We start from the raw sequence: 54,607 nt of genomic DNA, 5'->3' as shown, positions 1-54,607 counted from the left end.
TCGGCGCCGGCGCCGGAACGCTCGACGGTCCGCTTCACGGGAGGCTCGGCGACGGTGGAGTGCCGGGCCGACGGAACGGTGTACCTGGTCTCGTGGAGCCCGGCGGACGGCTTCCACATCGACGACGACGTGGAGCGGGGGCCGGGGAGGGTGGCGCGGGTGGAGGCGGAGCCGGGGGACGACGTGGACGGGGATGACCTGCACTATGAGGTGCGGTGTACGGGGGGTACGCCGAGGGCCCACCCAGTCCCGGACGACTGAGCCGGCCGCGGCGCGGGCTGGGTGGGGGTGTCTGCGCAGTTCCCCGCGCCCCTGACCTACGACCTACCCGCAGCTCGGCCCCTCCGTTCGGTGCGGGAAGCCGGGGTGTTTGCGCAGTTCCCCGCGCCCCTGAGCGACCCGTAGCTCGGCTCCCCTGTCCGGTGCGGTAAGCCGGGGTGTCTGCGCAGTTCCCCGCGCCCCTGATCGCCTGATCACCTGACCCCCTCGTTCGCCGTGCGGGGCGGAGATGGCTGATCGCCTGCGCCCGTCCTTCGTCGTGCGGGTCGGTGGGGGTTGCTCGCGCAGTTCCCCGCGCCCCTAGGCGAGACCCCCGAGCCTCACCCGCCTAGACACCGCGCCCCCGGCTACCGCCAGCCATACGGAAGGCCGAGCCCCGGATATCCCAGGGGCGCGGGGAACTGCGCAAACCCCCGGCCCCCCGAGCCACACGGGAGACGCCCAGGAGGTCCACCCAGGGGCGCGGGGAACTGCGCAAACCCCCGGCTGCCGCCAGCCCGACGGGAGGCCGAGCCACGGATGGGTCAGGGGCGCGGGGAACTGCGCAAAGACCCCGGCTCCCCGAGCCACACGGGAGACGCCCAGGAGCCCCACCCAGGGGCGCGGGGAACTGCGCAAACCCCCGGCTCCCCGGACCCCACGGGAGGCCGAGCCACGGATGGGGTCAGGGGCGCGGGGAACTGCGCAAAACACCCCCGCTCCCCGAGCCACACGGAAGGCCGAGCCACGGACGGAGGGCGTAACCCCCACCGGCCCGCAAGGGAAAGAGCGACCGAACCCCGCCCAGGCCACACGACAGTGTGTCGCGTTACGGCGACCCCGCCCGACACCCCGCCCATACCCCGTCCACTCCGTGGACATCTACCCTCACCCCCATGACCCCTCAGCCGAATCCCCAGGTCGGCGCCGCCGTGAAGGCCGCGGACCGCGCACACGTCTTCCACTCCTGGTCCGCACAGGAGCTCATCGACCCCTTGGCCGTCGCCGGCGCAGAGGGCTCGTACTTCTGGGACTACGACGGAAACCGCTACCTCGACTTCACCAGCGGCCTCGTCTACACCAACATCGGGTACCAGCACCCGAAGGTCGTCGCCGCCATCCAGGAGCAGGCGGCGACCATGACGACCTTCGCCCCCGCCTTCGCCGTCGAAGCCCGCTCCGAGGCCGCACGCCTCATCGCCGAGCGGACCCCCGGCGACCTGGACAAGATCTTCTTCACCAACGGCGGCGCCGACGCCGTCGAGCACGCCACCCGCATGGCCCGCCTGCACACGGGCCGCCCCAAGGTGCTCTCCGCGTACCGCTCGTACCACGGCGGCACCCAGCAGGCCGTCAACCTCACCGGCGACCCCCGCCGCTGGGCCTCCGACACCGGCACGGCGGGCGTCGTCCGCTTCTGGGCGCCCTTCCTCTACCGCTCCCGTTTCTACGCGGAGACGGAGGCGCAGGAGTGCGAGCGCGCGCTCCAGCACCTCGAGGACACCATCGTCTACGAGGGCCCGCAGACCGTCGCCGCGATCATCCTGGAGACCGTCCCCGGCACCGCCGGCATCATGATCCCGCCGCCCGGCTACCTCGCCGGCGTCCGCGCGCTCTGCGACAAGTACGGCATCGTCTTCGTCCTCGACGAGGTCATGGCCGGCTTCGGCCGCACCGGCACGTGGTTCGCCGCCGACCTCTTCGAAGGCGTCGTACCGGACCTGATGACCTTCGCCAAGGGCGTGAACTCCGGTTACGTGCCGCTCGGCGGCGTCGCCATCTCCGGCGCGATCGCCGAGACCTTCGCCAGGCGCCCCTACCCCGGCGGCCTCACCTACTCCGGTCACCCGCTGGCCTGCGCCGCCGCCGTCGCCACGATCAACGCCATGGCGGAGGAGGGCATCGTCGAGCACGCCGCCCGGCTCGGCGCCGAGGTCGTCGGGCCCGGCCTGCGCGCGCTCGCCGAGCGCCACCCCTCGGTCGGCGAGGTGCGCGGCGTCGGCATGTTCTGGGCCCTGGAGCTGGTGAAGGACCGCGAGACCCGCGAGCCGCTGGTCCCGTACAACGCCACGGGCGAGGCCAACGCCCCGATGGCCGCGTTCGGCGCCGCCGCCAAGAAGCGCGGCCTGTGGCCCTTCATCAACATGAACCGCACCCACGTCGTCCCGCCGTGCAACGTCACCGAGGCCGAGGCGAAGGAGGGTCTCGCGGCGCTCGACGAGGCTCTGTCCGTCGCCGACGAGCACACCGTGTGACCCGTACGTCCACACGGTATGACCCGGACGTTCACACACACCGTGTGACACGTTCTCACCTGCGGTGACAGCCGGGCGGGGGGGCCGGATCGGGGCTCCCCGCCCCGCGACCCCGACCACGTAGTCTGACGTGCTCGTAAGCAAAGAGCCCGACCAAGACGACCACGTCAGACTCCGCGGGGGAACCCAGATGCCCGGCACCGACGGCCCCGCCGTCATCCGCAGCACTCTGCGCCAGCAGATCGCCGACGCCCTACGGGACGAGGTCCTGGGCGGCCGCCTCGAGCCGGGCCAGGAGTTCACGGTCAAGGAGATCGCCGAGCAGTACGGCGTCTCCGCGACGCCCGTCCGCGAGGCGCTGGTCAACCTCACCGCGCAGGGCCTGCTCGACGCCGACCAGCACCGCGGCTTCCGCGTCCACGAGCACACCCTGGCGGAGTACCGCGCCATGCTGGAGGCCCGCGGCCTGGTCGCCGACGGCATCTTCCGCGACCTCGCCGAGCACGGCGCCCGCCGGGACGTCGCCGACGCCCTGATCGCCGTACGCCGCCGCGGCGAGGAGGCCGCCCGCGCCGCCTGCGCCGGCGACCTGACCGTCCTGATCGGCTACGACCTGCGCTTCTGGCGCGAGCTCAGCGCCCTCTTCGGCAACCCCCACCTCTCCGACTTCCTGCACCGGCTGCGCGTGAAGTCCTGGGTCTGCGCCGTCACCCACCTGCGGCGCTGGTGCGAGAGCAGCGGCGAGGACCTGCGCGGCGTCCTGTGGTCGCGGCACACCGAGCTCGTCGACGCCCTGGCCCGCCGCGAGCCGTGCGCCGCCCACGAGATCGTCGTGGAGTACAACGCGCACTCCCTGGCCCTCATCGAGCGGCTGGCCGCCGCATGAGCGTCGACCTCACCGTCGTCGTCCCCGCGTACAACGAGGAGCGGCGCCTCGGCCCCACCCTGCACGCCCTGCGCGAGCACCTGGAGCTCACCGACCGGGGCGCGTGGGAGCTCATCGTCGTCGACGACGGCTCCACCGACCGCACCGCGGAGATCGCCGCCGAGGCGGCCGCCGCCGACCCGCGCGTCCAGCTGCTGCGCGGCGACCGCAACCGGGGCAAGGGCCACGCCCTGCGCCTCGGCGTCCTGGCCTCCTACGGCCGCCGCGTCCTGATCACCGACGCCGACCTCGCCGCGCCCATCGAGGAGCTCGACCACCTCGACAAGGCGCTCACCGACGGCCACGCGGCCGCGATCGGCTCCCGCGCCCGGCCCGGCGCGTCCATCGGCGCCCACCAGCACCGGCTGCGCGAGCTCCTCGGCCGTACCGGCAACTTCCTGATACGCACGGTCGCCGTCCCCGGAATCCGCGACACCCAGTGCGGCTTCAAGCTCTTCGACGGCGACCGGGCCCGCGAGGCGTTCGCCGCGTCCAGGCTGCACGGCTGGGGCATCGACGTCGAGATACTGCAGTACTTCCGGCGGGCGGGCTGGCCCGTCGCCGAGGTGCCCGTGCGCTGGTCCCACCAGGAGGGTTCCAAGGTCCGGCCGCTGGACTACGTACGGGTCCTCGCTGAGCTGACCGTGCTGAAGGCCCGCGCGGTCCACCGGGCCGACATCCTGGTCGGCCTCCTCTTCCTGGCCCTGTCCGTGACGCTCTACTCCGGCCGCTGGGCGGCGCCCGCCTCCCGCTACTTCCCGGACTCCATGCAGGACCAGAACCAGTGGGAGTGGTTCTTCGCCGTGACGGCGGACAACGTCCGCCACCTCCACAACCCCCTGTTCACCACCCTCCAGAACGTCCCGGACGGCGTGAACCTCATGGCCAACACGGTCATGCTCGGCCTGTCCGTGCCGCTCGCCCCCGTGACCTGGCTGCTCGGCCCGGCGGTCGCCCTGAACGTGGCGATGACCGGCGGCCTCGCCGCCACCGCCGTCTCCTGGTACTGGCTGATCCGCCGGCGCCTCGTCGCGCACCGGGGCGCCGCCGCCGTCGGCGCCGCCCTCGCGACCTTCGCGCCCCCGATGGTCAGCCACGCCAACGCGCACCCGAACTTCGTCGTCCTGTTCATGATCCCGCTGATCGTCGACAGGACGCTGCGGCTCTGCGAGGGCACCCACGTCGTACGGAACGGAGTCCTCCTCGGCCTCTTCACCACGTACCAGATCTTCCTCGGCGAGGAGCCGCTCCTCCTCGCCGCGCTCGGCATCCTGCTCTTCGTCCTCGGCTACGCGGCCGTGCGCCCGGAGGTGGCGAAGGCGGCCTGGCGCCCGCTCCTGCGGGGCGTGGGCGTCGCGCTCGCCGTGACCGTGCCGCTGGTCGCCGTCCCGCTGTACTGGCAGTTCTTCGGGCCGCAGAGCTACAAGAGCGTGCTGCACGGCGAGAACGCGGGCAACGGCCCGCTCGCCTTCCTCTCCTTCGCCGAGCGCTCCCTCGCGGGCAGCGCCGAGAGCTCCGACCACCTCGCGCTCAACCGCACCGAGCAGAACGCGTTCTTCGGCTGGCCGCTCGTCGCCCTCGCCTTCGCGATCGTCGTACGGCTGTGGGAGCGCGCGGCCGTCAAGGCGCTCGCCGTCACCGTGCTCGGGGCGGCGCTGCTCTCGCTGGGCCGCGAGATCCGTGTCCCGCTGACGGACGTCGTCCTGCCGGGCCCGTGGGCCGCGCTGGCCGGGCGCCCGCTCTTCGAGTCCGTCATCGAGGCGCGCGTGGCGATGGTGTGCGCCCCGGCGCTCGGCATGCTGCTCGCCCTGGCCCTCGCCCGCCTGGCGGCCGCGCCGCGCCGCGCCCCGTACCGGTACGCGGGCCTCACGGCCGTCGCCCTCGCGCTGCTGCCGATCCTGCCCGCGCCTCTGAAGGCCGTGGACCGGGCCGAGGTGCCGCCCTTCGTCGCGCAGGGCACCTGGCGCAGTCACGTCGGCGAGGACGAGACCCTCGTCCCGGTGCCGGTCCCCGACCCGGCCAACGCGGAGGGCCTGCACTGGCAGACCAGCGCTGGACTGGGCTTTCGCATCCCGGGCGGCTACTTCAACGGCCCCTGGGGCCCGGACCGCGTCGGCATCTACGGGCCGGCGCCCCGCAACACCGCCAACCTGCTGCGCCAGGTCCACGACTCCGGCCGCGTCCCCGAGATCACCCCGGCCTGGCGCGCGGCGGTCCGCGAGGACCTGAGGTTCTGGAAGGCCGGCGTCCTGGTCCTCGCGCCGCAACAGAACGCCTCCGCGCTGCGCACCACCCTGAGCGCCCTCCTTGGGCGCCCCGGAAAGTGGGTAGACGGGGTATGGATATGGGACGTGCACCGGGGCAAGTGAGGGGCGGCGACGGCCGCGGACCCGGGCGCGCACGAGGGCGGCCGGGCAACCCGTACCGGACCGCGCACGACGGCGGCCGGGCAACCCGTACCGGACCGCGCACGAGAGCGGCGGGGCAACCCGTACCGGACCGCGCACGAGGGCGGCGGGGCAACCCGTACCGGACCGCGCACGAGGGCAGCCAAGCGACCCGTCCCCGACTACGCTGCCTGCACGCCGGGCGACGCACAGCGACCGACCCGCTCGACCGACCCCGCTCGACCGACCCCGTTCGACGACCCCGTTCGACCGACCCGAGGAGTCCTTCTTGGCCTGCGACCTGTGGCTGGTCCCCCTCGTCGACGTGCTGTGCCACAGCGCCGACAATCCCTTCGCCGAAGAGCTCGCCGTCTACGACAAGGCACTGCACGAGGCCGGACTCCCGGCCGTCCCGGTCTTCGCCTACATGCCGGGCCTCTCCGGCGACGTGGCCCCGGTCGCGGGCTTCGACTACGACGCGCTGCACTTCCTGCGCCGCGCCTACCTCCTGCAGATCTGCGGCCTGGAGGTCACACCGGTCGACGCCCTCGGCGGTGACTACGAACAGCTCCTGGAGATGTTCGACGCCACGGCACAGCAGTCGCACCTGGTCTGGCACTACGACCACGCGGGCGCGTACGTCCCGGTGGACTTCCCCGCCCCGCTGTCCAACGACGAACTGCTCGCAGGCGGCGGCCCGCTCGGCTCCTCGCACGCGCTCCTGCGCGAGCTGGAGTACGTCGCCCCGTCCATCGGCATAGACCCGGCGAACCCGCCCACGCCCCCGGCCGCGCCGCAGGCCCCCACGTCCCTGGAGGAGCCCGCGACGGTGCCCCCCGCGGACGCGAGCCCCTTCGCGCGGGAGCGGCACGTCTGGCTGGGCCTGCACGCGGCGGCGACCCGCAGCCTGGCCCAGGGATCGATGATCGTCTACAGCTGAGAGGGCACCCGTGCCACAGTCACAGCAGTTGCTGAGAGTCCAGAACTTCACCGTCTCGCAGGACGGCTTCGGCGCCGGTGAGGGACAGAGCCTGGAGCGGCCGTTCGGCCACGCCGACCCGGGCGCCCTGATGGCGTGGGCGATGGCCACGGCGGGCTGGCCGAACCGCACCGACCCCGGCGGCAGCCGCGGTCTCGACGACTACTTCACGCGCGACTTCGCCCACGGCATCGGCGCCGAGATCATGGGCCGCAACAAGTTCGGGCCGCAGCGCGGGCCCTGGCAGGACCACGAGTGGCGGGGCTGGTGGGGCGACGAGCCGCCGTTCCACACCCCGGTGTTCGTGCTGACGCACCACCCGCGCCCCTCCTTCACGCTCTCCGACACCACGTTCCACTTCGTCGGGGGCGAGCCGGCCGAGGTCCTGGAGCGGGCGAAGGAGGCGGCGGGCGGCAAGGACGTACGGCTGGGCGGCGGCGCGACGAGCGTGCGGGAGTTCCTGGCGGCCGGCCTCGTCGACACCCTGCACGTGGTGGTCGCGCCGGTGAAGCTCGGTGCGGGGGTCCGCCTGTGGGAGTCCTCCGACGAGTTGCTCGACCGGTACCACCGGGAGGTGGTGCCGAGCGCGAGCGGCGTGACGCACCACTTGTTCTGGCGGAAGTGACGGAAGCGCCCGAAGGGCCTTCTCGGGAGGGGGGGGCTCAGCGCGGCTCCGGCGGCCGCTGCCGGGGCATGTTCGGCCGGGCCCCGGGCGGCATGGGGAACCGCCCCGGGGAGGCCGGCGCCTCCCGGGGCGGGCCCCCGCCCGGCACCAGCGCCTGCATGGCCAGCGGCACGGGCCCGGCCCGGAACTCCACCATCCAGTCCGACGTCTCCGTCCTGACCAGCTCCGTCACGTCCTCGGAGAACTTCCGCAGCACCCCGAGACACCGCTCGGCCGCCTCCCCCGCGGTGCCCTCCGTGGGCCCGAGGACCTCCCGCACGCTCTCCGAAGCCCAGTCGAACTGCAGCACCTGCAGCCGCCGCTGCACGGCCTGCGCGGTCGCCACGTCCCGCATCCAGCCGGAGGTGAGCCCGAAGAACCGGTCGCACCCCACGCACGCCACCCCGGCGAGCAGCGAGACGAACCCCCAGGTGGCGACGGGCCCCACGGCCCCCGACAGATCCAGCAGCGGCAGCGCCCCGCCGCCCACGGCGCCCAGCGCGGCGCCCACCCGAAGCAGCCGGGCCGTGAGCCGCTTGCGCCCGCGGTCGGTGAGGTACCACGCGGCGGTGTCCAGGGCGCCCCGCTCCACCCAGCGGTACAGCTCGTCGAGCCGCTCGGCGGGTTCGCCCCAGTCACCGAGGGGGAAGGCCCGCCCGGTGAGATCGCCCGGCCGCGCACCCGGACCCGGACCCGCACCCGAACCCGCACCCGGACCCGCGGCCCCGGAACCCGGACCGGCCCCCGAACCCTGCCCCTCGGGGGGCATCCCCTCGGGCTGCATCTCCGGCTGGCTCACCCGGTACTCCTCTACGAGATCGCGCGTATCGACGCTCAGTCCTACCGCCCAATGGGTGGCCCCGAGACCGGATTGATGGCTTTTCCGCCCGGAAGAGGCGCTTGATCAGGTATAGGAATACCGCCGATCTCACTCGAAAGAGTGCCGACGAGAGTGCTGGGGCGGCCCGCCCGCCGACCACGTAGGCTCGTTCCAGGCGGAGAACCCCGCCAGACGGACCCGTACGAAACGGAGCTGATCGTGATCCCCGGTGGTGGCCAGCCCAACATGCAGCAGCTGCTTCAGCAGGCCCAGAAGATGCAGCAGGACCTCGCGGCCGCGCAGGAGGAACTGGCGCGTACGGAGGTGGAGGGCCAGGCGGGCGGCGGTCTCGTCACGGCGACGGTCAACGGCTCGGGCGAGCTGCGCGGCCTGGTGATCGACCCGAAGGCGGTCGACCCGGAGGACACCGAGACGCTGGCGGACCTGGTGGTCGCGGCGGTCCAGGCGGCGAACGAGAACGCGCAGGCGCTCCAGCAGGAGAAGCTGGGCCCGCTGGCGCAGGGCCTGGGCGGCGGCGGCATCCCGGGGCTTCCCTTCTAAGAAACCCCCCGGCCAACTACCGTACGTAGAGAGCCGACACCCTCAAGAGGACTTCAGGAAAGGCGTTCCGTTGTACGAAGGCGTGGTTCAGGACCTCATCGACGAGTTGGGCAGGCTGCCCGGCGTCGGTCCCAAGAGCGCGCAGCGGATCGCCTTCCACATCCTCCAGGCGGAGCCGACGGACGTCCGCCGCCTCGCGCACAGCCTGCTGGAGGTGAAGGACAAGGTCCGCTTCTGCGCGACCTGCGGGAACGTGGCGCAGGAAGAGCTCTGCAACATCTGCCGCGACCCGCGCCGCGACCCCACCGTCATCTGCGTCGTCGAGGAGCCGAAGGACGTCGTGGCGATCGAGCGTACGCGCGAGTTCCGGGGGAAGTACCACGTCCTGGGCGGTGCGATCAGCCCGATCGAGGGCGTGGGCCCGGACGACCTGCGCATACGGGAACTGCTCGCGCGCCTGGCGGACGGCACGGTCACGGAACTGATCCTGGCGACGGACCCGAACCTGGAGGGCGAGGCCACGGCGACGTACCTCGCGCGCATGATCAAGCCCATGGGCCTGAAGGTCACCCGCCTGGCCAGCGGACTCCCTGTCGGGGGAGATCTGGAATACGCGGACGAGGTCACCCTGGGCCGCGCCTTCGAGGGGAGACGACTCCTAGATGTCTGACGCCACGCTGAACACCGTGACCAACAGTCCGGACGACTTCGCGGTGCAGATCTCCGACCAGATCGAGAGCTTCATCGTCTCGGTCCGCGAGGTCGCGAAGGGCGACGAGCCGGACTCGGCGGTCCCCTTCCTCCTCCTGGAGGTCTCCCAGCTCCTCCTGGCCGGCGGCCGCCTGGGCGCGCACGAGGACATCGTCCCCGACGAGCGGTACGAGCCGGACCTCGGCCCGGAGCAGGACGTGGACGACCTCCGCGAGCGCCTCGCCGAGCTCCTGAACCCGATCGACGTCTACTCCGAGGTCTTCGACCCGTACGAGCCCCGCAAGGCCCCGGTCGCCTGCCGCATCTCGGACGACCTGGCGGACGTCGTGGCGGACCTCTGCCACGGCCTGGCCCACTACCGCGCGGGCCGCACCTCGGAGGCCCTGTGGTGGTGGCAGTTCTCCTACTTCTCGAACTGGGGCTCCACGGCATCGGGCACCCTGCGCGCCCTCCAGTCCCTGGTGGCCCACGTCCGCCTGAACCAGCCCCTGGAGGACCTGGACGGCCTGGACACGGACGAGGACCTGACGGAAGACGCCCTTGAGGAAGCGGCGGGCAAGGTCATGGCAGAGGAAATCGCGGGCCCGCTGGGCCTGCGGACGGTCAAGTAGCCCCACCTCTGAGGGCTGCGTCCCCGGTAGGGCCTACGGATCGCCCAGCACCGACAGCAGCCGCCCCGGCTCGACGTAGGGCGCCGTCGGCGTGGGTTCCGAGTACCACTGGAGCGGCCAGGTGTTGCCGTTCAGGGCGGGGATGCCGATGTACGTCACCGTGCGGCACCCCGCGCCGCCGAACCGCTGTACGCCGAGCGGCCAGGCGTGGTCCTTCGCGGTGCCGGGCGCCACGAGGAAGTACATCCACCGGAAGCCGGTCGCCTCGCAGACGACCGGGCCCGCGTCGCCGTCCGCCGTCTCGACCAGGCCGGCGGCGGCCTGTTCCCCGCGTACGCCCTGGATGCGGAGGGCGTCGAAGTGGACGCCGGACACGCGGAGTTGGTGCCCGGCCACCGGGACCCACTCGGGCCAGTGAATTGCGTTCGTCATGACTACAGCGTGCGGGGCGCGGGTTACGCTCGGTAGTGACCCAGGGGGTACACGCCGGGGTGTACCGGTCGGAGGTGGGCTCTGTGTCCGTTCAGTACAACCCGACGTGGCGGTACGGGGGGAACCAGCTGAAGTTGTGGCGCATGAAGGCGAACGTGAGTCGCGAGGAGCTCGGGGCTGCGGCCAATTACGCGCCGGACACGATCAAGGCGATGGAGCAGGGTGTCCGCATGCCGACGCCGCGTGTGTTGGACGCGGCGGACGAGTTGTGCGGTGCGCAGGGGATGCTCAGCGCCGCCAAGGGGTACGTGCGGGGCCAGAAGTTCCCGGCCCGGGCCCAGGACTTCATGGAGCGCGAACGGGAGGCGATCAGCCTCTGGTCGTACGAAGCGACCCTGATCCCGGGGCTGTTGCAGACGAAGGCCTACGCGACCGCGCTGATCGGTAATCGCCATCCGCCATTGGACGACGAGACGGTCGAGAGCAGGATCGCCGCGCGACTGGAGCGCCAGAGCCTGCTGGCCAGCAGCCCGCCTGTGGCCTTCAGTTACGTGCTGTACGAGGCCGTGCTTCGAACTCCGCAGGTGGACAGGGAGCAGCTGCTTCACCTGCTGGACATGGGACAGCGACGGAACATCACCCTCCAGGTGCTCCCCTTCGCATCCGCCATCCCCGCGGCGCTGCTCGGGCCGATGGTCCTGCTGGAGACGCGCAACCACGAGAGGCTTGCCTTCGCGGAAGGGCCGCTGATGAGCGAACTCAGCGATGACCCGGAAGTGGTCTGCACGACGACGGAGCGGCTTAGCATGATCCGCACGGAGGCTCTCAGCCCCGCTAAGTCAGCTCCTTTCATCGAGCGGATGGTGGATGGCCAGTGAGTGATGCGCTGAAGTGGTTCAAGTCGAGCTACAGCGACGACGAAGGCGGCAACTGCCTCGAAGTCGCCCGGGACCGCGGCGAGTTCCTCCACATCCGCGACTCAAAACTCCCCGCGAGCCCCGAGATAACCGTCACCGCCCCCGCGTGGTCCGCGTTCATCGGCGCAGTTCAGCCCGGGGCTTGAGCTTCGGGCCCCGAGCTCTTTTCTGGTTGGTTCACTGCTGGGAAAAGCCCAACCAACCAGCCACGCAGGGAAGTTGAGGGTGCCGTCACCCTCAAGAGTGACGTTCCGTAGTCAGCTTGCGCCGGAACGTAAAGCCGCCCTAGGTTCGCGGCGTTAGAACGGCCTCGGACGGTGCGCCAACACCAATTCCGAGGCCTAGTCCTACGAGTCGAACGAGGATCGACCGTGACTTGTGTCCAGCTTAATCCTGCCCTGCCTTCCCCGTCCCACCCGATGGCCAAAACGGGGTACGGGAAGCGCTCCGTGGATGACGAAACCCCGCACACCGAAGCCGACTTCGGCCGTGTGTGCCAACGGGACGGCGAGATCGGGACGTTCCTCCACCACCTTCAGGAAGGTGCCGCCATGGGGCACAAAGCCGTCGCGTCCGAGCACCCCAACTACGGCCAGCAGGCGGTGCGGACATCAATGGGTCGCCTGTCCCTCGCCGGGCACATCCGCTGGGTCAAGGAGCACATCACCGCCGAGGACAACACCAAGCGCTGGGTGACCAGGACGTACTGGTCGGGAAAGCCCAGATCGGTGGAGTGGTGGACCGAGTTCGTGGAGGCCAGGCACGGACGTGACGTAACTTCCGCCTACCAAGGCGGGCTTGCCCACCTCAGGGGCCCTGACTCGGATCCGGAGACGGATCCTTCAGCCGCTGAAGCCGCTCCACAGAACCCGGACCGTTCGGGTGCCGCGCCGGAGGAGAGCCCCGCGTACCGTGCTCTCACGAGTCTCCGTGCCACGGACCCCCGTATGTCCCTCTCCGAGGCGGACTGCCGGGCACTGGAAGCACTCGCGGCCGAGTGGTTGGCGCGAGGGGCCACCGTAACCGAGATCGTCAGGGCCATGACCTGCGGACTTCCTGACACCGTCCACAACCCGGGTGGGATCGCTCGTACGCGGCTGGAGAGGAAGATGCCCCCGAAGCCCTCGGCGCCGCCTGCCGTCCGGGCTCGCATCGACCGTGCCGTGATGATGTGCACGATGTGCGAGGAATACCTGCCCGGCGCGCGACTCGACAAGGGTCTCTGTGTCGACTGCTATACGGAGCTCGTGCCGGAAGCGGCGGGGAACGCCCTCGGGGCCCTTCCGGCGACGTTCCTCCCTGCCCCTCGGCATGCGCCACAGGTCGACGTAACCGAACGAGTCGACGCGCTGCGTCGCGCGGCGGGCCTCAAGAGTGACAAGGCGTGACGTCCGGTGCCGAAGGGCAGCCACAGACGCCCGCCAAGCTCAAGGACTACACCGTCTGAGGCCCCCGGCCCGAGCCCGCCAGAGCCCGTCAGACCCTGTGACCCGCCCCACTTTCGGAGTGGCCCGCTCCGGAGCGGGCATGTGCCCAGCCGAGCGGTCGGAACGTACTCCCCGAAGAGCGGGGCCGTACGCCCGTGGTGATCAGGTTGTGAGCGGGACATCTCACGATGTGGTATAGCCGAGGCGAATTTCGACCGCTCGTTAAACTGAGCCGACCGCACAACGGATTGAGCGAGGAGCGCACGTGGGCCTTGTCGTGCAGAAGTACGGAGGCTCCTCCGTAGCCGATGCCGAGGGCATCAAGCGGGTCGCCAAGAGAATTGTCGACGCCAAGAAGAACGGCCATCAGGTCGTTGTCGTGGTGTCGGCGATGGGCGACACGACGGATGAGTTGATCGATCTCGCCGGACAGGTATCCCCGATTCCTGCCGGACGTGAATTCGACATGCTGCTGACCGCTGGTGAGCGCATCTCCATGGCCCTGCTGGCCATGGCGATCAAAAACCTGGGCCACGAGGCCCAGTCGTTCACGGGCAGCCAGGCCGGCGTCATCACCGACTCCGTCCACAACAAAGCGCGGATCATCGACGTCACCCCGGGCCGCATCCGGACCTCGATCGACGAGGGCAACATCGCCATCGTCGCCGGGTTCCAGGGCGTCAGCCAGGAGGGCAAGAACATCACCACGCTGGGCCGCGGCGGGTCGGACACGACCGCCGTCGCCCTCGCCGCCGCCCTCGACGCAGAGGTCTGCGAGATCTACACGGACGTGGACGGCGTCTTCACCGCCGACCCCCGTGTGGTGAAGAAGGCGCGGAAGATCGACTGGATCTCGTTCGAGGACATGCTGGAGCTCGCGAGCTCCGGGTCCAAGGTGCTCCTCCACCGCTGCGTGGAGTACGCACGTCGTTACAACATCCCGATCCACGTCCGCAGCTCGTTCTCCGGGCTGCAGGGCACCTGGGTCAGCAACGAACCGCAAGGGGACCGCAAGGTGGAGCAGGCCATCATCTCCGGTGTCGCGCACGACACCTCCGAGGCCAAGATCACGGTCGTCGGTGTGCCGGACAAGCCGGGCGAGGCCGCCTCGATCTTCCGCGCCATCGCGGACGCCGAGGTCAACATCGACATGGTCGTGCAGAACGTGTCGGCCGCCTCGACGGGCCTGACCGACATCTCGTTCACCCTGCCCAAGGCCGAGGGCCGCCGGGCCATCGACGCCCTGGAGAAGACCCGCCAGTCGGTCGGCTTCGACTCGCTGCGCTACGACGACCAGATCGCGAAGATCTCCCTCGTCGGCGCGGGCATGAAGACCAACCCGGGCGTCACCGCGACCTTCTTCGAGGCGCTCAGCGACGCCGGCGTGAACATCGAGCTCATCTCGACCTCCGAGATCCGCATCTCGGTCGTCACGCGCGCCGACGACGTGAACGAGTCCGTACGGGCCGTGCACACCGCCTTCGGTCTCGACTCCGACACGGACGAGGCCGTGGTCTATGGAGGCACCGGGCGATGAACCGGAAGCCGACGCTCGCGGTCGTCGGAGCGACCGGGGCCGTCGGCACGGTCATGCTCCAGATCCTGTCGCAGCACGCAGACATCTGGGGCGAGATCAGACTCGTCGCCTCACCGCGCTCGGCCGGCCGGAAGCTGGCCGTGCGCGGTGCGGAGACCGAGGTCCTTGCCCTGTCGGAGGACGTCTTCGACGGGGTCGACGTCGCCATGTTCGACGTACCCGACGAGGTCGCCGCGCAGTGGGCGCCCGTCGCCGCCGCCAAGGGCGTCGTCGTCATCGACAACTCCGCCGCCTTCCGGATGGACCCGGACGTTCCGCTCGTGGTCCCCGAGGTCAACCCGCACGCCGCGCGCGTGCGGCCGCGCGGCATCGTCGCCAACCCCAACTGCACCACCCTCTCGATGATCGTGGCCGTCGGCGCGCTGCACGCCGAGTTCGGCCTGCGCGAGCTGATCGTCTCCTCGTACCAGGCGGTGAGCGGCGCGGGCCGCGAGGGCATCGAAACGCTCCGCCGCCAGCTGCGCCTCGTCGCGGGCACGGAACTGGGCACCAGCCCCGGCGACGTACGCCGCGCGGTCGGTGACGACACCGGTCCCTTCCCCGAGCCGGTCGCGTTGAACGTGGTGCCGTGGGCCGGGACCCTGCGGGACGACGGCTGGTCCTCCGAGGAGATGAAGGTGCGGGACGAGTCCCGCAAGATCCTCGGCCTTCCCGGTCTGCGCGTCGCCGCCACCTGTGTCCGGGTGCCCGTCGTGACCACCCACTCCGCGACCGTTCATGCCCGTTTCGAGGACGAGGTCACGGTGGACAAGGCGCGCGAGATCCTCGCCACCGCCCCCGGCGTCGTACTGTTCGACGATCCGGCCGCCGGGGAGTTCCCCACCCCCGCCGACGTGGTGGGCACCGACCCGACCTGGGTGGGCCGGGTACGGAGGTCGCTGGACGACCCGACCGCCCTGGAGCTCTTCGTGTGCGGGGACAACCTGCGCAAGGGCGCGGCGCTGAACACCGTGCAGATCGCGGAGCTGGTGGCCGCGGAGCTCACGGCCGCCGGCTGAACCGTCGCGGGGCACAGGTACGGCGCGGGGCACAGGTACGGCGGCGTGGTGGCGTCGACTGATTGGTACGGACCACCCTGAAGCGGAACCCTATGAGGGATCTGTGTAAGTTCTGTGTCCAACTTGGTCACGGCGATCGCTTGAACTGGACCAGCTCCGCGTTCGAAGATTCGCGTCTGATCAATGCAACCGACGGCGGGACGGGGGGCGTCTTTAGCGGTCGCCCTCAGGGGTGGCCCGAGCGCTGTCGAAAAAATGGGGCATAGGGGAAGAGCTGGTACGCATGGGGGCATTTGATGCATCGTCACGAGCGGTGCCCACGGAGCATGCAGCAAACGCGATCCCGGATGCGTACAACCCTGATGGGGGGAAGCGTGTCCAACAAGCGTGGCAGAGGTACTCGACTTCACAGCGGTACAGGCGAGAGGCGCGGCGGCGCTGCGTCCGCCTCGCCGACCCCGCACGACCGGTGGCATGCCGGTGATCGCACCCATGCCCGCAGCGCGGCCCGCCCGCATTCCGGCGCAGCGCGAGGGCGATGACTTGCGCGTGACCGCGGGCACCACAGTCGACCATCTCACCGAGACCTATCGCGCCCACTACAGGTCGCTCCTCGGTCTCGCCGCGCTGCTCCTGGACGACACGGCGTCCTGCGAGGACGTGGTCCAGGAGGCGTTCATCCGGGTGCACTCGGCGCGCAAGCGCGTGCGCGACCCGGAGAAGACGCTCGCGTACCTGCGCCAGACCGTGGTCAACCTCTCCCGTTCCGCGCTGCGCCGCCGGATCCTCGGGCTCAAGCTTCTCTCGAAGCCGATGCCCGACATGGCGAGCGCGGAAGAGGGGGCGTACGACCAGCTGGAACGCGACGAGCTGATCAAGGCCATGCGCGGACTGCAGCGGCGCCAGCGCGAGGTCCTCGTGCTGCGCTACTTCGCCGACATGACCGAGGCGCAGGTCGCCGAGACCCTGGGCATATCGCTCGGCTCGGTGAAGGCGTACGGCTCGCGCGGCATCGCGGCCCTGAGGGTCGCCATGGAGGCGCCGGCATGAGTGAGCGCAAGCGTGATGAGCAGGGCGGATTTGATCGGCATGGCAGGGACGCAGACGTGAACCACGACGGCCCCGAGGGCGGGGGCCCCGAGGACGGCGGGCCCGAACAGGGCGGTTCCGAACAGGGCGGTTTCGAACGGGGCGGTTTCGAACGGGGCGGTTCCGGGGCGGGTGACCGCTCGACCGCCCCGACCGGAGCCGGTTCCACCCCTGCCTCCGACCCCGACCCCGACTCCGACTCCGGCTCCGACTCCGGCTCCGACCTGTTCGGGTCCGACGAGCTCGCGCTGCGGCGGATGATGCGGCAGGCCGTGGAGGAGATCGAGCCGAGCGAGCGCTCCCTCGACCACCTGCGGCAGGCCGTCCCCGCCCGCAGGGCCCGCAAGCGCCAGGCCGTCGTCGGCCTCGCCGCCGCCGCGCTCTTCATCGGCACCGCCGTCCCCGCCCTGGTGCACGTCACCAACTCGGGCGGCGACTCGGACGACCGCACCTCGATCGCCGGCAACAGCCAGGACGCCCAGGGCGGTTCGGGCCAGGGCAAGGGCCCCGACGGCGGCGAGAAGGGTGCGGGCCAGAAGCCCGGCAAGTCCAAGAGCAAGGACAAGAAGGACAAGAAGGGCAAGAGGGACGGCAAGGCGAAGGGTGGCACGGGCGGCGGCGGTACGGGATCGCCGGACCCCTCCACCTCCGAGGCCGCCAGCTCACCGGCGTGCGCCGCGACCCAGCTCGGCGCCACGGGCAGCGCGGGCACGGCGGAGGCCGACAACAAGGTCTACGGCTCGTTCCGCGTCTCCAACGTCTCCGACAGCAGCTGTACGGTCGAGGCGGCCGGCGCCGTCGGTACGGTGGCGCAGGGCGGGGCCGACCCCGCGAAGATCACCGTGGTCGACCACACGGCGGGCGACGCGGCGACCCGGCTGCCGGACCCCTCGCAGGAGGCCAGCCCGTTCGTCCTGCAGCCCGGAGCGGCGTACGAGGTGCGGTTCGTCTGGGTGCCGTCGGACTCGTGCCCCTCGGACGGCGGCGAGCCGACGCCCAACCCCTCCCCGTCGGAGGGCACCACCGGCTCCCCGGACGGCGGCACGCCCGAGGGCGTGGAACCGCAGCTGGGACGCGTCGAAGGCGGTGTGGTCGACGGCAGCGTGGTGGTCTCCCTGACCGCGGAGGCGGGCTCGCCCTCGGCGGGGGCGACGATTCCGAACGCGTGCGCCGGGACGGTGTACCGGACGGGGATCCTGCCGGCGTCGTAGGGCGTGGGTGTGAGGGTGTGGGGGGCGGGGCTGGTCAGGCCCCGACGGACCGGCTGCCCTCGGCCGTCTCCTCGTTCGCCTCCGGGTCCGGGTCCGGGTCCGGGAGCAGGCCCAGGCGGGCGTCGCGGGCGAACTCGGCCTCGCGGCGGAAGAGACGGAACCACATGAAGACGACGAACCCGGCGAAGACGAACCACTCACCGGTGTAGCCGAGGTTCTGGAAGGCCTTCAGGTCGAGCCCGGTGTTGTTGGGCGCGGCGGCCGGGACGGCCTTCATGCCGGAGTCGGCCTTGCCGAGGGTGATCCACGCGTCGTACATGTCGTCGCGGACGAGGTTGACGAGCGACGCCGAGCTGATCGCGCCCAGCTGGTCCCGGGGCAGGCCGCCCGCGGCGCTGACCCCGTTGGAGCCGGGGCTCTCCGAGGCCTGCAGCGCGCCGGTGACGGTGACCTCGCCCTGGGGGGCGGCCGGGGCCTTCGCGGCGCTCGCGTCGCCGGGGAGCCAGCCGCGGACGACGGGCAGCGACTTTCCGCCGTCCGTACGGAGCAGCGTCAGGACGTAGAAGCCGCGCTTGTCGTCCAACTCACGGTCGGGTACGAGGAGTTGCTTGCCGTAGCGACCGGTGGCCGTGGCCTGCTCGCCCGAGGTCTCCTTGTCGACGGGGAGCAGCGAGTCGAGGGGCCTGCCCTCGGTGTTCCGCTCCCTGTCCTGCTCGGCGACCTGGTCCTTGGCGGACTCGTGGTCCTGTACGCGGTCCTCGAAGCGGCCGAGCTGCCAGGAGCCCATGAAAATGCAGAAGGGGATGGCCAGCACGACGAAGACGTTGATCCCCCACCAGCGGGGCGTCAGCAGAAACCGGTACACACTTCCACGGTACGGGGCCCCTGCGGGGGGCTGAGCCGTGGGGTCCCTGGGTCACCCTGCGGGTGGGGGTCCCGTGGGCGGGGGCGGGTCGCCTGCGGCGGGCTGGGCGCCGGCCGGTGGGCCCGCCGCCCCGGGGCCCGCTGCGGCCGGGGGGGGGGCGCCGCCTGCGGCGGCCTGCCCCGCCGCTGCGCGGCGGAAGCCTCCCACCCACCCACCCGTTTACCCGGCACCGTCCGGTGCGGGTAGGGGCCCGCACGCTCAGCCTGCGCCGGAGGGATCCTTCGCCGCCTGCGGCGGCCTGCCCCGCCGCTGCGCGGCGGATGCCTCCCACCCACCCGCCCGTTTACCCCGCACCGTCCGGTGCGGGTAGGGGCCTGCACGCTCAGCCTGTGCCGGAGGGGGCCCCGGGGCGGGTTCGCCGCCTGCGGCGGCCTGCCCCACCCGTCCACCCGTTTACCCCGCACCGCCCCGTGCAGGTACGAGCCCGCCGCACCGCCACGCCAGGTGAACCCCCACCCACCCGGCCTCCCCGCACAGGACGGTGCCGGGTGAACGGGTGGGTGGGTGGGATCAATCCGCCGCGGAGCGGCGGGCCAGGCCGCCGCAGGCGGCGAACCACCCCCCCCGGCCTCAGCGGGCCGCCCCAACCGGCACCCCCACCGGCGAAGCCATAGCCCGCCGCAGGCGACTAGCCCCCCGCAGGGGACGTCACCCCTCAGCCCCCCGCAAGGGGACGTCACCCCTAAGCCGCCGCCAGGCACAGGCCCCGTTCAAGCCCCCCGCACATGGCGCCCCGCAAAGTCCAACTCCAACCGCACCTGCTTGATCCGCTCGTCCACGACCAGTGACCCGTGGCCCGCGTCGTAGCGGTAGACCTCGTGGGTCGCGCCCCGTGCCGTCAGGCGGTCCACGTAGTTGTCGATCTGGCGGATCGGGCAGCGGGGGTCGTTGACGCCCGCCGAGATGTAGACGGGGGCCTTCACCTCGTCCACGTACGTCAGTGGGGACGACGCCCGGAACCGTTCCGGGACCTCCTCGGGCGTGCCGCCGAGCAACGTGCGGTCCATCGCCTTCAGCGCCTCCATCTCGTCGTGGTACGCCGTCACGTAGTCCGCGACGGGCACCGCCGCCAGGCCCACCGCCCAGGCGTCCGGCTGCGTGCCGAGGCCGAGCAGGGTGAGGTAGCCGCCCCAGGAGCCGCCCGAGAGGACCAGGCGGTCGGGGTCCGCGAGGCCCGACGTCACCGCCCACTCCCGGACCGCCGCGATGTCCTCGAGCTCGATGAGGCCGACGCGGTGCTTGAGCGCGTCCGTCCACTCCCGGCCGTACCCGGTCGAGCCGCGGTAGTTCACCCGTACCACCGCGTACCCGTGGTCGATCCAGGCCGCCGGGCCCGCCGCGAAGGAGTCGCTGTCGTGCCAGGTGGGGCCGCCGTGCACCTCGAAGACGGTGGGGAGCGGACCCGAGGAGCCCGCGGGGCGCTGCACGAGCGCGTGGATGCGGCCGCCGGGGCCCTCCACCCACACGTCCTCCACGGGGACGGACTTCGGCGCCTTCATGCCGGGCGGGTCCAGGACCACGTCGCCCGACGTGGAGCGGACCACCGGCGGCTCGGCGGCGGAGGACCACATGTACTCCACGGTGCCGTCGGGGCGGGCCGTCGCGCCCGACACCGATCCCGCGGGCGTCTCGATGCGGACCAGGTCGCGCGAGGCGAGGTCGTAGCGGAACAGTTCGCCGCGCGCCTCGAAGCCGTGCGCGATCAGCAGGGCCGAGCCGTCGGGGTACCACTCGGCGCTCACGTCGCCCGGCAGGCCGAGCGCGAGGTCGCTCTCCTCGCCGCTCGCCACGTCCCACACCATCGGCTCCCAGCGGCCCCGCCGCTGGTGCCCGATCAGCAGGCGCGTGTCGCCGTCGACCGGCGCGAAGCCGAGGACCTCCAGGCCGAGCTCGACCGTGCCGCCCTTGGTGTCGTCCAGCTCGGCGACGGTCGAGCCGTCCGCGCGGATCACCCGCAGCGCGGAGTGCATCGCGTCGCCGTGCTCCGTGTGCTCGACGGCGATCAGCGCGCCGTCGTGCGAGAGGTCGCCGACGCCGGCCGACTCACGGTGGCGGTACACCTCCACGGGGGCGGGGGCGCCGGGACGTACGACATGGATCGTCGAGCCCTCCTCGTCCGTCGAGCGGCCGACGATCACCGTCCCGCCGTCCCTGCCGAGGGCGAGCCCCGCGGGGTACGAGGCCTCCAGGCCCGGCACCGCGGGCTCGTCGGGTCCGCCGCCGAAGGGCTGGCGCATCCACACGCCGAACTCGTCGCCGTCCTTGTCGTTGAACCACCAGATCCACTCGCCGTCCGGCGACAGGACGCCGTCCGTCGTGCCGTTCGGCCGGTCGGTCACCTGGCGCTGGGCGCCGGTGGCCCGGTCCCACGCGTACAACTCGTACGTCCCCGTCGCGTTCGACACGAACAGGGAGCGCTGCGGGGCGTCCTCCGCCCAGTCCGGCAGCGACACCCTCGGCGCCCTGAACCGCTTCTCCCAGTCCGGCATGGACGTCGACCCTGTCGCCTTCTCGGCACCCGTATCGCTCATGCCCCCATAGTGCACGGCCCCGCCGACAAACCGCCGACGGGAGTCCCCAGCCTGTGGATAACTTTCCGGCCCCCGCGTACGGCCCGCGTACGAACCGCTTACGAACCGCGTACGTGCGCCCCGCACCCCCCACCCTCACGGCAGCGGCGACGGCGGCCGCAGCCAGCCCTCTCGCTCCGGCGCGAACTCGCCCAGCTCCCGCCAGTCCCACGCCCGCAGCACCTCACGGCCCACGTCGTCGTCCCGCTTGATGACGGTCACGACGACCTCGGACGTGTGCCGGGTCAGAAGCAGCGTCCGCAGCCGGGAGGCCACCCCCGTCCTGCGCCCGGCGGGCGCCACCATCAGCTCGCCGAGCCGGAACACCCGCCCCGACGCGGTCTGTTCCGCGACCTCCGCGGGCAGGACGCCCCGGAACCCCTCCCACCACTCGCCGCTGCGCTCGGCGCGGTAGCCGTAGAGGCAGCCGACGAGGCCCCCCGCGTCGGCCACCACCATGTCGAAGTCGGTCTGCTGCACGTCATGTTCGAACCGCCGCAGGAAGTCCTGCCGACTGCCCTGCCCGGCCCCGCCCGAGCCCCGGAAGGCCTCTACGTAGAGATCGGCCACGGCCTCACGCTGCTGCTCCGCCTGCCAACGGCTCAGCCGTCGCAGGAACACCTCTGGCATCTGCGCCTCCCCGTCCGCCCCGCCGAGGGCGTACCCCCCGCACCCTGGACTCCGCATGGTGACAGCACGGAACGGCGAGCGGAACGGGGCGGCGGGCCGGAAGCCGGGCCGGAGGCCGCCGCGGAGGCCGGGTCGGTGAACTCCCTCGTCCGCGAGGCGCTTAACCTGGGCGGAAATGGGCAGGCGGCAGTTGTCGTCCCCGTTCGATGTCCCCGACCGAAGGTGAACTTGTGAGGCCGCCTACACAGTTGACTGCAGCGTCTACGCATGAGGCAGCGCGCCCCGCGGGCTCCCGGGAAGAGATGTCCGGCAGCGAACTGCCGTGGGTCGAAGACGCGGGCAAGGTCGCGCCGCAGGACGCGCGCGCCCTGTCGAAGATCTTCTTCGACCGGCTCCAGACCCTCGAAGAGGGCACCCACGAGTACCAGTACGCGCGCAACACCCTGATCGAGATGAACCTGTCGCTCGTGCAGTTCGCGGCCGCGCGGTTCCGCGGCGGCAGCACGGACTCCGACGACATCGTGCAGGTCGGCACGATCGGCCTGATAAAGGCCATCGACCGCTTCGAGCTCTCCCGTGACGTCGCGTTCAGCACCTTCGCGCTGCCCTACATCACCGGCGAGATCAAGCGGTTCTTCCGCGACACCACCTGGGCCGTGCACGTGCCGCGCCGCCTCCAGGAGCTCCGGGTCGACCTGGCCAAGGCCAAGGAGCAGCTCGGCGGCGAGCTGGACCGCGAGCCCACCGTGCGCGAGCTCGCCGAGTACCTCGACCTCACCGAGCGCGAGGTCAACGACGGCCTCGTCGCTTCGAACGGCTATACGGCGGGCTCCATCGACGTGCCCGTCGGCCAGGACGACGGCACCCAGGGACGGGACTACGCCGACGTCCTCGGCGAGGACGACCCCGCGCTCGACCTCTTCGAGGAGCTGCACACCCTGGCGCCCCTCATCGAGCAACTGGACGAGCGCGAGCGCCACATCATCGAGATGCGCTTCGGCCGCGAGATGACCCAGGCGCAGATCGGCGAGGTGCTCGGCATCTCCCAGATGCACGTCTCGCGCCTGCTCACGCGCACCCTCGCCAAGCTGCGCTCGGGCATGCTCACCGAGACCTGAGCCGTACGTCGACGCGCAGCGGCCGGGGAGCGACCGCGGCGCGCGCCTCGGCCACCGTCTCCCGGGCCAGCCGGCGCAGTACGTCCTCCGGGGCGCTGTCCGCCCGCAGCACGACCGTGATCCGGGCGCGCAGCCCCCGCCGGCTTCCGCGCAGGCGTACGCGCGCGTGGGTGACGCCCTGGACCGCGCGGGCCCGTTCGGTCATCGCCGCGGCGAGCGCGGGCCCGGAGAGGGTGATGTCGGGGTGGCCGAGGGGCAGTTCCCGCAGCCGTCCGTCGCGGAGCTGCGCGAGGGCCCAGCCGAGGAACAGGAGTACGCCGACGGAGAGCGCGGCGACGACCAGCGCCGTCCACCCGTCGTGGCCGCGCCAACGGCTCAGGTCGTCCGCGTCGAGCCACACCCGGTCGGCGCCGAGCCGCGGCGAGCCGGCCGGCAGCCGGTCCCGTACGGGGTCGGTCGCGGACGCGAGGCCGGCCCCCGCACCGATCAGCGCCGCCGCCGCGCAGACCAGGGCGGTGCGGTTGACCCCACCACGCATCCGGCTCATCGACCACCGCCGCCTTGCCCGGAACGGTCACCGGTCACGGACGCCGCAGACCCTACGGGCGCCGCAGGGGCCGCCCCTCCGCCCACAGGAGCCACCCCCGCACCCGTATCCACCCCCACCACGTCCCGCCACACCGGCTCCGTATCCACCCGTACCCGCAGCCGTGGCTGTCGTGCCGTGCCCCAGGACGTCACCGTCCGTTCCACCACGTCCCGCACCGCCCGCCGCGCCACGTCCAGTTGGCCGAAAGTGAGCCCGGCGCGCACGCGGACGACCCGGCGGCCGACCGACACCCGCACCCGGCCGACCCCGGACACCTCCGACACCGCGTCCCGCAACAGCGCGGCCGCCGCGCGCCGGTCCAGGGTCGCGCGGAGCTCCGGCAGGGGCTCCCGCATCGGGAGCCGCCCGCGCAGCCCCGGCGTGACGGCGAGCACCAGCAGCCACACGCCGAGCGCGAGCACGGCGAGCGCGGCCACGAGGCCCGGCCAGGCGCTGCTGTCCGGGCCGTGCGTGGTGAGCCACCGCAGCAGGTCCACCCGCCACCGCGCGGGCGGCCGCCCCGCGGCGTGCACGGCGAGGACGTCGTACAGAAGGACCCCGCAGACCAGCGCGCCGAGCAGCGCCAGAACCCCGACCGGGAGCCGCCGTCGCCCCCACGGTCGCCGCACCCGGCGCCCGCCCGCCTCCGCCCCCGGAGCGTCCTCCGCCGCCTCGACCGCCCGCCCACCCGAGGCGGGCTCCGCGTCCCGCGCGCCCCGCACCCGCAGCCCGCCCACCCGTATCCGCGTCGAGGGCACCGCGAGTCCGGTGAGCCGGTGCGTGCGGTCGGCGACGTGCGACCGCACGCGTTCCCCCGCGTCGTCGAGGACCTCGGGGTACGGCAGCGTCACGGTGACGGCGACCCGCGCCCGGCGTCCGCGCACCGACGCCGCACCGCGGGTGGCCCGCACCTCGTCGGGGGCGAGCGCCTCCGTGGCGGCCTGTTCCGCGATGCGGCGCACCGCGCGGTCGGCGACGGTCGTCGAGCCGCGCTCCCCGGCCGGGGTGCTCATCGCCGCCCCCGGTCACGCCCGCCGAGGAAGCCCCGTATGTCCGTGCCGTCGTCCACGAGGCGCCCCACCAGGAAGCCGACCGCGCCCAGCGCGGCGACCAGGAGGAAGGCACCGAAGCCGCCGAACCACCCCGCGAATCCCAGGGCCATCCCGGCCACCATGCCCACCAGAGCTGTGCTCACCACTCACCCCTCACCACAGAAGAAGACATCGCTGCCGTACCCCGGGCCGGACGTGGAATGCCTACTCCACGCGTGTCTCGCCGGAAGAGTCCGCGCCGTCGTCGTCGGGCAGGCGCACGTCGTTGACCGCGACGTTGACCTCGACGACCTCCAGGCCCGTGATGCGCTCCACCGCGGCGATGACGTTCTCGCGCACGTCGTGGGCGACGTCGGTGATGGGCACGCCGTACTCGACGACGATGTCCAGGTCGATGGCCGTCTGCCGCTCGCCGACCTCGACCTTCACGCCGCGTCCGACGTTGGGGCGGCCGCCGGGGACGCGGTCGCGGACGGCGCCGAGGGTGCGGGAGAGGCCGCCGCCCATGTCGAAGACGCCGGGGATCTCGCGCGCGGCCATCCCGGCTATCTTCACCACCACGACGTCGGCGATGGAGGTCTTGCCGCGGGTCGCGGCCGGCTCGGCGGCGCCGGTGCGGCCCGTCACGGTGGTGCTGCCCGGCACGGTCTGGGTGGCGCCGGGGAAGCCCGTCCCCTCGCCGCCGGACGTGGCCGTCTTCGAAGTGATGTCCTGAGTCGCCATGAAGCCATCTCCTCGTCGTGGAAACCTTCGGGGGCCGGGTGCCCGGCCCAGCTCCTGTCTGACACACACGGATGCCGTTCGTTACGCGGGTCGGCCGGATTTCTCCTCCGGATCGCCCGCCCGCGTCGCGTAACACGGCAGGACGCCGCAGTGTCGTAGGAGTACGACCTGAGTGCCGCAACGGAGAGGAGCCGCGTGTGCCGGGGGACCGGGACGGCGAGCGGGAGGAAGCGGACGATTCCTCACGACGCGAGGACAGACTGCTGGCCGTACGGGCCTCGGAGGGCGACGAAGAGGCCTTCGAGGAGCTCGTGCGCCGCCATGTGCCCGCCCTGCTGCGGCTCGCGACCCGCCTCCTCGGCAGCCGCACGGAGGCCGAGGACGCCGTGCAGGAGTCCTTCGTGAGCGCCTGGCGCAAGCTGCCCGAGTTCCGCAAGGACGCGCAGTTCGGCACGTGGATGCACCGCATCGTCACCAACCGGTGCCTCAACCTGCTGCGGGCCCGCCGCCCCTCCGTGGACCTGGGCGAGGTGCCCGAGCCGCAGGCCCCCGAGCACGAGGCGTCGCCCTCCCGGGTGGCCGAGTCGCACGCCGCCGTGGCGGACCTCGGCCGGGCGATGGAGGGCCTCTCCCCCGAACAGCGCGTGTGCTGGGTGCTGCGCGAGCTGAACGGCCTCGCCTACGAAACCATCGCCGAGACGGTCGGCATCAGTCCGGAGGCGGTACGGGGCCGCGTCTTCAGGGCGCGGCGCTATCTCACGGAGGCGATGGCCGCATGGCGGTGAACGAGGAGCACGGGCCGGACCGGGAGATGACGGACGAACCGAACGAGCTGCTGCCCTGCGGCCGGGACGTGTGGAGCGTCTGGGAGCGCGCGGAGAACGGCGAGCCCGACCCGCACGCCGAGACCTGCCCGCACTGCGCCGAGGCGCTGAACACGCTGCGGCGCCTGGAGGACGTCGTCTCGGCCGCCCGCGAGAGCGACCCGGGGGAGCCGGAGCCCGACGCCGCCGCGCTGGTCGGCCGCGTCATGGACGTGGTGCGCCTCGAACTGCGGCCGGGCCGCACCCTGCCGCTGGGCGAGCGGGCGGAGGACGCGTGGATCGTGGAGGCCGCGGCGGCCCGTACCGTCCGCGCCGCCGCGGAGACCCTGCCGGGTGTACGGGCGGGCAGCTGCCGCATCGAGCCGCTCACCGGTGAGGACCGGGCGCTCCTCGGCCCCGCGCGCCGCTCGCGCGAGCCGGTGCGTGTACGGATCTCCGTGGCCGTGGCCCTCACCTGGAACCTCCAGGAGGTCGCGGAGCAGGTCCGCGACCGGGTCCTGGCGGCGGTGGACGAGGAGCTCGGGATGCGCGTCGCGACCGTCGACGTGACGATCGCCGATCTCACAGACGACACAGACGACACAGACGACACAGACGACACAGACGACACAGACGACCCCGACGACCCCCATGATCCCGACGCCACGCGCGACGGCGTGGAGAGGCGGCAGCCGTGACCGGACGACCCCCCTCCGCCGCGCTGACCGAGGCCGTACGGGAAGCGGTACTCGGCACCCCGGGCGTCGCCTTCCTGCGCCCGGGCGTGGCCGAACTCCTGCGCGCGTCCAACCCGCTGACCAGGACGGCGGGGGCCGCGGCCGCCCTCGGCACCTCGTCCCGCTCCTCGGGCGTACGGGTCACGGGCGGTGGCGGCGAACCCTGGAACGCCGACATCCGCGTGGTCCTGCGCCGGGGCCACCGCGCCCTGGACGTCACCCGCGCGGTGCGCGCCGCGGTGACCGAGGCCCTCCTCGGGCCGACCGGCGACGGCGAACCCCCGCGGGTCTCGGTGACGGTGACCGGCCGCGTGTAACCGTAGGGGTCGTACGGCTCGTACGGCTCGTACGCTCAGGCGAAGGTCACGTCGGCCGAGGTGCGGGCGAGCGGATTCTCCTCGGGCGTACGGGCGTTCATGTCCAGCATCGTCACGGTGACCGAGGCCTTGGTGCCCTTCGGGCCGGCCCCGGAGAACCCGCGCTCCCACGGGTGGGCGGTGGCGCTGCCGTCGCAGGACGCGGAGAACGTGTGCTGGATGGCGGTGTTCGCCGTGGACGTCTTCGGGACGGGCGTGCCGGGGATGCCCAGCCACTGGTAGAGGTTCTTCACCGTCTCGGTCTCGGCCGCCGTGAGCGGCCGCGTCTGCTGCGTCCGCAGCGCGATCCGCAGCCGTACGGAGCCGGTGAACCCCTCGCACGTGTATGTGCCCGAGAGGACCGCACGCGAGCCGTCCGCGCTGGTGCGGGCCGTGGTGTCGAGAGTGAGCGCGTGCCGCGGGGCCGCGCTCGCCGCACCGGGCGCCAGGGCCGTCAGTGCGGCCACCGTCGTCACGAGGATTGTCTTCACGCTTCGCTGCACCGCGGGGACCGGCCCTTCCGGGGGGAGACATGGCCACCCCATGGAACCCCGCCGCCCCCGGGCTTCCCGGTAGCCACACGGTGCCGTGCGCCGGACGGGCGGCTTCCTAGGCCGTCAGCGGGACACGGGCGACGATGCGTTTGCCGCCGCCGGGAAGGTGCGTCACGCGCACGTCGTCGGCGAGCCGGCGGACGGTGGGCCATCCGTGGCCGCCGCTCATGAGGAGGGCGGGGCGGGGGCGGGTCACCGGCATCTCGTCGCTGCCGTCCTCGACGGCGATCTCGACGTGCCCGGAGCGCACGCGGCACGTGAAGCCGCGCAGGCCGCCGGCGTGCCGGATCGCGTTGGTGACCAGTTCCGAGGTGACCAGGACGGCGTCGGTGAAGGCCATCTCATCGACGGGCTCGTCCCCCTCGCGCAGGACCGCGCGTACGGCGTCCCGGGCCGCGGCCGGGCTCTGGGGGCAGGTGAGGAGTGCGGCGTCCGGCCTGCTGACAGTGGTCACAGCGCATCACATCCACCGATCTCGTGGGGCTCGTCTCTTCCGGTTGCCCCGGGACGGTGCGAGCACACGCGTCGTACGAGCCATTCGCCCGAATAGGTAGGAAATGCACAAGGGCCGCCACGGTCATCCGTGGCGGCCGTCGCACGAGCCGAAGTGGTGGTGATCGTGGTTCCGGCGTACGAACGCCCACCACGCCGAGAGGTCCGTCAGACGACCGGGGGTGCCCGCCGAACGCGGCGGGCGGGTGACGCTGCCGGGGGGGGCGGGGAAGGCGCCGTCAACGATGTGCTGCGGGCCTTCCCCGGCGACGCCCCCCGGCCACGGCGGGGTGCGTGCGGATCAGTGGTTGGCGGTGCCGTTGCCCGAGAGCAGCGGGATGTCCTCCAGGATGTGCGACAGCGGCTCGTCGCCCTTGGCCTGGGTGGAGTTCTCGGTGCACTGCTGGTTCTGCGGGGCGGAGAGGACGTTGATGTCCTGGACCGCGATCGGCACCAGGCCGACGAGGGAACCGGCGTTGACCTTGGCCGGGAGGCCGATGCAGGGCTTGTTGAGCGAGCCCTGGACCAGGGACATCTGGGGGCTCATGTTGCCGTGCGTGGAGGAGTTGCCAAAGGTCTGCTCGGCGCCGTTGCCGCTGACCGAGGTGGTGCCCTGGTCGTCGCCGATGGCGAGGGCCTGCGGGGCGGTGGCGGCGGACATGCCGGCGACGGAAGCGGCGAGGGCGGCCGTCGCGAACAGCTTCTTCATGGTGTTGATGTTCCCTTCGAAGAGAGGCTCCGCATCGGAGCCGCATGACGATCAACTGACTGAGGGGGCAGCGGTTGCGGCCAGTGACCCGTTCAGAGCATTAATGTGCTGAACGCCAGGGCGGATGATCTCGCGTGCCGAATTTCCACGAACTCCCGTACGGGGAACGGCATATGGGCCATTCCGAACGGCAGTGCAGGCGGTTGAACGCGCCGGGTCCGTCGTTCGGACGATTCTCCATGCCGCCGGGGCCCTCGCCGCGTTGAACAGTCGTGACGAGGACATATGGCTGACCGCGCAGGGTCCTGGAAGCGGCTGGGCGTCATTCCGGTGAGCAGACAATCCCCGGAGAGCCGTACGGATCCCATCTATGAATCCCTGATCAGGAACTGGCGGGAGCAGGGAAAGACCCTTCCCGGGCGCCCCGATCCCGAATGGACGAGCCTGGTCGACCGCGATCCGTGGCCGCGTTACTGACCGCCCGCGCGGCCCCGCGGAAACAGCACAGGGGTAACAGCACAGGGGAAACAGCACAGTGGAAACAGCGCAGCGGGCCGCCATCGTGCAAATGGCGGCCCGCTGAACGGTGTTGAGGAATCAGTGGTTGTTCACACCGTTGCCGGAAAGGACCGGCAGGTCGCTCAGGATGTGCGACAGCGGCTCGTCGCCCTTGGCCTGCGTCGAGTTCTCGGTGCACTGCTGGTTCTGCGGCGCCGACAGGATCGGGATGTCCTGGACGGCGATCGGCACCAGGCCGACGAGGGAGCCGACGTTGGCCTTCGCGGGCAGGCCGATGCAGGGCTTGTTGAGCGAACCCTGGATGAGCGCCATCTGCGGGCTCATGTTTCCGTACGTGGCGGAGTTGCCGAACGACTGCATGGCGTTGTTGCCGCTCATGGTCTCGGTGCCACCGTCGTTGCCGATGGCGAGCGCCGTGGGGGCCGCGGCAGCCGACATGCCGACGACGGAAGCCGTGACCGCGGCAGCGGTCATAACCTTCTTCAGCACAGGTTTTCCCTTCTGAGTGAGCCCCGTCCAAGGAGCAACCTGAGCAACTGCCGCGGCGGTGAGTAGTTGCTGGAGTTCACTCCGATGGCCCATTGCCAAGCGCGGCACCCGCCGTCCGTGTGTTCCGGGTATATCGAGTCGGGCGGTTGGCCCTGCGGTGCAGATGAAGGAAGGACAGCCGGGTCAGCGTCTCGGCCGTCGTCGCGGCGGGCCCCGGCGCCCGCCCGCCGGACTCCGCGAGGAGGTCCGTGTCCTCGGCGTCGATGCGCCACGACAGGCTGCCGGCCGCCGTGTCGACCTGGACCGCGCGCCCGCCGGCCGGGTCCGGGGCCCCGAGGCTCCCGCCGTGCAGCCGCCATACGTAGGAGACGAGCGCCGCACGCTCCCGGCGCACCCGCGCGAGCTCCTGGTGCACCGTCGCCAGGCGTGCCACCAGCCGCAGTTCCCGGTCGCTCCACGGCGCCGAGGAAAGGGAACGGGAATCGGCGGGCTTGCATTTCACACGTTTCATGAATTCCTTCCAGGACCGGCCGGATGATCTGAGGATAATCCGACCTTCATGCCGAACGGGGGTGAGACGCGCGGCGTACGCCCCGGCAGCACGGCGACAACGGAAAGATCCGATGGAGTGAACGACCGGAACCAAACGTGGCAGGGCGAGTTGAACAGCTCGCAGTAACCTGAGCGTCCGCCAGAAAAGGAACATCAAATGCTCAAGAAGGCAATGGCAGCGGCCGCGGTCGCCGTCTCCGTCGTTGGTATTTCTGCTGCCGCTTCGCCTGCCGCGATGGCCATCGGTGACGACGGCGGCACCCAGTCGCTGAGCGGCAACGGCGCCAAGCAGTCGTTCGGCAACTCCGCCATCAAGGGCAACATGAGCCCGCAGCTGACGGCGGTCCAGGGCTCGCTCAACAAGCCCTGCATCGGCCTCCCGGTCAAGGCCAACGTCGGCGCCCTCGTCGGCCTGGTGCCGATCGCCGTCCAGGACATCCCGATCCTGTCGGCGCCGCAGAACCAGCAGTGCACCGAGAACTCGACGCAGGCCAAGGGCGACGAGCCGCTGTCGCACATCCTGAGCGACATTCCGGCGCTCTCCGGCAACGGCGTGAACAACGGCTGATCTGCCGCACTGCCGAGTCAGCTCGGGCCGCCCGTTCTCCTTCCTCCGCGGGTGGCCCGGGCTTTCTCATGTCGGGGCGCAACATGCCTTCATGCGGGGGCAATTCGGTAGGGGTCGCATTCGAGTGAACTTCCGAGGGGTGTCAACTTCGCGGTTTCTTCTGCCCCTATCGCTCGTTAAGTAGAGCTCAGGTCACGGTGCGGGAACAGGAACTGCCCGCCCGGTCTCGGCCGGCGTTTAGACGTGACCCGAAAGAAGGGAAAAGCTGTGAAGCTCAAGAAGAGCGCAACGATCATCGCCGGTGCCGTCATGGCGCTGGGCCTGGGCGCCCCGGCGTTCGCCGACGCCGGTGCCGAGGGCGCGGCCGTCGGTTCCCCGGGCGTTCTCTCCGGCAACGTCGTGCAGGTTCCCGTCCACGTTCCCGTCAACGTGTGCGGCAACACCGTCGACGTCATCGGTCTGCTGAACCCGGCGTTCGGCAACCAGTGCGCCAACGACTGACGTAACGGCCCAGCTGCTTCTGCTGTGCCCAGCCGGCCCTGGCATCCCTCCCGGGGCCAGGGCCGGCTCCCCATCGGACAGAGAAAGACCACTAGATTGCGACAGGCCCTCAGCAAAGGAATGCTCTCCGCCGCGGCCGCCACGAGCATCCTGTCCCTGTCCGGCACCCACGCGTTCGCCGCTTCCGAAGCGAACGGGCAGGCGTTGGACTCGCCAGGCTTCTTGTCGGGCAACAGCGTGTCGGCCCCGGTCGACGTACCGGTGAACGCGTGCGGCAACTCGGTCGACGCCGCCGCGGGACTCAATCCGGCGTTCGGCAACTCGTGCGCCTCGTACTACGCCCGCTCCGCCTACTCCCCCCCGGCCATGCCGAGCCCCGCCCCGCCGGCCCCGGCGCCGCAGGCCCACGCTCCGCAGAGCCACCCCGCGCCCGCCGCGCACCACCACGAGCACCGTCCCGCGGCGCAGCACCACGAGCCGCGCCACGAGCAGGCTCACCCCGTGCGCGAGCACGAGCCGAGCCACGCGGCGCCGAAGCCGAAGCACGAGCCGAAGCACGAGCCCAAGCACGAGGCGAGCCACCCCGCGCCGAAGCACGAGCACCGTCCCGCGGCGCAGCACCACGAGCCGCGCCACGAGCCGGCCCACCCGGTGCACAAGCACGAGCCGCGGCACGCCGCCCCGAAGCCCAAGCACGAGCCGAAGCACGAGCCCAGGCACGAGCCGAGCCACACCGCGCCCGCGCCCAAGCACGAGCCGGCGCACCCCGTGCAGAAGCACGAGCCGCGGCACGCCGCGCCGAAGCCGAAGCACGAGGCCGCGCCCGCGCCCCACAAGGCGCCGGAGCGGACCCGGCACGAGGGGTACGGCAGCGACGACACCCGGAGCGAGCACAGCAGGGGCGAGCACGGCAGGGGCGAGCACACGGGGAGCGGTTCCACCGCGCAGGGCCACTCCGCCAACTCGCCGGGCGTGCTGGGCGGCAACAACGCCAAGGCCCCCGCGGATGTCCCGGTCCAGGCCTGCGGCAACACCGCCGGTGTCATCGGGCTCCTGTCGCCCGCCATGGGCAACAAGTGCCCGGGCGGGGACCAGGGCCACCCCCGCCACGAGGAGCCGCGCCACCACCACGCCCCGCGGCACCACGACGCCCCGCGCCACCACACCGCGGCGCCGCCCGTCGCCCACACGCCGGAGGCCCCCGGCCCGCGGCCCCGGGCGATGCCCTCCGTGCCCCGCCCCGTGACGCCGGGCGACGACCGGGTCGTCACGCACCGGGCGCCGGCCCCCGCGCCCCACCACATGCAGCACGGCACGCGCGCCGACCGGCCGGTCCAGGTGGCCGGCGCGCAGGAGCAGCTGGCCGAGACCGGTGCGGACTCCTCGCTGCTCGGCGGGGCCGCCGCCAGCATGGGACTGCTGCTCGGCGGAGCGATCCTCTACCGTCGCGGACTCACCGGTTCCCGGCGATGACGGTGACCCCGTGAATCCGTGAATCCGTGCGCCGAATTCCCCGTAACCCGCTGTGGGTTACGGGGAATTCGTCGTTCCGGGCACAGCAGTGCGCCGACAGGAATGCTCCGAGGAGCGGATTTCCTGCCGGCGCATAAGGAGGTGGCGATCAGCCCTGCGGTGGTGTCGCGCCCTCACGGCATTGATGCCGGCGGCTGTCGGGGAGCGACCCGGGAGCTGTCCCAATCAAGCGTTTTCAGTGCACCACCGGATGCCCCGCGGCGGAAGTGCGGTTCACCCGTTCGCCCGCCCTGTCACTCAGAAGAGCGGCCGGACCACACCGGCTCGGCACACGGCTGGGACTGCGCGGGAAAGGCGGCGTGCCGACCGCTCCGTACGTGCCGTTCCACGCCCCGCACCAGACGCTCCGCGGTGAACGCCGCCCCGTACACGAAGCGCATGGCGGGGCCGAAGCTCGACGCGGTCGTCAGGCCGGCCAGGAAGAGTCCGGGGCACGAGGTCTCGAAGCGGTCGCCGACGTACGGGGTGCCGTCGGTGAGGGAGCGCAGGCGGGCGTGGAGCTCGGGGGCGAGGACGGTGAGGCGGTCGGTGCTCGCGCGAAAGCCGGTGGCGGCGATGACGTGGTCCGTCGTGAAGCGGAGCTCCTCGCCGGTGCAGGTGGCGGCACGGATCCGGACGCGGCCGCCGATGGGTTCGGCGGACTCGACGTGGTGGCCGACGCGCACGTCGACGGCGCGTTCCACGCGTTCCCTGATCCACCACGCCCCGGCCGGGCCCAGCGCGTCGGCGGCGGCCCGGGCGCGGGACGGCTCGGGGAGCCGCCGGAAGAGGCCGGGGGTGCGCGCGTAGAAGGTGTTGCGCCAGCCGCAGCCGAGGCCGGTGTGCGGGGCGCGCAGCGACTCCCGCCAGGGGCGCCGCAGGGGCGGGGGCAGGGTGTTCCAGTTGACGCGGGAGGAGCGGGCGAGGACGCGGACGCGGGTGCCCTGTTCGGCGAGCAGGGCCGCGGTCTCCAGGGCCGCCTGGCCCGCGCCGAGCACCGTCACGTCCTGTCCCGCGAAGCGCCGCAGGTCGGCGTGGTGGCTGCTGTGCGACACGTGGGCGTCGCCCAGTCCCCGTACGGCCGCGGGGATTTCGGTGAAGGGCAGCACGCCCACCGCGAGGGCCACGGCTCGCGCGCGGCAGACCTCGCCGTCCTCGGTCCTGGCCTCGTAGCCACCGCCGGGGGCGGGGCGGACGCCGCCGATGAGGCGCTGGTCGACCGGGGGCGCGGCCCGCTCGGCGAACCACAGGCCGTAGGACGCGAAGTGCTCGATGGGCAGCGGCCTGCCGTGTTCGGCGGGCAGGCCCTCGCGGGCGCAGAAGGCGGCGAGGCCGTAGCGGCCCGCGGGGTCCGACAGGTCGGAGGCCCACGGCTCCGACTTGAGGAACATGCCGCGCGGCATGTTCTCCCGCCAGGACGCCATGGTCCGGCCGAAGATCCGTACGTCGAGGCCGGCCGCGGCGGCGTGCGAGGCGATCGACAGGCCGTAGGGGCCCGCGCCGACGATCAGCAGGTCATGCATCGGTGACCGCTCGCTCTCTGCCGGCCTGGCCGGGCAGGACGGCGGGCGCGTGGTCCCGCGCCCGGCTCGACAGGGACGTCAGGATCGTGCGGGCGCGGCGGCCGAGGCCTTCGCGCAGCCGTCGCACCAGGTGGCGGCGCCACTGCCGGCGCAGGGCCGTGCCGGGTGCGGGGTCGTCGCCGGCGTGCCAGGCGAGTTCGCCGGCGGGGGAGGGCGTGCGCTGTCCGGGCAGGTGCACGGGCAGGGAGAGCAGGCGCAGGGCGGTCAGCGGGGCGTAGTTCTCGACCACGAAGGCGCGGCCGGGAAGCGGCTGTGGGGGCGGTACGGGGCGGTGGGTCAGGTCGAGGTGCAGGGCGCGGACGACGTCGGTGCCCGCGCCGTCGGTGAAGAGCCGGAACTGGGCGCCGGGGCGCGGGTTGAAGTCGATGAGGTGGTAGTCGCCGGTGGTGGCGTCCCTGCGGAAGTCGAGGTCGAAGATCCCGCGGTACTCCAGGGCCGACACCACCTGTGCGGCGGCGGCCCGCAGCGCGGGGTCGGCGGACCACTCGCCGCTCACCGTCAGGCCCGCCGCGCGCGGCCAGGAGCGGTGCTTGCGGCCCGTACCACCACCGCGTACGACGCCGTCCCGGCCCGCGCAGCCGTGCACGAACCAGTCGGCCCCGCGGGCCCCGGGCACGAACGCCTGGAGCAGCAGCGGGCTGCCGGCCTCGGCCCGGCGTTCGAACAGCGCGGCCGCCTCGTGCGGGGAGCCGATGACGGTGGTGCTGCGCAGCCCGGTGTCGCGGGGCAGCAGCCAGGGGCGGCTCCACTTCGCCACGGTGGGGGAGCCGAGCCGGTGCACGGCGCCGGCGGCCTCCGCGGCGGACTCCGGGGCCAGCGTCGTCGGATGGGCCACGCCGGCCAGCGCGCAGACCTCGGCCAGGGACGCCTTGTCGGCCACGCGTTCGGCCACGCCCGCGGCCGTCCGCGGCAGCAGGAACCGGTCGGAGAGCTCCCCGTACAGGGCACCGACCGCGAGGGCCCCCGCGTCGTCCAGGGGGATCAGGACGGCGGGCCCGGCCAGGCGGTGCGCGACCCGGCGGAGCACGGCGGCCACCTCGGCGAGGGAGGCGCCCGGGGCGGGTGGGGCGTGCATCCGGTGCAGGTACCGCGAGCGCCGTACGGGGCTCGCGTGGTCGTCGGCGACGAGGTGGACCTCGATGCCGGCGCGGCCGAGGGAGCGCACGGCGCCGAGGGTTCCGTGGTGAAAGGGATTCCTGTCGATCCGCAACAGGACCGCAGGAATGCGGGTGTCCAGAGGGGGCTGCAATGTCACTCTCGCTGGTCGGTCACCCATGCGGGCGATGTGGGGAAAGGCAGGATTAGAAACTCGATTGGCGCAATAGAAATACATATGACGAGGTGTCAGTGAAGTTCAGCGAAGTGCGGTCGGAAAACGAGGTGCAGATATGTCCCCACGGCGTCGTCAGCGCGGTAAACGTGTCGCCTTCATCGCTGCCGGGATCGTCTCGTCGGTGGCCCTGGCATCCGTGCCCGGACACACGGTGGGTGTCGTGCGCGACACCGACCCGCCGGGCCCGGCGCCCGCGGTGCCCGCCGCTCCGGCCACCCCGGCACCCGCGGCCGAGGCCCCGGTCCCCGCCGCATCGGCCGACCCCCCGGTCCCGGCGGCCCCAGCCGTCCCGCCCGCCCCCGCCGCGCCCACCGGGAGCCCGCCGGCCGCGCAGAAGGGGCCCGCCTTCGGCGCGTACCTCGACTACGGCCCGCGCGGCGTCGAGCGCATGAAGGCGCTCAGCCGCTGGCTGGGCGGGGCCGAACTGCGGGTCGGTCACACCTATCTCCCGGGAGATCGCTGGAGCAACATCGAGGGCGCCCCGAACTTCCTGGAGAAGTGGGCCGAGTGGCGCAAGGGCAAGGACGACCGGCTCTTCGTCCTCAACGTCCCGATGCTCGAACGCAACGAGGAAGGCGTCGGTGACGGCGAGGTCACCCGGTTGCTGCGGCAGGGTGCGGCCGGCGACTTCGACGAGCACTTCCGCACCCTCGGCAAGCGCCTGGTGGACCTGGGCGTGCCGGACACGGTGATCGTGCTGGGCTGGGAGATGAACGGCACGACCTACACCCATCGCTGTGGCCCGGACCCGGAGTCCTGGAAGAAGTACTGGAACAGAGCGGTCACCGCGATGCGTTCGGTGCCGGGGCAGAAGTTCCGGTTCGACTTCACGCCGAGCAGGGGGCGGGACGCCGTGCCCTGGACCCAGTGCTATCCCGGCGACGACGTCGTCGACATCATTGGCATGGACTCCTACGACCAGCCGCGCGGCATGTCGTTCGACGAGCAGATCAAGGAGCCGTACGGCCTCCAGGAGCACATCGACTTCGCGGCGGCCCACAAGAAGCCCGTCTCGTACCCGGAGTGGGGGCTCTTCCGCAACGGCGACAACGAGCAGTACATGCGCCGCATGCTGAAGTGGATCGACGAGAAGAAGCCGCTGTACAACACCCTCACCGACTACTGCCCGCACGGCGTGTGGCAGTGCCGGAGCAACCCCGACGCCTCGAAGGTCTACCGCGAGCTGCTCTCCGGCCGTGAGGCGCTGCCGACCGATCCGACGGGGCCGACGCCGCCCGGGAAGCCGCCGGGCTGTTCGCCGGTGGACCTCGGCGCGTGGGTCGAGCAGTGGATGGGCGGCAAGCTGTGTCTGCGCTTCGACTGGTGGAAGGCGCCGCGGCGCTCCTGAGGCGCGGGCCCGCCGCGGTGGCCGGAGCCGTCACGACGAGGCTCCGCCGTCGCGGCGCTCCCGGCGCTCGCGCAGTCGCCGCTTCGCCCACTCGCGGCCCGAGACGCCCCAGGTCACCGCCGACGCCAGCGCGGCGGTGCGCCTGCGGGCCAGCAGATAGCGCCGGTTGGTGACCGGCTCGGGCCGCCAGTGGTGCTTGTACGGTTCGTTGCCGCGCAGCAGGCTCAGCGCGCGGGGGTGTTCGCCGCCGGTGTGGCGGGTGCACGCGTCCAGGAGCATCGTGGCGACGTCCACCTTGCGCTCCCTGAGCCGGGGGTGCGCGCCGTACAGATAACCGCCCGCCAGCGTGCCGGAGAGCAGCGTCAGGTCCGCGGCCAGCACCTCGCCGTCCAGCCGGAACTCGGTCACCACCGCCTCGCCGGCCGCGACCATCGGGCGCATGGAGCGGAGCAGGTGCTCGTGGAAGCGCGGCTGGAGGTGCTCGGTGGTCACCTTGCGCCCCTGCCACTGCAGCTGGTGCAGATGCAGCAGCCGGCGCACCGAGGTCTCCACCTCCTCGACCGGGACGACCCGGCTCTCCACGCCCAGCGCCGCCAGCTTGCGCATCTTGGCCCGGGTGCGCTGGGCGCGCGGTGTCGGCAGCCGCTTGAGCAGGTCGTCCATCGGCAGCGCGGGCAGCTCCAGGCAGGCGGAGTCGGCGAGCGTCCTGCGCGGGCCCGGCCACCGCTCGTACAGCCGCTCGACGCACGCGCCGGGCCGCACCTCGCCGAAGTCGATCACGGCGGTACGGGCCAGTGCGTACAGGCCCGACAGGAGCGCGTCCACGCCCTCCTCGGAGCAGGAGCCGTCGAGCAGGACGTCCGTGAAGTCGGAGATCGCGCCGCCCAGCGGCTTCAGCGCGGGCACGGGCCGGTCGACCCGCATCAGCGGCGCCGCCGCGATCAGCCGCCCGCCGTCGTGGACGAGCAGCACGCGCAGCCGGCCGGGGACGCCGTACGAGCGCCACCACGACGACAGCCAGGCGTGGCTCTGGAACGGTGTCGCCGCCGGGCACGAGCGGTACAGCCGGCTCCACGGCTCGGCCAGCGCCTCGAACTCGTCCTCGTCCACGCACAGTTCGGCCCGGGGCCGCGTGTCCACCATGGCGTCGCTCATGGGGCGCTCCTCACCAGGGCCGACGCGGGGCCGGGAACGGAGGCGCCGGGCACCGCCTCGGTCCTGGCGCGCGGGCGGACCAGCAGGGCGAGGCCGCCGAGCAGCCCGCCGGCGCAGCCGCCGACCAGGGACGTCACCCCGGCGGAGAGCGAGGAGGGGGCGTTCGGCTCCAGGGCGCGGGAGAACGCGAGGAGTTTGACCTGGGTGCTGTCCTTGGAGTGGTTGGCGCTGCCGGCCAGCGAGCGGGCGACCGCGTTGGCGGTGACGGCCGCGGTGTCCGGGGCGGCGGTGGTCGCCGAGACCGCGATCATCGGGGCGTCGGGCGAGGTGGCCACCTTCACGCTGTCCTGCAGCTGGGTGGGCGACATGCCCGCGGCCACCTGCGCGTCGGCCAGCACGGCGAGCTGGGTGGCGACCCGGCCGTACGCCTGGGCGAACGCCAGCGCGGTCGCCGGGTCCGCCTTCTCCTGGGGGACGGCGATGACGTAACTCGTCGCCGTGTACTGAGGCGTCTGCAGCAGGCCGTACCCGGCACCGGCCACCGTCCCCAGTGCCGCGCACGCCGGCAGCACCCACCAGCGGGGCAGCCGTGCGAGGCGGGCGCGCAGAAGGGCAGTGCGGGGGCGCTCGTTCACGGAGTCGCTCATCGGGGGTTCACCTCCGGGGTCGGGCCGGGCACGAGGGACGCGTACACGCCCATCAGCTGCTCGGCGCTTCGGGTGATGCTGTAGTGCCGTACCGCGGCCGGGGCCGAGCGGTGCGGCGGGACGTCGCCGCGCAGGCCGTGCAGGGCCCGCGCGAAGGAGGCCGGATCGCTCGGGCAGTACGCGGCGCCGGGCCGCTCGCCGGGGGCGAGGCTCTCCAGGGCGGGGCAGGACGCGTACAGCACGGGAAGACCGCTGGCCAGGCCCTCCACCAGCGCAAGGCCGAAGGCCTCCTCGGGGGAGGGCGAGGCGAGCGCGTCCATGGCGGACAGCAGCGAGGGCAGGTCGGGTACGGGGTCCGTCAGGCCGGGTACGGGGTCGGCGGCCCCGCCCCCGTCGGTCGAACCCGGCGCGGATCCGGGCCCGGCCTCCCGCGTCGCCGCCTCGTGGGTGGACTCGCCGGCGAACCGGACCCGGTGCGCGAGACCGAGCCGTACCGCGAGTCGGCGCAGGGCCGTCTCCTCGGGGCCGCTCCCGACCAGCAGGACGACGACGTCCTCGGGGAGTGCGGCGGCCGCGCGCAGCAGCACGTCGAACCGCTTGCCCGCGGCCAGCCGCCCCACCCCGCCGACCACGAACGCCCCGTCGGGCAGGTCGAGTTGCTTGCGCGTACGGTCACGGGCGGCCTGGTCGAACCGGAAGCGCTCCACCTCGATGCCGTTCGGCACCACCCGGATGCGCTGGCGGGGCACGCCCCACCGGTGCAGCCGCGCGCCGACCGCGGGGGAGACCGCGACCGTCATCCGGCCGAGCCGCTCCCCGGCCAGATAGAGGGCCCGCACCCCCGGACCCAGCGGCCGGCCCTCCATCTGCGAGTCGCCCAGGGAGTGTTCGGTGGCCACCACCGCCCGCACCCCGGCCAGCCGCGCCGCGATCCGCCCGTACAGGCAGGCCCGGTAGAGGTGGGTGTGGACCACGTCGTACCGGCCGTCCCTGATCAGCCGGACCAGGCGCGGCAGCGCCGTCACGTCACGGTTGCCGGACATGGCGAGGTCGGTCACGCGGACGCCGTCGGCGGTGATGCCCTCGGCCACGGCGCCGGGGTTGGTGAGCGTGACGACGTCGCAGGGGGTGGGCAAGTGGCGCAGCAGCAGGCGCAGTTGCTGTTCCGCGCCGCCCACGCCGAGGCCGGTGATGATGTGCAGGACCCTCACCCCGACACCGCCGAGCGGCGGTCGAGGACGCGGCGCCTGAGCCGGTTGGTGCGCAGCTTCAGGCGCAGCCGCCAGGCGGTGTCGTCGTGGCCGATGTGGACGCGGGGCAGGGCGAGGGGGCCGGCGAGCGGGCCGGGCGCGATGGCGCACCCGTAGCGGTACCCGGCCTCGCGGACGGCGCCGATCACCCGCTCGTCGACGTGCCCGTACGGGTAGCAGAACCCCTGCACCTCGCGGCCGGTCAGCTCGTACAGCGCCGCCCGGCTGCCGCCGACCTCGCGGCGCAGCTGCCGGTCGTCGGCCCGGGTCAGGTCGACGTGGGTCAGCCCGTGCGAGGCGACCTCCATGCCGCTCTCGGCCACCTGCCGGATGCCGTCGGCGTCGAGGAGCGGCTTGCGCGGGCCCTCCGGGTCCCAGGCGTTGTCGCCGCCGAGCCGGCCGGGGAGCACGAACAGGGTGGCGGTGCAGTCGTGTTGCCGGAGCAGGGGGAGGGCCTGGTCGACGAAGTCGCGGTAGCCGTCGTCGAAGGTGAGCCCGACGAGGTTGTGCTCCTGGCCCTGCGCGCACGCCTCGAACAGGTACTTCATCGACACGCCCCGCAGCCCCTGGCGCCGCATCCACCGCAGCTGCTCGGCGAGGCGCTCGGGCCCGACAGTGATCTTGTACGGGTCCTCGGCGGGGTCCGCGACGGAGTGGTACATCGCCACCCACGCCGGGGTGCGGGGCGGCCGGAACCGCAGGAACGGCTCCGTACCGGAGGAGGTGGAGGGGGTCGGGGGAGTCGGCGGGGTGGGCGGGGTGAGGTCAACGGACATGACGCAGCTTTCCGGTCACGGAGCGGAGGGCGGACGCCCACGGCTGCGCCCCCAGGAGCAGACCCAGGAGCACGAAGGAGACGGTCACGGCCGTGAAGCTCGCGAGGACGGCGGCGGCGGGCTCGGCCACCCGCGCGGCGCACGCGGCGCCGAGGGCGGCCGCGCCCGCGGCGGCGAGCACGAGCCGGGCCAGCTGCCCGACGACGGCGCGGATCCGGATCGGGACGGTACGCGGGCCCGTGCCGCGCAGCAGGAGCAGCGCGGTGACGCAGATGCCGGTGGCGTTGGCCGCGGCGATCCCGTGGACGCCCCAGGTGCCCGCGGTCAGGAAGCCGATGCCGGCGGTGGTGACGACGCCGACGCACATCGCGTACAGCGGGATCCAGGTGGTGCGGGCGACGGAGAAGTGCGCGCGGGCGAGCGCGCCGACCAGGGTGTGCCCGAGCAGGCCCAGCGCGTAGACCCGCATGACGGACGCGGTCGCGGCGGTGTCCCTGGCGGTGAACGCGCCGCGCTGGAAGAGGAGTTCGATGAGCGGGTGCGCGGCGGCGATCACCGCGGCGGCGCCGAGCAGCACGATGCCGCCGGCCAGGACGACGTCGCGCTCCACGCGCTTGCGGGCGCGCTCGGTCTCGCCGTCGGCCAGGGCGCGGGCGACCACGGGGAAGGTGACGGTGCAGAGCATGAGCGAGAGGGTCATCGGCATCTGCGCGACCTTCTGCGCGTAGTTCAGGTGCGAGATGGCCCCGGCGGGCAGGGAGGAGGCGAGGAACCGCTCGATGAGGACCTGGGACTGACGGCACAGCGCGAAGGTCAGGACGGTCCAGATGATGGCGGTCTGCAGGGTGGGGGCCGGTGCGGTCGGGGACGGGGCGGGTGCGGCCCCGGGCGCGGTCTGCGGGGTGGCGGCCGGGGCGGACCTCAACTGCCGCCACAGCGACGGCGCTTGGACCGCCACCATGAGCGCGCCGCCCACGGCGACGCCCGCCGCCGCGGCCCGTACGCCCAGGGGTGCGGCGAGCGCGAACAGGGCGGCGATGATGGCCGTGTTGTAGGCGACGTAGACGGCCGCGGGCGCGGCGAACCGCTGGTGGGCCCGCAGGGCCGCGCTGCAGTAGCCGGCGAGGCCGAAGGACAGGGCGCAGGTGGCGGTCAACCGGGTGCAGTCGACGGCCGGTTGCGGGTCGGGCAGGCCGGGGGCAAGGACCGCGACCAGGGCGGGGGCGGCGACGACGAGCAGGGCGCCGGCGCCGGTGAACCAGAGCGTCATGCGGGGCAGCGAGGCCCGTACGAGCGCGTGGACCGGGTCGGCGGCCCCGGGCGCCGCGTCGGCGCGCCGCGCGAGCGCCAGGCTGAACGCGGGTACGAGGAAGAAGGCCAGGCCGTCCTCGATGAGCAGCGTCGCCGCGAGCTCGGGAAGGGTCCACGCCACGAGGAAGGCGTCGGTGTCGGTCCCGGCACCGAAGAAGTGCGCGAGCGCCTGGTCGCGCACGAGCCCGAGCAGCGACCCGGCGACGGACAGCAGGGCGGTGACGAGCGCGGCCTTGGCGAGGAACGAGGTGCCGGTCCGGCCGGGGGCCTTGTCGCCGAGGGGGCCGGCGTACGTGCCGGAGGGCTTCCCGACGACCGCCGTACGCGGAGCCACCCCCTCCGCGACCGGCGGATCCGTGACCGGCGAACCGGCTGCCGGCGAATCCGCGACCTGCGGTTCCGCTCCCGCCCCGGTCGGCACCGCCGCACCCGGCTCCGGACGTGTCGTCGTCATCGCGTGCCCGCCCCTGCCGGCCGGGGGCGTGCGCCCACCGCCCACCACGCCACCGCGCCGAGGGCCACCGCGGTCAGCACCGTGGAGGGGCCGCCGATGTCCGCGTACATGAAGTCGATCAGCTGCCAGACCAGCAGGCCGCAGGCCACCAGCGCGCAGTCCAGCTCAGGCCCGCCCTGCCCACCGTGACCGCCCGGACCACCCGGACCGCCCGGCCCGCCCCGCCGGACCCGCTGCCGGCCCCACCTGCGCACCGCGCACACCACAAGACCCGCCCAGCCGCCGACCAGCGCGGTCAGTCCGAGCAGGCCCTGTTCGCCGAGGACGAGCAGGTACATGTTGTGCGGGGAGAGCAGCGGCTGGCGGACGAAGCCGGAGCCCGCGCCCGCCGTGTCGCTGCCGGAGGACAGGGCCAACGAGGCGTGGCTGTCGCGGTATTCGGGGAAGCCCTTCAGGCCCACCCCGGTCACCGGGTGCTCGCGCCACATGTCGGCCGAGGCCGCCCACATCGTGTAGCGGTCGATGACCGACTGGTCGGGGGCGTCGGTGACCTGGGTGATGCTGCTGAGCCGCTCCTGCAGCATCGCCGAGCCGAACCCGAACCCCGCCACCAGGACCACCGCCGCCGCGCCCGCGGCCAACAGCACCTGTCCCGCCCGGCGCACCCCGGCGAGCAGCAGCACCGCCGTGCAGGCGGCCGCGGTGGCGATCCACGCCCCGCGGCTGAACGACAGGGCGAGCGGTACGAACAGCAGCGCCGCGCACCCCACGGCCGCGGTCCGCTGGCGCGGCGAGCGGGGGCGGAAGGCCAGCGCCAGCGCGCAGACGAGCCCGTACGAGACGACCGTGGCCATGCCCATGACGTCGGTGGAGCCGAAGGTGCCCACGGCACGGATGTCCTCGCCCATGTACGAGGCGCCCGTGCCGGTGAGGTTCTGGTGCACCCCGATGACGCCCTGATACAGCCCGAGGCCGACGAACGACCAGGCGAGGAACCGGAATTGGGCGGCGTCGCGGATCAGCATCAGGACCGCCGCCGGGACCAGCACGAAGATCTGCAGATAGCGGGCGGCCCCGGCGACACCGGTCGACCCGGACGAGGCGCCGAACGCCGCCACGGTGATGCCGAGGACCGGCATCCCGAGCAGGACCGCGGCGGTCCGGGTCAGCGGCCGCCGCCCGGTCCGCACGGCGCGCACGACGCAGAGCCCGACGACAAGGGCGGACACCGCGTCGGCCACGGTCCCGGTGCCGCCGCCGTCGGCGGAGCCGCCATCGGCCGGCACCGGCAGCGCGAGCAGCGCGACGACGAGCACCACGGGAAGGACCGGGGCGTACCGCCGCAGCCAGGGCAGCGCCGCCTCGTACGGGCGGGCGCCGGGGCCGGGCGCGGGCAGCGGGCGCGGTGCGGGCAGGGCGGGGGACGGGATGTGGGCCACGGCTCAGCTCCCCGTGCGGCGTACGAGGCAGCCGAGGGTGCGCAGCAGGATGCACAGGTCCTGCCAGAACGACCAGCTGTCGATGTAGGCGTTGTCGAAGCGGCACCGGTCCTCGATGGAGGTGTCGCCGCGCAGTCCGTGGATCTGGGCGAGCCCGGTGATGCCGGTCGGCATCCGGTGCCGCTGGGCGTAGTACGGATGGATCTGGCTGAACTGGGCGACGAAGAAGGGCCGTTCGGGCCGCGGTCCGACGAGGCTCATGTCACCGCGCAGCACGTTCCACAGCTGGGGCAGCTCGTCCAGCGAGGTGCCCCGCAGGAACCGGCAGAAGGGGCTGATGCGGTGCTCGTCGGCGACGCTCCACCGCGTAGCCGCCTCCTGCGGGTCGGCGGGCCGGTGGGTGCGGAACTTCAGCAGGGTGAACAACTTCCCGTCCTTGCCGACGCGTTCCTGCCGGAAGATCACGCCGGGCCCCTCCACGGCCCGCAGCACCAGCGCGCAGGCCGCGAGCACCGGCGCGGCGACCAGCAGCAGCACGCCCGACACCGCGATGTCGAGGAGCCGCTTGCCGGGGCCGGTCGGGCGGGTCCGGGTGGGCGTCAGGGGGCGGCAGGCGAAGCCGGCCACGTACCGCAGGGGCCCGCCGGGCGCGGGCGCGAGGTCGGGGCAGCGCGGTTCCAGCTCCCACAGGTCGCAGCCGAGGCCGCTCAGCGCGGGCAGCAGCCCGGCGGATCCGGGGCCGCGGTCGGTGAGCAGGAAGACGGCGCGCACGTCGTTCTGGATCACGGCGCGGTGCAGCTCGTCCTCGGTGCCGAGGACCGGCAGTTCGGGGCAGGAGCCGGGCGCCGCGGCGACGTCGGGGGCGTCCTCGCGCGGCGGTTCGGGGGTCTCGCTGACGATGCCGACGGGCCGCACGCCGCAGCCGGGGCGGCGCAGCAGCGCCGCGGCGACGGCCCGCGCCGGCCCCGCGGGCCCGACCACCAGGGCGGGCCGGGGCCTGCGCACGGTGGCGGTCCGCCGGTGGCGGTGGACCAGCGTGCGCCCGCAGTGGCTGAGCAGGCACTGCACGGCGGCCGCGGCCGCCAGGGTGCCCGGCGCGGGCGGCGCGGGCAGGGGCAGGGCGGAGGCGAGGACCAGCGTGACGCACCAGCCGAGCGCGATCCGCCCGACGAGCGAGGGCACCTGGGCGAGGGCGTCGGCGGGCAGCGCCACGTACGCGTACAGCCGGCCCTGCCCGTTCAGGAACAGCACACAAACCATCAGCAGCGGCGCGAGGACGGCCTGGTGGCGCGGCTCGTCGAGCAGCAGCAGACCGAGCAGGGCGGCGGCGCAGTCGACGGCCACCAGGGCGGCGGCCGAACGCCGGCGCCGCGCGGGCCGCCGCGCGGAGGTGCCGGCCCGCGGGCCCATGGCCTCGCGTGGCGCGACGACGAAGGTCCCCGGCGGTGCCTGGATGTCCTGCCGTGGCTGACCCGATGAGGAGGCGACGGTCCGTTCCGCGCTCACGAGGTGGTGCACTCCCTCTGTCCGGTGGGCGCCGTGCCCAGTAGCTCGCCGTACACCGCGTCGGTGGCGGCGGCGGTGCGCCGCGCGTCGTGGTGGTCCAGTACGTGCTGACGGCCCCGCTGCCCCAACGAGTCACGGAGGTTTTCGTCCCGCAGCAGGGCGATGAGGGCGCGGGACAGCGCCGCGGGGTCCTCCGGCGGTACGAGGGCGTGCGGGCGGTGGGCGGCGGGCAAGCTCTCCCGCGCCCCGTCGACGTCGGTGATCACGACCGGGCGGGCGCAGGCCATGGCCTCCAGCGGGGCGAGCGCCATGCCCTCCCAGCGGGACGGCAGGACGACGACGTCGGCCGCCCGGTACCAGGGCGCGGCGTCGGCAGCCTCCCCGGCGAACGCCACCCGCGGCCCCGCCCGCTCCCGCAGCCGCTCCGCCTCCGGGCCGTCGCCGACCAGCACGAGCCGCGCCTCGGGCACCTGCGCGGCCACCGTCGGCCAGGCGTGCAGCAACACGTCCTGCCCCTTCTGACGGCAGAGCCGGCCGACGCACACCACCAGCGGCACCCGGGCGCCGGACGTCTCGCCCGGGCCCGCGGGGGCGAACCGGTCCGTGTCGACGCCGTTGGGGATCACCGTGTACGCGCCGTCGACGCCGGCCCGGCGCCCGGTGACCCACTCGGCCTCGCTGACACAGACGATCCGCGTCGTCCACCGCGCCGCGAGCCGCTCCCAGAGCCGGGCGAGGTGCGCGGTGAGGCCGCCCACCGCCTCGAACGACCAGGCGTGCGGCTGGAAGACGGTGGGGACGCTGCCGCGCAGCGCGAGACGCGCGGCGAGCCCGGCCTTGGCGCTGTGCGCGTGGACGAGCGAGGGACCCACCGCGTCGACGACGCGCCGTAGCTCCCGCGTCTCGGCCCGCAGCCCGGGGCCGGGGGAGCGGGACGCCGTCCAGGGGTGGACGCGCACGCCTACGCCGAGGCCCGCGAGGGCCTGGGGCAGGAAGCCCTCGCGCGGGCAGGCCACGTGCACCTCGGTGCCGGCCGCGGCCTGGGCCGCGGCCAGATCGACGACGACCCGCGCCACGCCGCCGTCGACGGGCTGGCTGACGTGCAGGATCCGCGGGGGAGTGGGTGCGATGGGCAGAGGCATGCGCGACTCCCTTGAGTCAGTGGCAACGCAAAGCCGAGTGCGGGGTCGGGGTAACACGCGCTATCGCCGCGCGTCGACGGCGGCGAAGACCACCCCGGCCCACGCCTGGTCCTGCGAGGAGAGGTGGACCGTCAGATCGCCGCGCCGCGCGCCCGGCCCTCCGGTCAGCGGGTAGACGTCGGAGTCGTAGCCCAGGGTGCTGGGGTGGGCGGGGGTTCTGCGGATCGGCTGTCCGGGCTCGCTGATGGTCGAGTTGAGGGCGTCGCCGACCGGGTTGGCGTCGTCCGTCAGCGGCACGACCGGGCCCCGTCCCGCCGACACGCCGACGGTGTCACCGAGCCGGCCCCGGTCGCCGTCGTAGGCCACCACGCCGACGATGCCGCCCGTCGTGGGGGCGGGTACGCCGCGCAGCCGTACCGTCTGCCGGTGGCCGCCCGCGCCGATCGCGTCGAAGCCGTCCCACAGGGCGATGGTGCGCAGTGGTTGCGCCGCGTTCTCGTAGGCCACCACCAGCGTCCAGCCGCCCCAGGCACCGGCCTTGGAGTGCCCCTTGGCGACGTTGACCTGGGCCACGGTGTACGCGCCCGCGCCCGAGGAGCGCACCAGGCGGGTGACGTCGGCCGAGGCCTGGAAGGCGTCGGTGCCGTCGGTGACGCGGTGGCCGACCGGGGTGTCGGCGACGACGGGCTTGTAGCGGCCGCCCGGTTCGGCGATCAGCACCCGGCCGTTGTCCTTGGGCGGCTTCTGTTCGCCGACCCTGAGGTTGCCGCCCCAGTACAGCCGCGCGTACGACACGCGCGAGCGCGGGGGCAGACGGACCTCCGCCGTACTGGAGTTGTAGGTGTTCGGGTCGTCGTCGACGTCGACGTAGGCCATCTCGAAGTCGTCGTTCACGCCCGCGACGCCGGCCCGCGCCCCGTCGCAGGAGGCCTCGCGCGTCACCGGGGTGCCGCAGGTGATCGACGTGTTGGCGGCCCTGACCACCCCGCCGTGCTGCAGCGCTCTGTACCGCTGGGCGAAATCGATGCGTGCCCTCTCGCCGCCGGGCGGGGCGGCCGAGCCGGTCCCGGTCGTCGCGAGGCAGGCGGCGAGTGCGAGGGCGACGACGAACACGCGACGCAGGCCCAGGGAGTGACGCATGACGGCGTTGGCCTTCCGAGGTGTGGAGTGTCTGAACCACAGCGGAGTGGAGTGATTCGTATGAATTGAACGAATCTGAACGCTTATGAGTGGAATGCCCTCAAGAGAAGCGCAACTGTAGCCCCTCCCAGGGGCCGTTCCGTCAACCTCGGGCCGTGTGTCGGAACGGTGAAGGGTGTGGCAGATGGGCGACCGCAGGCATGAAACGCGCCATCGCGAACCGCGCCGACGCCCCCACCTGCACCGGGATCCGATCGGGCCGCGTCAGCGCGGACGCCGCGCAGCGTCACCCGTCTGGGCGCACAACTCGCCGCACCGGTTGGCAGTTGATCCCTCCGGACGGGGATCCCTCCCGCCCTTCGATACATCACCAAGGAGCAGCACTCCATGTCGCGTACCACCAAGGCTCTTGCCCTGTCCGCCGTCGCCGCCGCCGCCGTGGCCGGATCCGCGGGCGTCGCCGCCGCCGACAGCGGCGCGCAGGGTGCCGCCACCAACTCCCCCGGTGTGATCTCGGGCAACGCGGCGCAGGTTCCGGTCCACGTTCCCGTGAACGTCTGCGGCAACAGCGTCAACGTCATCGGCCTGCTGAACCCGGCGTTCGGCAACCAGTGCGCCAACGACTGACGCACCGTCCGAACGGAACGGCCGTCCCCGCACCGCGGGGGCGGCCGTTCCGCCTTTCGTACGGCATCCGGCCGCCGCGGCGGCAATTGGCCGTTCCCCGGTTGCGGGGCGCGTAGGCCGATCCCACGGTGATCACAGGATCCGACGCATCACCGAAAGGGAATGACCTATGCGCGCTCTGCCTGTACGGCGTATCGCGACCCCCGCCCTGTGCGCGGCGCTGCTCATCGGCGCGGCAGGACCGGCCCTGGCCGCGCACGGTGACACCTCCCGTGACGAGACCCCGGCCGCACGGACCGCCCCGGCCCCCGACCCGAAGGCCCTGCTCGGGCAGGCCCAGCAGCTGAGCGGCCTCGGCGGTGTGCTGACCCCCGTCACGGACCTGCTCACCGCGGTGCTCAAGGCGAAGGACGGCAAGCTGCCCCCACAGGACGTCAAGAAGCACGCGGACGCGGTGAAGAAGGCGCTCGCGGCGGCCGCCAAGCCGCCGGCCAAGGCGGCGGGCGACCCCGCCGCCGCGCTGCCGCAGACGCCCGCCGCGCCCCAGCCCCCCGCCATGGGCGCCCAGCACGACTCCCACGGTCTGAACGGCCGCGCCCTGATGGACCCCAAGGCCGACGCCGTCGCCGCCCTGCAGAAGTCGGTCGACGCCCTGCTCAAGGCCGCCACGGCCGGGGACCCGAAGGCGCTGGTCGCCGCGGTCCCGCCGGTCCTCACCGGCCTGGTCAACACCGTCGCCGCCACCCTCCAGGGCGGTGGGCTGCCCGCGCCGAACCTGCCGGGCCTGCCCAAGCCGCCCGCGCCCAAGGCGGAGCCGCCGGCCGCCGCCCCGCCGTGGGCGCCCGCGCTCTGACGCCACAGCCCGCCGGAGCGGGTCGCGGGAAGTTGTGAACCGGAGAGTTTCCGTACCGGTCTGCGCTCGTTAGGACCGGAGAAGAGAGACAACAGGCAGAAGATGCCTGGACGGTGCTCCCCAAGGCGACACGCGTTGCCAAAGAAAGGAACATGATGAAGGCCCTGAAGGCTGTCGCTGTCCTTGCCGGTTCGCTCGCCATCGCCGGCTCCGCCGCGCCCGCGTTCGCCGACGACCTGACGCCCACCAGCCTGAACGGCGGTCTCGACACCATCGCCGGCAAGGCCCTGCTCGACGCCAAGCCGGTCAGCACGAACATGCTCGACACCGAGAACAAGGACTCCGTCGTCAACACGGTCGCGGACATCGCGGACGGCCTGAACTCCGCCGGTGGCCCCACCCGGCTCCTGGGCGGCCTCCCCCTCGGCAAGTAGCACCGCCGCGCGGCACCTCCCGCACAGCACCCCCCGCAGTACCCCGCCCGCCGGGCGCCGTCCGAGACACGCAAGGGCCGGTCACCTCTTCCACGGACCGGCCCTTCGGTGTGCCGTGCCCCGGACACCCGTCCGAGGAAAGCCAGTTCGGCCGCGCGCACGCATGGCCGCCGACCGGTTGACCCCATCGTGTGATGGCGGGCCCCGGATGGGCCACATGGGTGACAACGGCGCCGGACCGGCCCGCCCCCGTCTATACGGTTCCCTCCATGACCTCTACTTCCAGCGAACGGCGCCCCTTCCGCGTAACCGATCTGGGAACCGTTGCTGTTCTCGCCTGGAGCGGCGAACACCCCGAGGACGAGAAGGACATGCCGTTCCTCCTGGCCTACTCCCTCGGTGACGCCGAGGGCGGCCCGGAGGCCACGGCCGAGGCGTTCCGCACCCTGCTCGACGGGGCGGGCCTGCCCGTCGGCGGCCCCGTCGTCGACGGCGCGCGCACCCCCTCGCTGCCGGTGAACCTGCTCGTCGAGGGCGACCACGCCGTCGTCAACATGCCCCACCTGAACGCCCAGTGCGGGGTGCCGCCGGAGTGGCTCGCCGCCGTCAAGCAGCGCGGCCACGCCTACTTCATGGCCACCACGCGCGCGTGGCCCGAGGCCACCCCGGGTGAGCCGGTGCCGGAAGAGGTCCTCGCCGCGTTCGCCGGCGACGAGGAGACCATGGTCAACGCCGCGCACTGCCTGCTCCCCGCGCGCAGCCTGCGCTGATGCGGCACACCACCGCACCCGCGCACCGGGTGCCGCTCCAGACGGTCGGCGGACCCGGTGCGTCCGCCGCCGCGCCGCCCGCCGCCGACGCCGTACCGGGGCAGGCGGCGGGCCGGATGTTCGGCCTGCTCCTGGTGGTCACCGGGGCGGCGGGGCTGCTCGCGGCCTGGGTCATCACCCTCGACAAGAACAAGCTGCTCGAGGACCCGAACTTCGTCCCCGGGTGCAGCCTCAACCCCGTGGTCGCCTGCGGGAACATCATGAAGAGCGCGCAGGCCTCCGTCTTCGGCTTCCCCAACCCGATGCTGGGCCTCGCCGCGTACGCCGTGGTCATGGGCATCGGCGCCGGGCTGATCGGCGGCGCGCGCTTTCCCCGCTGGTACTGGCTGACCTTCCACGCCGGCACGCTGTTCGGCGTCGCGTTCTGCTCCTGGCTGCAGTTCCAGTCCCTCTACCGCATCCACTCGCTGTGCCTGTGGTGCTGTCTCGCCTGGGCCGCCACCATCCTCATGTTCTGGTACGTGACGTCCCACAACGTGCGGTGCGGATTCCTGCCCGCCCCGAGGGGCCTGCGCGTATTCCTGGCCGAATTCACCTGGCCCCTTCCCGTGCTGCACATGGGCGTCGTCGGGATGCTCATCCTGACGCGCTGGTGGGATTTCTGGACCAGCTGAATTCGCGCGGCGAAAGGACGATTCCCTCCCCATGAAGCAGCCGATCACCCGCCGCCACCTCATCGGGACCGCGGCGGCCGCGCTCCTCGGCGCCGCGGGCGTCGTCCGCTCGCTGCCCGACCCGCCCGAACCGGAACCACCCGTACCGGTCCCGGCGGTGCCGGGCGCGCCCGGTCCGGCCGACGGCACGCCCTTCGACGAGCTGTATCAGGGCCGGCGCATCCAGGGCGGCCCCGCGGCCGCTCAGGAGGCGTCCGCACCCGGCGGCTGGCAGGTCACCGTCGACGGGCGCCCGCTCGGCCTGATGCGCCGCGCGGACGGCAGCTACCTCAGCATGGTGGACCACTACGAGTCCCACCCGACCCCGCTCGCCGCCGCGCGCGGAGCCGTCGACGCACTCGGGCCCCTGCGGGCCCTGACCGGCCGCGGCCACTGAGCCGCAGCTCCCTGCCCCCACCGCAGAAGGGACGGCCATGGCCGCCACGCGCAGGAACCAGAGCAGCCTCAGCCGCGCGGAGCGGCGCCGCTTCGTGGACGCGGTCCTGAAGCTCAAGCGGCGCGGTCAGTACGACGAGTTCGTCCGCACGCACATCGACTTCTACGTGTCGGACGGCGACCGGGAACTGCGCGTCGCCCACATGGCGCCCTCGTTCTTCCCCTGGCACCGGCGCTTCCTGCTGGAGTTCGAACGGGCCCTGCAGAAGATCGACGCCGGCGTCACCGTCCCGTACTGGGACTGGACCAAGAACCGGACCACCGGCGGCTCGCTGTGGGGCGCCGACCTGATGGGCGGCAACGGACGGCGCTCCGACCGCCAGGTCATGACCGGTCCCTTCGCCCACAAGAACGGGAACTGGACCATCAAGGAGGACGTCACCGACGGCGAGTTCCTCACCCGCGACCTCGGCCGCTCCCAGGACCCCGTCGACCTGCCCACGCCCCGGGACCTGGAGTGGGCCATGGCGGACGGCCGCTACGACGTCGAGCCCTGGGACTCCACCTCGCCCGAGGGGTTCCGCAACAAGCTGGAGGGCTGGACGTCGGCGCAGGGCAAGGAGCGCTGGCGCAACCACAACCGCGTCCACCGCTGGGTCGGCGGGCACATGCTGGGCGGCGCCTCGGTGAACGACCCGGTGTTCTGGCTCAACCACGCCTTCGTGGACCTGCTCTGGGACCGCTGGCAGCGCCGCCACCCCCGCTCCGCGCCCTATCTGCCGGCCCGCCCGCCCGAGCTCGGCGACGACCAGTACCAGCGCATCGTGGCCCGCCACGAACCGATGCCGCCGTGGGACGTCGCCCCGGACGCGCTGCTCTCGCACAAGGGGCAGTACACCTACGGCACCTAGCCCGATCCGGGGGGCCCTGGACTGTGGGCCCGGACATGACGAAGCCCCCGGCGCAACGCGTGCCGGGGGCCTGTCGGGGCCGGTTCAGCCGCCGTAGCCGGGGCCGTGGTGGTTGCCGCCCGGGTTGACGCACGTGTTGCCGAACGTCGGGTTCAGCAGGCCGATGACGTCGACGGTGTTGCCGCACACGTTCACCGGGATGTTGACCGGGACCTGGAGCAGGTTGCCCGAGAGCACACCGGGGGAGTTGGCGGCGGCACCGGACGCATCGGCGTCCGCCGCGGCCACACCCGCGCCGGCCAGGACGACGACACCGGTGCCGAGCGTGGCGACGGCAGCCTTCGCGATGCGAGACATCACGTTCTCCTTAAGTTCGGGAAAGAGCGGCTGCCGACACGCAGCCGCATATTTTCTAACGGCCTCCGTCGAGCCGAGGTCACGGCGTCCGGCGGTTCGAATGAAGGCATGCCGTTTCGATTCCCGGAATGCGACAAGGTTTCGCCGGGCGCGTGGCGAATGCGCTTCCTGAGTGAGGACACGGGGAAAGCCGTGTCCTTCGGCCCGTTCCGCCGGTTCTGAAAACATGACATCAGCACGACGACTCATCGCCGCCGTCTCGCTGGCCGCGGGAGCAGCGGCCCTCGCCACCCCGGCGGCCCACGCGGCCACGCCCACCCAGGACACGGCCTCGCCCTCGGTGGTGGGCGCCCTCGACGCGCTGGGCACGTCCGGCATGCCGGCGGAGCAGCGCGCCAAGGTGCCGACCGTGGAGAGCCAGCTCGGCGGCGTCCAGCAGCTCAACCAGCTGCACCAGCTCACCGACCTGGTGGCGCCGGTCACGAACGCGCTGCCCGCCGTTCAGTGACCGGCACCGGTCACAGCAGCTGAACCCCGCGTCCGGCGAGGTACTTCACCGGATCGATGTCCGACCCGTATCCGCGACGGGCCCGTATCTCCAGATGGAGGTGCGGGCCCGTCGCGCGTCCGGTCGCCCCGCTCTTGCCCAGCAGCGTCCCGGCCCGCACCTCCGCGCCCACCCGGACCGAGACGCGCGAGAGGTGGGCGACGAGGGAGTAGTGGTCGTCGGGCATCCGCACCGTCACGGCGTTGCCGTACGCGCCCGACCAGCCGGCGACGAGGACGACGCCCGCGCCCACCGCGTACACCGGGGTGCCCTGCGGGACGGCCAGGTCGATGCCCGTGTGGTGCCCGGCGAGCCAGTCGCCGCGCACTCCGTAGGCGGCGCTGACCCGGAAGGTGCGGCGCAGCGGCATCGCGTACTTCTGCGGCGGGTCCTGTGCGAGCCTGCGGATGCCCTCTTCGCCGAACTCCTCGTCGGCGGCGGCCAGGGCGTCCTCGAACTCGGCGTCGTACTCGTCGGTGCAGTCGTGGTCGCGGCGGACGGAGGCGCGGGCGGGGGCCGGCCACATCGCCCCGCCGGCCAGCAGCGCCACGGCGGTGCCCAGCGCCCGGCGCCGGGTGAGGACCGGGTCCGGCGCGCTCGCTATGTCGTGTTCCATGTCCGCCAGCACACTGGTGCGCGGCCCGGCCCGCATCTCGGGTGAGCCGCCTGGCGTA

59 protein-coding genes and 1 CRISPR repeat array (1 of these 60 cut by a window edge) are annotated in these 54,607 nt (G+C 72.9%); of the genes, 31 read left to right on the top strand and 28 right to left on the bottom strand.

Annotation, left to right across the window (positions count from 1 at the left end):
• On the bottom strand, window positions 1–119 hold the 5' end (the start) of the coding sequence (locus ACFYO9_RS27170) for a hypothetical protein (RefSeq protein ID WP_358777219.1). The gene continues 268 nt to the left of window position 1, outside the view; 119 of the gene's 387 nt are visible here — the first part of the coding sequence; the start codon lies at window positions 117–119; the stop codon falls past the left edge of the window.
• A gap of 546 nt (window positions 120–665) precedes the next feature.
• A CRISPR array of direct repeats spans window positions 666–968; the repeat unit is 24 nt; unit sequence CAGGGGCGCGGGGAACTGCGCAAA.
• 186 nt (window positions 969–1,154) lie between these two features.
• Between ACFYO9_RS27170 and ACFYO9_RS27165 the strand changes: the two genes are divergently transcribed.
• The 5 genes from ACFYO9_RS27165 to ACFYO9_RS27145 all read left to right on the top strand — a co-directional run bounded on the left by ACFYO9_RS27165 (window position 1,155) and on the right by ACFYO9_RS27145 (window position 7,429).
• Window positions 1,155–2,513: an aspartate aminotransferase family protein gene (locus tag ACFYO9_RS27165; protein WP_358777220.1), complete on the top strand. Its 1,359-nt coding sequence runs from the start codon at window positions 1,155–1,157 to the stop codon at window positions 2,511–2,513.
• 190 nt (window positions 2,514–2,703) lie between these two features.
• Window positions 2,704–3,399 carry a GntR family transcriptional regulator gene (locus ACFYO9_RS27160; RefSeq protein ID WP_358709943.1) on the top strand — a complete coding sequence of 232 codons (696 nt, stop codon included), beginning with the start codon at window positions 2,704–2,706 and terminating at the stop codon, window positions 3,397–3,399.
• The gene (locus ACFYO9_RS27155; protein WP_358777221.1) at window positions 3,396–5,807 is read left to right on the top strand and encodes a dolichyl-phosphate beta-glucosyltransferase; all 2,412 of its coding nucleotides are present in this window, start codon (window positions 3,396–3,398) and stop codon (window positions 5,805–5,807) included. The genes ACFYO9_RS27160 and ACFYO9_RS27155 overlap by 4 nt, the downstream gene beginning before the upstream one ends.
• A gap of 307 nt (window positions 5,808–6,114) precedes the next feature.
• A complete protein-coding gene (locus ACFYO9_RS27150) occupies window positions 6,115–6,765 on the top strand; it encodes a hypothetical protein (protein ID WP_355810692.1) in 651 nt (216 codons plus the stop codon).
• A 10-nt stretch (window positions 6,766–6,775) separates the two neighbouring features.
• Entirely contained in the window at window positions 6,776–7,429 is a 654-nt protein-coding gene (locus ACFYO9_RS27145) for a dihydrofolate reductase family protein (RefSeq protein WP_355810695.1), read from the top strand.
• Between the two features lie 37 nt (window positions 7,430–7,466).
• On the opposite strand, the gene ACFYO9_RS27140 is transcribed toward ACFYO9_RS27145, so the two are convergent.
• Window positions 7,467–8,267, bottom strand: coding sequence for an SLATT domain-containing protein (locus tag ACFYO9_RS27140; RefSeq protein WP_358777222.1), 801 nt, complete (start codon window positions 8,265–8,267; stop codon window positions 7,467–7,469).
• 240 nt (window positions 8,268–8,507) lie between these two features.
• Here ACFYO9_RS27140 and ACFYO9_RS27135 point away from each other — a divergent pair, with 240 nt between their 5' ends.
• The 3 genes from ACFYO9_RS27135 (at window position 8,508) to ACFYO9_RS27125 (ending at window position 10,171) form a co-directional block, all read left to right on the top strand.
• Entirely contained in the window at window positions 8,508–8,849 is a 342-nt protein-coding gene (locus ACFYO9_RS27135) for a YbaB/EbfC family nucleoid-associated protein (protein ID WP_358709940.1), read from the top strand.
• 70 nt (window positions 8,850–8,919) lie between these two features.
• A complete protein-coding gene (recR, locus tag ACFYO9_RS27130) occupies window positions 8,920–9,519 on the top strand; it encodes a recombination mediator RecR (protein WP_358777223.1) in 600 nt (199 codons plus the stop codon).
• Window positions 9,512–10,171 carry a DUF5063 domain-containing protein gene (locus tag ACFYO9_RS27125; RefSeq protein ID WP_355810706.1) on the top strand — a complete coding sequence of 220 codons (660 nt, stop codon included), beginning with the start codon at window positions 9,512–9,514 and terminating at the stop codon, window positions 10,169–10,171. The genes recR and ACFYO9_RS27125 overlap by 8 nt, the downstream gene beginning before the upstream one ends.
• Before the next feature lie 33 nt (window positions 10,172–10,204).
• On the opposite strand, the gene ACFYO9_RS27120 is transcribed toward ACFYO9_RS27125, so the two are convergent.
• Window positions 10,205–10,603 (bottom strand): hypothetical protein, encoded by a 399-nt coding sequence (locus ACFYO9_RS27120; RefSeq protein WP_358777224.1) that lies wholly within the window; start codon window positions 10,601–10,603, stop codon window positions 10,205–10,207.
• 35 nt (window positions 10,604–10,638) lie between these two features.
• Between ACFYO9_RS27120 and ACFYO9_RS27115 the strand changes: the two genes are divergently transcribed.
• The 7 genes from ACFYO9_RS27115 (at window position 10,639) to ACFYO9_RS27085 (ending at window position 17,842) form a co-directional block, all read left to right on the top strand.
• The gene (locus ACFYO9_RS27115; RefSeq protein WP_388666643.1) at window positions 10,639–11,481 is read left to right on the top strand and encodes a helix-turn-helix transcriptional regulator; all 843 of its coding nucleotides are present in this window, start codon (window positions 10,639–10,641) and stop codon (window positions 11,479–11,481) included.
• The gene (locus tag ACFYO9_RS27110) at window positions 11,478–11,666 is read left to right on the top strand and encodes a DUF397 domain-containing protein (protein WP_355810713.1); all 189 of its coding nucleotides are present in this window, start codon (window positions 11,478–11,480) and stop codon (window positions 11,664–11,666) included. Before ACFYO9_RS27115 ends, ACFYO9_RS27110 begins: the two co-directional genes overlap by 4 nt.
• Before the next feature lie 303 nt (window positions 11,667–11,969).
• Window positions 11,970–12,908, top strand: a complete 939-nt coding sequence (locus ACFYO9_RS27105) for a hypothetical protein (protein ID WP_358777226.1) — start codon at window positions 11,970–11,972, stop codon at window positions 12,906–12,908.
• Between the two features lie 304 nt (window positions 12,909–13,212).
• Window positions 13,213–14,484 carry an aspartate kinase gene (locus ACFYO9_RS27100; protein ID WP_355810719.1) on the top strand — a complete coding sequence of 424 codons (1,272 nt, stop codon included), beginning with the start codon at window positions 13,213–13,215 and terminating at the stop codon, window positions 14,482–14,484.
• Window positions 14,481–15,542, top strand: a complete 1,062-nt coding sequence (locus ACFYO9_RS27095) for an aspartate-semialdehyde dehydrogenase (protein ID WP_358777227.1) — start codon at window positions 14,481–14,483, stop codon at window positions 15,540–15,542. The genes ACFYO9_RS27100 and ACFYO9_RS27095 overlap by 4 nt, the downstream gene beginning before the upstream one ends.
• Window positions 15,543–15,929: 387 nt before the next feature.
• The gene (locus ACFYO9_RS27090; RefSeq protein ID WP_355810724.1) at window positions 15,930–16,592 is read left to right on the top strand and encodes a SigE family RNA polymerase sigma factor; all 663 of its coding nucleotides are present in this window, start codon (window positions 15,930–15,932) and stop codon (window positions 16,590–16,592) included.
• Window positions 16,589–17,842, top strand: coding sequence for a hypothetical protein (locus ACFYO9_RS27085; protein ID WP_358777228.1), 1,254 nt, complete (start codon window positions 16,589–16,591; stop codon window positions 17,840–17,842). Before ACFYO9_RS27090 ends, ACFYO9_RS27085 begins: the two co-directional genes overlap by 4 nt.
• 34 nt (window positions 17,843–17,876) lie before the next feature.
• Here the strand turns inward: ACFYO9_RS27085 and ACFYO9_RS27080 are convergent, their stop codons facing one another.
• The 3 genes from ACFYO9_RS27080 to ACFYO9_RS27070 form a co-directional block, all read right to left on the bottom strand.
• Window positions 17,877–18,707, bottom strand: a complete 831-nt coding sequence (locus ACFYO9_RS27080; protein ID WP_358777229.1) for an SURF1 family protein — start codon at window positions 18,705–18,707, stop codon at window positions 17,877–17,879.
• Window positions 18,708–19,477: 770 nt separating this feature from the next.
• Window positions 19,478–21,298 carry a prolyl oligopeptidase family serine peptidase gene (locus tag ACFYO9_RS27075; RefSeq protein ID WP_358777230.1) on the bottom strand — a complete coding sequence of 607 codons (1,821 nt, stop codon included), beginning with the start codon at window positions 21,296–21,298 and terminating at the stop codon, window positions 19,478–19,480.
• Window positions 21,299–21,433: 135 nt separating this feature from the next.
• Window positions 21,434–21,967, bottom strand: a complete 534-nt coding sequence (locus ACFYO9_RS27070) for a hypothetical protein (RefSeq protein WP_355810735.1) — start codon at window positions 21,965–21,967, stop codon at window positions 21,434–21,436.
• Between the two features lie 302 nt (window positions 21,968–22,269).
• Here ACFYO9_RS27070 and ACFYO9_RS27065 point away from each other — a divergent pair, with 302 nt between their 5' ends.
• On the top strand, window positions 22,270–23,085 hold the full coding sequence (locus ACFYO9_RS27065; protein ID WP_358709933.1) for an RNA polymerase sigma factor SigF: 816 nt from the start codon (window positions 22,270–22,272) through the stop codon (window positions 23,083–23,085).
• On the opposite strand, the gene ACFYO9_RS27060 is transcribed toward ACFYO9_RS27065, so the two are convergent.
• The 4 genes from ACFYO9_RS27060 to ACFYO9_RS27045 all read right to left on the bottom strand — a co-directional run bounded on the left by ACFYO9_RS27060 (window position 23,072) and on the right by ACFYO9_RS27045 (window position 25,449).
• Complete coding sequence (locus tag ACFYO9_RS27060; RefSeq protein ID WP_358777231.1) at window positions 23,072–23,632, bottom strand: alkaline shock response membrane anchor protein AmaP; 561 nt, start codon at window positions 23,630–23,632, stop codon at window positions 23,072–23,074. The two genes, ACFYO9_RS27065 and ACFYO9_RS27060, sit on opposite strands and share 14 nt — an antisense overlap.
• Window positions 23,629–24,687, bottom strand: coding sequence for a DUF6286 domain-containing protein (locus ACFYO9_RS27055; protein ID WP_358777232.1), 1,059 nt, complete (start codon window positions 24,685–24,687; stop codon window positions 23,629–23,631). The genes ACFYO9_RS27060 and ACFYO9_RS27055 overlap by 4 nt, the downstream gene beginning before the upstream one ends.
• Entirely contained in the window at window positions 24,684–24,869 is a 186-nt protein-coding gene (locus tag ACFYO9_RS27050) for a hypothetical protein (RefSeq protein ID WP_355810746.1), read from the bottom strand. Before ACFYO9_RS27050 ends, ACFYO9_RS27055 begins: the two co-directional genes overlap by 4 nt.
• 61 nt (window positions 24,870–24,930) lie before the next feature.
• Complete coding sequence (locus tag ACFYO9_RS27045) at window positions 24,931–25,449, bottom strand: Asp23/Gls24 family envelope stress response protein (protein ID WP_358709930.1); 519 nt, start codon at window positions 25,447–25,449, stop codon at window positions 24,931–24,933.
• A 260-nt stretch (window positions 25,450–25,709) separates the two neighbouring features.
• Between ACFYO9_RS27045 and ACFYO9_RS27040 the strand changes: the two genes are divergently transcribed.
• Genes ACFYO9_RS27040 through ACFYO9_RS27030 form a run of 3 tightly spaced genes read left to right on the top strand, consistent with a single transcriptional unit; the run spans window position 25,710 to window position 27,306 of the window.
• A complete protein-coding gene (locus ACFYO9_RS27040) occupies window positions 25,710–26,234 on the top strand; it encodes an RNA polymerase sigma factor (RefSeq protein ID WP_388666657.1) in 525 nt (174 codons plus the stop codon).
• On the top strand, window positions 26,225–26,950 hold the full coding sequence (locus ACFYO9_RS27035; protein WP_358777233.1) for an Asp23/Gls24 family envelope stress response protein: 726 nt from the start codon (window positions 26,225–26,227) through the stop codon (window positions 26,948–26,950). The genes ACFYO9_RS27040 and ACFYO9_RS27035 overlap by 10 nt, the downstream gene beginning before the upstream one ends.
• Window positions 26,947–27,306 (top strand): Asp23/Gls24 family envelope stress response protein, encoded by a 360-nt coding sequence (locus ACFYO9_RS27030; RefSeq protein ID WP_358709928.1) that lies wholly within the window; start codon window positions 26,947–26,949, stop codon window positions 27,304–27,306. Before ACFYO9_RS27035 ends, ACFYO9_RS27030 begins: the two co-directional genes overlap by 4 nt.
• Window positions 27,307–27,341: 35 nt before the next feature.
• On the opposite strand, the gene ACFYO9_RS27025 is transcribed toward ACFYO9_RS27030, so the two are convergent.
• The 5 genes from ACFYO9_RS27025 to ACFYO9_RS27005 form a co-directional block, all read right to left on the bottom strand.
• Window positions 27,342–27,836, bottom strand: coding sequence for a hypothetical protein (locus tag ACFYO9_RS27025; protein WP_358777234.1), 495 nt, complete (start codon window positions 27,834–27,836; stop codon window positions 27,342–27,344).
• A gap of 118 nt (window positions 27,837–27,954) precedes the next feature.
• Window positions 27,955–28,353, bottom strand: coding sequence for an ATP-binding protein (locus ACFYO9_RS27020; protein WP_358777235.1), 399 nt, complete (start codon window positions 28,351–28,353; stop codon window positions 27,955–27,957).
• 339 nt (window positions 28,354–28,692) lie between these two features.
• On the bottom strand, window positions 28,693–29,100 hold the full coding sequence (locus ACFYO9_RS27015) for a rodlin (protein WP_355810763.1): 408 nt from the start codon (window positions 29,098–29,100) through the stop codon (window positions 28,693–28,695).
• Window positions 29,101–29,697: 597 nt separating this feature from the next.
• Window positions 29,698–30,108, bottom strand: coding sequence for a rodlin (locus ACFYO9_RS27010; RefSeq protein WP_355810766.1), 411 nt, complete (start codon window positions 30,106–30,108; stop codon window positions 29,698–29,700).
• Window positions 30,109–30,184: 76 nt separating this feature from the next.
• Entirely contained in the window at window positions 30,185–30,619 is a 435-nt protein-coding gene (locus tag ACFYO9_RS27005) for a hypothetical protein (RefSeq protein WP_358777236.1), read from the bottom strand.
• A gap of 198 nt (window positions 30,620–30,817) precedes the next feature.
• Between ACFYO9_RS27005 and ACFYO9_RS27000 the strand changes: the two genes are divergently transcribed.
• The 3 genes from ACFYO9_RS27000 to ACFYO9_RS26990 all read left to right on the top strand — a co-directional run bounded on the left by ACFYO9_RS27000 (window position 30,818) and on the right by ACFYO9_RS26990 (window position 33,202).
• Window positions 30,818–31,228, top strand: coding sequence for a rodlin (locus ACFYO9_RS27000; protein ID WP_355810772.1), 411 nt, complete (start codon window positions 30,818–30,820; stop codon window positions 31,226–31,228).
• Window positions 31,229–31,537: 309 nt separating this feature from the next.
• On the top strand, window positions 31,538–31,729 hold the full coding sequence (locus tag ACFYO9_RS26995) for a chaplin (RefSeq protein WP_355811368.1): 192 nt from the start codon (window positions 31,538–31,540) through the stop codon (window positions 31,727–31,729).
• Between the two features lie 120 nt (window positions 31,730–31,849).
• Window positions 31,850–33,202, top strand: a complete 1,353-nt coding sequence (locus tag ACFYO9_RS26990) for a chaplin family protein (protein ID WP_358777237.1) — start codon at window positions 31,850–31,852, stop codon at window positions 33,200–33,202.
• Between the two features lie 293 nt (window positions 33,203–33,495).
• Here ACFYO9_RS26990 and ACFYO9_RS26985 read toward each other — a convergent pair whose 3' ends face one another.
• Together ACFYO9_RS26985 and ACFYO9_RS26980 are read right to left on the bottom strand one after the other, a co-directional pair.
• On the bottom strand, window positions 33,496–34,764 hold the full coding sequence (locus ACFYO9_RS26985; protein ID WP_358777238.1) for an FAD-dependent oxidoreductase: 1,269 nt from the start codon (window positions 34,762–34,764) through the stop codon (window positions 33,496–33,498).
• Window positions 34,757–36,100, bottom strand: a complete 1,344-nt coding sequence (locus ACFYO9_RS26980) for an ATP-grasp domain-containing protein (RefSeq protein WP_358777239.1) — start codon at window positions 36,098–36,100, stop codon at window positions 34,757–34,759. Before ACFYO9_RS26980 ends, ACFYO9_RS26985 begins: the two co-directional genes overlap by 8 nt.
• Window positions 36,101–36,212: 112 nt before the next feature.
• On the opposite strand from ACFYO9_RS26980, the gene ACFYO9_RS26975 reads away from it, so the two are divergent.
• Window positions 36,213–37,505: a glycosyl hydrolase gene (locus ACFYO9_RS26975; RefSeq protein ID WP_358777240.1), complete on the top strand. Its 1,293-nt coding sequence runs from the start codon at window positions 36,213–36,215 to the stop codon at window positions 37,503–37,505.
• 30 nt (window positions 37,506–37,535) lie between these two features.
• Here ACFYO9_RS26975 and ACFYO9_RS26970 read toward each other — a convergent pair whose 3' ends face one another.
• From ACFYO9_RS26970 to ACFYO9_RS26930, 9 genes are read right to left on the bottom strand one after another with little or no spacing between them, the layout of a single operon-like run.
• The gene (locus ACFYO9_RS26970; RefSeq protein ID WP_358777241.1) at window positions 37,536–38,660 is read right to left on the bottom strand and encodes a GNAT family N-acetyltransferase; all 1,125 of its coding nucleotides are present in this window, start codon (window positions 38,658–38,660) and stop codon (window positions 37,536–37,538) included.
• Window positions 38,657–39,307: a Wzz/FepE/Etk N-terminal domain-containing protein gene (locus ACFYO9_RS26965; RefSeq protein ID WP_358777242.1), complete on the bottom strand. Its 651-nt coding sequence runs from the start codon at window positions 39,305–39,307 to the stop codon at window positions 38,657–38,659. Before ACFYO9_RS26965 ends, ACFYO9_RS26970 begins: the two co-directional genes overlap by 4 nt.
• Window positions 39,304–40,518: a glycosyltransferase gene (locus ACFYO9_RS26960; protein WP_358777243.1), complete on the bottom strand. Its 1,215-nt coding sequence runs from the start codon at window positions 40,516–40,518 to the stop codon at window positions 39,304–39,306. The genes ACFYO9_RS26965 and ACFYO9_RS26960 overlap by 4 nt, the downstream gene beginning before the upstream one ends.
• Window positions 40,515–41,333, bottom strand: coding sequence for a polysaccharide deacetylase family protein (locus ACFYO9_RS26955; protein WP_388666640.1), 819 nt, complete (start codon window positions 41,331–41,333; stop codon window positions 40,515–40,517). Before ACFYO9_RS26955 ends, ACFYO9_RS26960 begins: the two co-directional genes overlap by 4 nt.
• Entirely contained in the window at window positions 41,323–43,098 is a 1,776-nt protein-coding gene (gene murJ, locus ACFYO9_RS26950; protein ID WP_358777244.1) for a lipid II flippase MurJ, read from the bottom strand. Before murJ ends, ACFYO9_RS26955 begins: the two co-directional genes overlap by 11 nt.
• A complete protein-coding gene (locus tag ACFYO9_RS26945; protein WP_388666638.1) occupies window positions 43,095–44,537 on the bottom strand; it encodes an O-antigen ligase family protein in 1,443 nt (480 codons plus the stop codon). Before ACFYO9_RS26945 ends, murJ begins: the two co-directional genes overlap by 4 nt.
• Before the next feature lie 3 nt (window positions 44,538–44,540).
• A complete protein-coding gene (locus ACFYO9_RS26940; RefSeq protein WP_358777245.1) occupies window positions 44,541–46,043 on the bottom strand; it encodes an exopolysaccharide biosynthesis polyprenyl glycosylphosphotransferase in 1,503 nt (500 codons plus the stop codon).
• Entirely contained in the window at window positions 46,040–47,185 is a 1,146-nt protein-coding gene (locus ACFYO9_RS26935; RefSeq protein WP_358777246.1) for a glycosyltransferase, read from the bottom strand. The genes ACFYO9_RS26940 and ACFYO9_RS26935 overlap by 4 nt, the downstream gene beginning before the upstream one ends.
• 60 nt (window positions 47,186–47,245) lie before the next feature.
• Entirely contained in the window at window positions 47,246–48,325 is a 1,080-nt protein-coding gene (locus ACFYO9_RS26930) for a DUF3344 domain-containing protein (RefSeq protein ID WP_358777247.1), read from the bottom strand.
• 387 nt (window positions 48,326–48,712) lie between these two features.
• Here ACFYO9_RS26930 and ACFYO9_RS26925 point away from each other — a divergent pair, with 387 nt between their 5' ends.
• From ACFYO9_RS26925 to ACFYO9_RS26895, 7 genes are all read left to right on the top strand, one after another.
• Entirely contained in the window at window positions 48,713–48,952 is a 240-nt protein-coding gene (locus ACFYO9_RS26925) for a chaplin (protein ID WP_355810803.1), read from the top strand.
• A 169-nt stretch (window positions 48,953–49,121) separates the two neighbouring features.
• Complete coding sequence (locus ACFYO9_RS26920) at window positions 49,122–49,805, top strand: hypothetical protein (protein WP_358777248.1); 684 nt, start codon at window positions 49,122–49,124, stop codon at window positions 49,803–49,805.
• A gap of 155 nt (window positions 49,806–49,960) precedes the next feature.
• On the top strand, window positions 49,961–50,239 hold the full coding sequence (locus ACFYO9_RS26915) for a hypothetical protein (protein WP_355811378.1): 279 nt from the start codon (window positions 49,961–49,963) through the stop codon (window positions 50,237–50,239).
• 269 nt (window positions 50,240–50,508) lie between these two features.
• A complete protein-coding gene (locus tag ACFYO9_RS26910; RefSeq protein ID WP_355810808.1) occupies window positions 50,509–51,009 on the top strand; it encodes a DUF5949 family protein in 501 nt (166 codons plus the stop codon).
• The gene (locus tag ACFYO9_RS26905) at window positions 51,009–51,683 is read left to right on the top strand and encodes a vitamin K epoxide reductase family protein (protein ID WP_388666635.1); all 675 of its coding nucleotides are present in this window, start codon (window positions 51,009–51,011) and stop codon (window positions 51,681–51,683) included. Before ACFYO9_RS26910 ends, ACFYO9_RS26905 begins: the two co-directional genes overlap by 1 nt.
• A gap of 31 nt (window positions 51,684–51,714) precedes the next feature.
• On the top strand, window positions 51,715–52,119 hold the full coding sequence (locus tag ACFYO9_RS26900; protein ID WP_355810811.1) for a tyrosinase family oxidase copper chaperone: 405 nt from the start codon (window positions 51,715–51,717) through the stop codon (window positions 52,117–52,119).
• A 37-nt stretch (window positions 52,120–52,156) separates the two neighbouring features.
• Complete coding sequence (locus ACFYO9_RS26895) at window positions 52,157–53,029, top strand: tyrosinase family protein (RefSeq protein WP_358777249.1); 873 nt, start codon at window positions 52,157–52,159, stop codon at window positions 53,027–53,029.
• 84 nt (window positions 53,030–53,113) lie between these two features.
• Here ACFYO9_RS26895 and ACFYO9_RS26890 read toward each other — a convergent pair whose 3' ends face one another.
• Entirely contained in the window at window positions 53,114–53,386 is a 273-nt protein-coding gene (locus tag ACFYO9_RS26890) for a chaplin (RefSeq protein WP_355810816.1), read from the bottom strand.
• Window positions 53,387–53,612: 226 nt separating this feature from the next.
• Between ACFYO9_RS26890 and ACFYO9_RS26885 the strand changes: the two genes are divergently transcribed.
• Window positions 53,613–53,894 carry a hypothetical protein gene (locus ACFYO9_RS26885; protein WP_358709914.1) on the top strand — a complete coding sequence of 94 codons (282 nt, stop codon included), beginning with the start codon at window positions 53,613–53,615 and terminating at the stop codon, window positions 53,892–53,894.
• Window positions 53,895–53,904: 10 nt separating this feature from the next.
• On the opposite strand, the gene ACFYO9_RS26880 is transcribed toward ACFYO9_RS26885, so the two are convergent.
• The gene (locus ACFYO9_RS26880; protein WP_358777250.1) at window positions 53,905–54,549 is read right to left on the bottom strand and encodes a M23 family metallopeptidase; all 645 of its coding nucleotides are present in this window, start codon (window positions 54,547–54,549) and stop codon (window positions 53,905–53,907) included.
• Window positions 54,550–54,607 lie beyond the last annotated feature (58 nt).

It is taken from the genome of Streptomyces sp. NPDC005863 (assembly GCF_042871345.1).
Classification (GTDB): Bacteria; Actinomycetota; Actinomycetes; order Streptomycetales; family Streptomycetaceae; genus Streptomyces.
The sequence above is the reverse complement of the archived record's forward strand: the minus strand, read 5'-3'. Positions and strand labels throughout refer to the sequence as shown.

Bases quoted from the DNA above. Each gene is read 5' to 3' on its own strand.
- ACFYO9_RS26970 (WP_358777241.1), bottom strand. From the start codon at position 38,660: ATGAGCGACGCCATGGTGGACACGCGGCCCCGGGCCGAACTGTGCGTG.
- murJ (WP_358777244.1), bottom strand. From the start codon at position 43,098: ATGACGACGACACGTCCGGAGCCGGGTGCGGCGGTGCCGACCGGGGCG.
- ACFYO9_RS27000 (WP_355810772.1), top strand. From the start codon at position 30,818: ATGCTCAAGAAGGCAATGGCAGCGGCCGCGGTCGCCGTCTCCGTCGTT.
- ACFYO9_RS27065 (WP_358709933.1), top strand. From the start codon at position 22,270: ATGTCCGGCAGCGAACTGCCGTGGGTCGAAGACGCGGGCAAGGTCGCG.
- ACFYO9_RS27155 (WP_358777221.1), top strand. From the start codon at position 3,396: ATGAGCGTCGACCTCACCGTCGTCGTCCCCGCGTACAACGAGGAGCGG.
- ACFYO9_RS26975 (WP_358777240.1), top strand. From the start codon at position 36,213: ATGTCCCCACGGCGTCGTCAGCGCGGTAAACGTGTCGCCTTCATCGCT.
- ACFYO9_RS26965 (WP_358777242.1), bottom strand. From the start codon at position 39,307: ATGAGCGACTCCGTGAACGAGCGCCCCCGCACTGCCCTTCTGCGCGCC.
- ACFYO9_RS26925 (WP_355810803.1), top strand. From the start codon at position 48,713: ATGTCGCGTACCACCAAGGCTCTTGCCCTGTCCGCCGTCGCCGCCGCC.
- ACFYO9_RS27005 (WP_358777236.1), bottom strand. From the start codon at position 30,619: ATGAAACGTGTGAAATGCAAGCCCGCCGATTCCCGTTCCCTTTCCTCG.
- ACFYO9_RS27125 (WP_355810706.1), top strand. From the start codon at position 9,512: ATGTCTGACGCCACGCTGAACACCGTGACCAACAGTCCGGACGACTTC.
- ACFYO9_RS26900 (WP_355810811.1), top strand. From the start codon at position 51,715: ATGAAGCAGCCGATCACCCGCCGCCACCTCATCGGGACCGCGGCGGCC.
- ACFYO9_RS27070 (WP_355810735.1), bottom strand. From the start codon at position 21,967: ATGCCAGAGGTGTTCCTGCGACGGCTGAGCCGTTGGCAGGCGGAGCAG.
- ACFYO9_RS26995 (WP_355811368.1), top strand. From the start codon at position 31,538: ATGGCGCTGGGCCTGGGCGCCCCGGCGTTCGCCGACGCCGGTGCCGAG.
- ACFYO9_RS26915 (WP_355811378.1), top strand. From the start codon at position 49,961: ATGAAGGCCCTGAAGGCTGTCGCTGTCCTTGCCGGTTCGCTCGCCATC.
- ACFYO9_RS27085 (WP_358777228.1), top strand. From the start codon at position 16,589: ATGAGTGAGCGCAAGCGTGATGAGCAGGGCGGATTTGATCGGCATGGC.
- ACFYO9_RS26910 (WP_355810808.1), top strand. From the start codon at position 50,509: ATGACCTCTACTTCCAGCGAACGGCGCCCCTTCCGCGTAACCGATCTG.
- ACFYO9_RS27160 (WP_358709943.1), top strand. From the start codon at position 2,704: ATGCCCGGCACCGACGGCCCCGCCGTCATCCGCAGCACTCTGCGCCAG.
- ACFYO9_RS26895 (WP_358777249.1), top strand. From the start codon at position 52,157: ATGGCCGCCACGCGCAGGAACCAGAGCAGCCTCAGCCGCGCGGAGCGG.
- ACFYO9_RS26885 (WP_358709914.1), top strand. From the start codon at position 53,613: ATGACATCAGCACGACGACTCATCGCCGCCGTCTCGCTGGCCGCGGGA.
- ACFYO9_RS26930 (WP_358777247.1), bottom strand. From the start codon at position 48,325: ATGCGTCACTCCCTGGGCCTGCGTCGCGTGTTCGTCGTCGCCCTCGCA.
- ACFYO9_RS26980 (WP_358777239.1), bottom strand. From the start codon at position 36,100: ATGGGTGACCGACCAGCGAGAGTGACATTGCAGCCCCCTCTGGACACC.
- ACFYO9_RS26990 (WP_358777237.1), top strand. From the start codon at position 31,850: ATGCTCTCCGCCGCGGCCGCCACGAGCATCCTGTCCCTGTCCGGCACC.
- ACFYO9_RS27165 (WP_358777220.1), top strand. From the start codon at position 1,155: ATGACCCCTCAGCCGAATCCCCAGGTCGGCGCCGCCGTGAAGGCCGCG.
- ACFYO9_RS26955 (WP_388666640.1), bottom strand. From the start codon at position 41,333: ATGTCCGTTGACCTCACCCCGCCCACCCCGCCGACTCCCCCGACCCCC.
- ACFYO9_RS26985 (WP_358777238.1), bottom strand. From the start codon at position 34,764: ATGCATGACCTGCTGATCGTCGGCGCGGGCCCCTACGGCCTGTCGATC.
- ACFYO9_RS27120 (WP_358777224.1), bottom strand. From the start codon at position 10,603: ATGACGAACGCAATTCACTGGCCCGAGTGGGTCCCGGTGGCCGGGCAC.
- ACFYO9_RS27015 (WP_355810763.1), bottom strand. From the start codon at position 29,100: ATGAAGAAGCTGTTCGCGACGGCCGCCCTCGCCGCTTCCGTCGCCGGC.
- ACFYO9_RS27095 (WP_358777227.1), top strand. From the start codon at position 14,481: ATGAACCGGAAGCCGACGCTCGCGGTCGTCGGAGCGACCGGGGCCGTC.
- ACFYO9_RS27060 (WP_358777231.1), bottom strand. From the start codon at position 23,632: ATGAGCCGGATGCGTGGTGGGGTCAACCGCACCGCCCTGGTCTGCGCG.
- ACFYO9_RS26880 (WP_358777250.1), bottom strand. From the start codon at position 54,549: ATGGAACACGACATAGCGAGCGCGCCGGACCCGGTCCTCACCCGGCGC.
- ACFYO9_RS27045 (WP_358709930.1), bottom strand. From the start codon at position 25,449: ATGGCGACTCAGGACATCACTTCGAAGACGGCCACGTCCGGCGGCGAG.
- ACFYO9_RS26890 (WP_355810816.1), bottom strand. From the start codon at position 53,386: ATGTCTCGCATCGCGAAGGCTGCCGTCGCCACGCTCGGCACCGGTGTC.
- ACFYO9_RS27055 (WP_358777232.1), bottom strand. From the start codon at position 24,687: ATGAGCACCCCGGCCGGGGAGCGCGGCTCGACGACCGTCGCCGACCGC.
- ACFYO9_RS27035 (WP_358777233.1), top strand. From the start codon at position 26,225: ATGGCGGTGAACGAGGAGCACGGGCCGGACCGGGAGATGACGGACGAA.
- ACFYO9_RS26920 (WP_358777248.1), top strand. From the start codon at position 49,122: ATGCGCGCTCTGCCTGTACGGCGTATCGCGACCCCCGCCCTGTGCGCG.
- ACFYO9_RS27075 (WP_358777230.1), bottom strand. From the start codon at position 21,298: ATGAGCGATACGGGTGCCGAGAAGGCGACAGGGTCGACGTCCATGCCG.
- ACFYO9_RS26935 (WP_358777246.1), bottom strand. From the start codon at position 47,185: ATGCCTCTGCCCATCGCACCCACTCCCCCGCGGATCCTGCACGTCAGC.
- ACFYO9_RS26905 (WP_388666635.1), top strand. From the start codon at position 51,009: ATGCGGCACACCACCGCACCCGCGCACCGGGTGCCGCTCCAGACGGTC.